This is a genomic window from Paenibacillus sp. JJ1722 (genome assembly GCF_048282685.1).
Taxonomy (GTDB): domain Bacteria; phylum Bacillota; class Bacilli; order Paenibacillales; family Paenibacillaceae; genus Paenibacillus; species Paenibacillus polymyxa_B.
This window is the reverse complement of the sequence record NZ_CP182500.1, coordinates 2,570,001-2,627,671: the sequence shown is the minus strand read 5'-3', so window position 1 is coordinate 2,627,671 and position 57,671 is coordinate 2,570,001. Positions and strand designations below refer to the sequence as shown.

Genomic DNA, 57,671 nt, shown 5'->3' with positions numbered 1-57,671 from the left:
CCAAATAGTTAAAGCTGATTTCGGGATCTGTCGTAAATATGGCTGGAGATGCCTCCGGTGCCTGTGTCTGACGGTCGGCTAAATATTTCAGTACACCGTAGCCAATCCCTTTTTGCGGGATGCCGCGCAGTCCTTCCTTCACACCCTTGATCCGTTGCGAAAGTGCCAGTTCTTCCGGCATATCGAGCAAAACAGGATATTGGCTTGTAAACCACCCTATCGTTCGGGTAATGTCCACCTCTGGTAAAATGGCTTCACGTCCATGTCCCTCCAGATTAATCAGGAAACGCTCATGTCCGCTCCATGCTTGCAATGCCATTCCTACCGCCGTCAACAACAGGTCATTAATTTCTGTACGGTAGGCACGATTGGCCTGCTTGAGCAGCTGCTCTGTCTCAGCATGTGTCCACAAAGCAGTAACCGACTCACTATCGCCAATCAATGGCTTTTCGTGCTCGTTATGCCCGTAATCCTGCGGCAAAGGAGCCAGTTCCGCTTGTGCAAGTTTCCCCCAATACGCTCGCTCACGTTCCATAGCTGGACTGTTGGCATAAGCGTGCAGCTGCTCGGCCCACGTTTGGAACGAATCTGTTTTATGAGGCAGCTGAATCACCTGTTCACCCTTGGAGGCTTGATCATAGGCAGTCGCCAAATCCTCGAATAAAATGCGCCAGGATACCCCGTCCACCGCCAAATGATGAATCACGACTAGCAGATGATCTCCATCCGGGCAACGGAACAGCCCCAGTCTCATCAGCGGACCTTCGCTTAGGGAAATACCAGATTGAATTTCATTGCATTTCGCTTCAATTATCTTTGCCAAATCTTGCTTGTTTACATCGCTGTCATTATAGTCAAAGCACTCCAGATGGTACGGTTCGCCTTCCTCTATACTGCGGTTCCATGCTGTACATCCGTTCTCCGACAAACTAAAAACCATACGTAATGCATCATGGTGCGATGTAATCTGATGGAGCGCCCGCCGTAGTGCCTGTTCGTCATAGCCTTCCTGACGATAGAGCATGACAGATTGGTTAAAATAGTGTGGTTCTCCCGTTGGCTGTTCAAAAAACCAGCGCTGAATCGGTGTAAGCACTACATTTCCTGTAACCTCGCCCTGCTCGGCTATTCGGTTAACAGGCTGAATATATGTGCTTAGTCCCGCAATTGTCGGGTATTTGAACAAGTCCTTCATTTCCAGCTTGTATCCAGCCTGAAACAAGCGAGACGATACTTGGATGGCCTTGATGGAGTCACCACCCAAATGGAAAAAGTTATCCTGTATTCCGACTTTCGGGATACCAAGAATGGCTCCCCAAGCCGTAGCCAGTGCCTGTTGAACATCCGTCTCGGGTGCCATATAATCCATACCTGTATCGAGATTGTGCTCAGGTGCGGGCAGTGCCCTGCGGTCTACTTTGCCATTCAGCGTCAAAGGCAGTCTGGAGAGCTGCACAAAGTAGGACGGCACCATATAGCCAGGCAGATTCTGCGACAAAATGTTACGTAAGTCGCTGGCGCTCAATTCACTGTCTGTTGCAAAATAGGCACACAGCTGTTTTTGTCCGTTATCATCCTGCCGCACGGTAACAACCGATTCCTTCACACCTGGAATCGTGGACAAACGGGTTTCAATTTCACCCAGTTCAATGCGGTAGCCGCGAATTTTGACCTGTTCATCCATTCTTCCCTTGTACTCCAGCACACCATCAGCACGCCAACGCACTAAGTCCCCTGTACGATAGCAATATTCTCCAGACCGGAATGGACTTTCAATAAATTTTTCCGCCGTAAGCTCGGGCCGATTCAGATATCCTCGCCCAACACCGTCGCCACCGACGATCAGCTCTCCCCAGGCTCCGATAGGCTGCAGCTTCAACGAACGATTGACCACATAAGCGGTCGAGTGATCAATTGGACGTCCAATGGGAATAGCCTGGGTTTGCGGTTCTGTAATGTCATAGATGGTGGAAAAGGTGGTGTTCTCCGTCGGCCCATAAATATTGGCCAGGCGAAGCTGCGGGTACTCCTTCAACACACGATTGACGTGTGGTACAGACAACACATCACCACCCACGAGCAACTCCTTCAAGGACGCAAACACTCCGATTTCTTGCTGCGAATACTGATTGAATAAAGCCGTGGTCATGAACATCGTGTTAACACGATACTTGTCAATCGCCTGCTTGAGCTTGGAGGCATCCAGAATAGTATCATGACTTACCACATACAGTTGTCCCCCGTTCAGCAGCGTTCCCCAAATTTCAAATGTGGAGGCATCGAACACAACTGCACCCAATTGCAGCATACGTGTATTTTCATCAAGCATGGCATAGCTTTTGTTTTTCACTAGGCGCACGACATTATGGTGCTCAATCATCACGCCCTTCGGTTTGCCTGTCGTACCAGAGGTGTAGATCACATACGCAAGATCGGAGGAAGATCCCCCTGTTGTAATCGCAATTGTTCCATCGGTATGAGCGTCACCTTCAGATTTGCTATTCCATCGTTGTTCATCACTCAAATCGATGACCGGAATGCCGGGTTCAAAAGGGGTCTGCTCACGTCGCTGTAACAGTAACAGCCCAGCACTGGAATCCTCCAGTAAATAACGGATACGCTCCTCAGGATAATCGGGATCAATGGGAACGTAAGCCCCTCCGACCTTCAAAATCGCCAGCATACCGACGACCATTTCAATGGAGCGTTCAGCCATAATCCCTACTCGCTGTGTCTCTGGCTCGGAGCCGCGCCGTATCCCATGGGAAGCGAGTATGTGTGCCAGACGGTCGGCACGTTCATTCAGCTCGCGGTAGGTAAGCTGCATGTCCGCAAAGGTGACGGCCAGCCGATCTGGTGATTGCGCTACCTGTTCCTCGAACAGCACATGCAGTGCTTGATCTCGTGGATACGGATAGTCTGCTACCGTATCATTGAATCTCTGCACAAGCAGCTCTTTTTCTTGGGCCGAAACCATTTCAATAGCCGAAAGAACGATATCCGGCTGTTCTATAACCGCATTGATAAGCTGCTGCAAATGTTCAGTCAGTCGTTCAATGGTTTCCCGTTTGTACAGCCGAGTTCCGTATTGAAGAGCACAGGAAATTTGTTCTCCATCCTCCACTGCGAACAGACTCAAATCAAATTTGGCCGTCGTTTGTTCACTTGGATAGGATGCCAATTGAAGCCCCGTCAGCTGCTGCTCTTTTTGCTCTAAGTTTTGCAGTGCAAACATGGTATCAAATAACGGATTACGGCTTAAATCTCGATCCACGCCCAGCTTCTCCACCAGCTCTTCAAACGGATAATCCTGATGTTCAAAAGCCTTTAACGCGTTTTCCTTGACCTCCAACACATAATCGCGGAACGTTTTCCCGCCTTCTGGATAATTACGGATTGCCAGTGTATTCACGAACATCCCGATCAGACTGCCAAGATCTGCATGGGGTCGCCCTGCAATTGGCGAACCGACTATAATATCCTCCTGCCCGCTATAGTGGCTAAGCAAAGCCGAATAGGCAGCCAACAGCACCATATATAATGTCGATTCCGTCTGCACCGCAATGCTTATTAAGCCTTCGCTTTGTCGTTGGTCAAGCGTAAATTCCAGCATATCTCCTTCAAAGCTTCTCACCGCCGGACGTGGATAATCAGTCGGTAGATCTAGCACAGGTAGCTCTCCTGCGAAGGTATTGAGCCAGTAGTTTTCCTGTTCCCGGTAGCGTTCACTTTGCTGCTGTTTCTGTTGCCAAGCGGCGTAGTCTTTATACTGAATGCGCAGCGATGGCAGCGTGTCGCCTGCATATAAATGAATGAAGTCCTGAATTAGTACATTTATAGAGGTGCCGTCCGAAATGATATGATGCATATCCATGAGCAAAATATGATGCTCTGGGTCTGTTTCAATCAAACCAACTCGGAATAACGGAGCCTGCCCCAGATCGAATGGTTGGACAAAGTTACGTACCAGCTCATCCGTTTCCTTTGGGGCAGCTCCGTGAGCATAGGTCAATTCCATGCAAAAAGGAACCTCGTCATGTACTCGCTGGACAGGTTCACCGTTCATGGTCTCAAAACTTGTGCGCAATGTTTCATGGCGGTCAATAAGCTGACGGAACGCGTTATCCAGTGCCTTGTGATCAAGTGAACCGGTCAGAGTCAGGGCACCAGGTATGTTATAGCTAATTCCCGCTCCATCAAGCTGATTGAGGATATACATCCGTTTTTGAGCCGAAGAGACCGCATAAAATGGCTTATTTTCCGTAACAGAGATGGATTCATAGTTGGTTTGCTCCAGTGCTTCAATAACCTGCGCCAGCTGTTCGATTGTTGGGTGCTGGAACAGATCCTTTAGCTGCACATTTTTATGCAATTCCTTATAGATGAGTGATATGACATGTGTCGCCCGCAGGGAATGTCCTCCTGCCTCAAAAAAGTTATCCTTAATCCCAATGCGCTCAAGCTCCAGCACATCTTTCCAGATGCTAGCCAGTTGTGCTTGTAATTGATTTTGAGGAGGTACATATTCTGCGCCTGAGCTTACACCTCCCTCTGGCTGTGGCAACGCTCGGCGATCCACCTTGCCGTTGGGCGTCAGTGGCAATTGCTCTAGCTGTACAAAATACGACGGTACCATGTAGCCCGGCAGCTCCTGACTCAAAGCGCTACGCAGCTCACTTGTCGCTACTTCCGCATGGGTGACCACATATGCGCAGAGCAGCTTTTGCCCCTGTTCATCTTCATGTGCAATTACAACAGCTTCTCGGACTGCCTCCAGCTTCAACAGCTGTGCTTCCACCTCGCCCAGCTCGATCCGGTAGCCCCGGATTTTTACCTGCGCGTCGATCCGTCCCTTATATTCCAGCGTCCCGTCCGCATTCCAACGCACCAGGTCCCCTGTACGATAGCAGCGTTCGCCGCCACGGAATGGGCTGTCAATAAACTTTTCAGTCGTCAGGTCTGGGCGGTTGCGATATCCGCGAGCCACCCCGTCACCGCCGACGATCAGCTCCCCCCACGCTCCAATAGGCTGAAGCTGCATCGAACGGTCCACGACATATGCCGTCGAGTTATGGATCGGGCTACCAATGGGCACAGATGCCGATTGAACGCCGGTAATGGCATGTGTGGTGGAAAAGGTCGTATTTTCCGTCGGACCGTAGCCGTTAATGATATGTAGATTCGGATGGGCCTCCAATACCCGGTTAATATGCGGTACGGACAGCACATCACCACCAACCAATAGCTCCCGCATCCCCTCAAATAGTTCCAAGTCCTGCTGGGATAGCTGATTAAAGAGTGGTGCGGTCAGCCACATCGTGGTAATGCCGTGATTGCGAACAACTTCCTTGAGCTTGGGAGCGTCCAAAATAACATCCTGACTCACCAGCACCAGCTGTCCACCGTTCAATAACGCACCCCAAATTTCGAAGGTGGACGCGTCAAAGACAACAGACCCGGTCTGCAAAATGCGCGTGTCGGCATTCAAGCGTGCATAATTTGTGTTTGTCACCAAACGCACGACATTACGGTGCTCCACCATAACCCCTTTGGGCTGGCCTGTAGTCCCTGAGGTGTACATAATATAGGCCAAACGACCAGCTGCGCTCGCCTTCGGTTGTTCTCCAGCTGCATAAGCCTGCTGTATTTGTTCTGCTTGTTCTGATTGCGTAGCTTTTGGTTGCATGGTTTCTGGTTGTATGGTTGTCGTAGAAGCAAGTTCGGGACTGGCGAAAATGGAGTAGAACGGATCTAGGCAGTCCACGTATCCCGGATCAGTATTCGTCCCGTGATCATTCGGCAAAATTGGATCGTAACGATCAGCATCATCCGTTCCATAAATTGCAGCATCGCTAAGGTCAAGCACCATTCCCTTAAAATCAGTGGGCCGATGTTCCATTCGCTGCACGAGCAGTATGTCCGCACCGGAATCCTGCAGCAAATAGCGTATACGCTCATCCGGGTAATCAGAATCAATGGGTACATACGCTCCACCTGCTTTGAGAATTCCGAGCATACCGACAATCATCTCGATCGAGCGTTCAGCTACAATGCCGACCGTCTGCTCGGTGCGGATTCCCTGCTTACGTAAAGAATGAGCCAGTCGGTTGGCCTTTTCATTCAATTCTGCATAGGTTAGGCTATCTTGCCCACACACTACCGCCACCTGCTGTGGTGCCTGCTTCGCCTGTTTCACGAACAATTCATGAATAGACGCATGACATGGATAATCCACATTTGTATCGTTGAAGGTATGGACCAGCTGCTCTACTTCTTGCTCTGACAGTACTTGTGCTGTGGAAATCGCCAACTCTGGCTGCTGCAAAACAATAGTGTACAGCCGCAGAAGCTGCTCAACAAAGTGCTCAATCGTCGTCTCGCTATAACGGTCGCTACTATACTTTACGTTCAGGGAGACTGCTTCATGTTCCCATTGAAACTGGAAATCCAGTTCAGATTGTACGTGATTTAAAAAATCAGAAATATGAATATTTTGCAAGGATACTGTGGTGTGAATAAGAGGCTTTTCATCCTCATTACGTTGAATGTCAAGTAATTCAGAATAGTTCCAAAAAGGAATGTTTTGATGTTCAATAGCTTCGCCGACAGAGGTTTTGATTTGAGACAGCAAAGCTTTGAAGGTTGTACTGGAATCCAGCGTATTTTTCAATAAAAGCAGATGGTTGATCGGCTTTGTAGCACCGTTGCCAGACTTGGCTACCGGGATGCCCAGCAGCACACGTTCCTCACCTGTGTATTTATGCAATAAGCTCTCTACTCCAGCAAGCAGGACCATAAACACGGCCCATGGAGCGCCACCTGTTATAGATGATATTCTTTGGGAAATTTCAGTTGGAAATGTGAGTGTGTACGTATGGGAATTTAAACTCGTTACAGTTGTACTTCTGGACACATGGTTGGTGTATGGCAGGCAGATGATATGATCCTCAGATTCCAGTTTATGACTCCAGTAATTTTTTTCCTTCTCAAATAAGGCTTTCAATGACATCCCTCCTGCTTCTCAGGGCCTGTTCCCCCGGTTGGATGGTGCGTTGTTACGTACATGAGCGTTGTGTCAGAAAAAGAATACTTTGCAGGCAAGGGCAGTCGGACAAGCCGCCGCCCTCTGCACAGCAAAGTAAATCATTGCATCTTAGAAAACTGATTTAGAAAACAAAGTCGATGGAATCCGGCGAGAAGCCTTCTGGCTGCTCGTCCGTGTTCACCTGAATATCGCTTAACAGCAAATCTGGGTCGGTTCCAATCTGGGACAGGATCGCTATCAAATCTCTGGTTAATCTCTCAATAGCGTCGGCTCCAAACAGCTTCGTGCAATATTCAAAGGAACCCTTGATTTCCCCATCTTCATCACTCATGGACAAAGTCAAATCGAATTTGGAGATACGATGCTCCTGAACATACGGGCTGAAGGACAGCGTCTCAAGCTTCGCTTCCTGTGACTCCGTATTTTGCAGTACAAACATAGTGTCGAATAACGGGTTACGGCTTGCATCCCGTGCTACATCCAGCTTTTCCACCAACTCTTCCAGTGGATAATCCTGATGCTCGAAGGCTTGCAACGTACGATCTCTGGCTTCCAGCAAGTAGCTGTGGAACGTTTGGTTGCCCCTCGGCTGATGCCGGATGGCTAGCGTGTTGACGAACATTCCGATCAGCGGCTCCAGTTCAGGTAACAAGCGTCCTGCTACTGGCGTACCGATGATCAAATCGTCCTGACCGCTGTATTTGGACAGCAGAACGGTGTAGGCACTCAATAGCACCATGTACATCGTACTTCCGGTCTGTGCCGCAATTCGGCGCAGTTGCTCAGATACATTCGCGTCCACTGTAAATTCATACATCGCACCCTCGAAGCTGCGAACAGCAGGTCTAGGATAAGCAATTGGCAAATCCAGTATCGGCAATTCTCCGGCTAAATGCTCCAGCCAGAAGTGTTCCCGGCGTTGGTATGACTCACGCTGCGTCTCCTGCTGCTGCCATACGGCATAGTCCTTGTACTGAATTTGCAGCTGCTCCAATTCCTGCCCTTCGTACAGTTGTACCAGCTCCTGCACGATATTGCTCGACGATACACCGTCTGAAATAATATGGTGCATGTCGTACATCAGGAGGTGGCGCTCTGGTCCAGTTTGAATGAGACGGACACGCAGCAGTGGTGCCTGGCGAAGATCAAAGCTGCGTACAAAGGACTCGATATAGGCTTCGGCTTCGGACTCCCTGGCCTGCAGGTGTTCTACTGCAAACTCCACTTGATCGTAAACCCGCTGAACGACCTCGCCTTCCAGCATTTCAAAGGAAGTCCGCAGCGTTTCATGGCGGGCTATTAACTGACGGAACGCATCCTCCAGCCGATCGGCCTGAAGCGGTCCCTCCACGGTTAATACACCCGGCATATTGTAGCTGAGATCCCCACCTTCCAGATGGCTCAAAATGTACAGTCGTTTTTGAGCCGAGGAAACCGGGTAGTACGCCTGTTGCGCCGCCGCAGGGATCACCGTATAGGTGTCTGTACCGTGCGTTGCGATGAGCTGGGCTTGCTGCTCAATCGTGAAGTGTTGGAACACCTCACGCAGTGTAATCCGACTGTCCAGTTCCTGATGGATTTTGGCCACCAGCGTCGTTGCCCGCAGGGAGTGTCCACCCACGTCAAAGAATGAGTCGGTGACTCCTACGCTGGACAGCTTCAAGACATCCTGCCAGATTTGGGCTAGCTTGGTTTCCAGTGGTGTCCGCGGTGCAACGTACTCCAGGCCTCCTTCGAGGCGTGCTTCCGGTGCCGGCAACGCCTTGCGGTCGATTTTCCCGTTCGGTGTCAGCGGGAAACGATCCAGTTGTACCACATACGTCGGGATCATGTAATCCGGCAGCTTCGGCTGCAGCGCATTGCGCAGCTCCGTCAAACTCAGGGACTCTGAAGCTATGATATAGGCACACAGGTCCTTGTGTCCGTCTTCGTTGTCCCATGCTGTGACCACGGCTTTCTGAATGCCGTCCACGGTCAGCAGCTGCGCTTCCACCTCGCCCAGCTCGATCCGGTAGCCCCGGATTTTCACCTGGTGGTCGATCCGGCCCAAATACTCAATACTGCCGTCTGGCAACCACCGTGCCAAGTCACCCGTCCGGTACATCCGGTTTGCGTGAGTGCTGTCCGCTTGATCGGCTGCTGCCGCACCAGCGAACGGATTCAGGACGAACTTCTCTGCCGTCAGCTCCGACAGGTTCAGGTATCCTCGTCCCACACCTGCACCTCCGATATAGAGTTCACCTGCGATACCGATCGGCACCAGCTGTTGCTGGCTGTTCAGGATGTACACCGACTGGTTCGCTATTGGCGTTCCGATGGATACTGTGTGCTCCCCTTTTTCCAGCAGTGCGTTCAGGGCTTCCACATCTTCAATCGTATAAGCGGTCGCATCTACCGTGGTTTCGGTCGGACCGTACACGTTTGTAATGACCGGACGATACCCAGACCACTTGTGCAGGAACACATTTACCAGCTGCACGGATAATGCTTCGCCACCGATCAGGTAATGTTTCACTTCCGGCGCTTCCGTCACACTGACGCTTTCGTTCAAAATATGCAGATGTGCAGGTGTGCCGTCCGACAGATCAATCCGGTGCGTGCGGTAGTAGGCGATCAAATGCTCTCCGCTCAGACTGACGTCACGGGACACCACATGCAGGGTGTGGCCTAACAGCAAGCTGGCAAAGATTTGCTTCACTGAAGCGTCAAATACAAATGCCGACAGCCATGCGACATGAAGCGGCTGTTCATAACGGCTGTATACTCGTTCCAATAAAGCATCTACCAGATTGCTAACACTGCCCTGCTCGATCATGACCCCTTTCGGCTGACCGGTGGTACCTGACGTGTAAATCATATAGGCCAGGTTGTGCGGGCCGGCGACAGGGATCAGATTGCCCGCATCCTGTGCTCCCAACTGAGCTTGAACGTCCTCGTCATCCAAGACTACAGCTCGAACTGTGGATGGCAAGCTGAGCGACAGGTTGGCGACTCTGCTTGTAATCACGACCTTGGCCCCACTGTCTTGGAGCATGTAGTCGATGCGCTCCTGTGGATACACCGTATCCATTGGTACATATGCGCCTCCGGCCTTAAGTACCCCCAGAATGCTCACCAGAATATCCGCAGAACGTTCCAGCAATACGCCAACCGGTTGATCTGCTTCGACCCCTTCCGCTCGTAACACACGAGCCAATTGGTTCGCACGCTCATTCAGCTCAGTGTAGGTCAGCGCGGTGGCCCCAGACACAACTGCTATCCGCTCAGGGTTGCGCTTCGCTTGCTCTTCAAAGCGCTCGCTGAGCGAACGGCCTTGTAATGCTCCAAGCAGGCTGTGCGCATTCGGATCATTGAACACCTTCAGAATCTGCTCGGTTTCTTCTGCCGTAATCAACTCCAGCTCACCCAGCTTCGCATCCGGGTTCGCCGCGACGGCTTCGGCCAAGCGAACAAAGTGACGCGTCATCCGTTCTACCGTTTCGCGCTCGTACAACGCAGTTGCATACTGCAATCCGAACTGGATACCTGCCTCTTCCTCTCTGGCTTCCAGCGTCAAATCAAACTTCGCTGGCGTTTGTTCCAAGCCGTATGGACGGAAGCTCAGATCTGCCAGCTGCAACTCGCCTTCCTCGGTGGTTTGCAGGGTAAACATCGTATCAAACAGCGGATGGCGGCTCATATCCCGCTTAACATTTAGCTTTTCCACCAGTTCCTCAAATGGGTAGTCCTGATGTTCATAGGCTTGCAGAGCACAAACTTTCACTTCTTCCACGTAGCTGCGGAAGGTATGTTCCGCTGTCGGATAGTTTCGCAATGCCAACGTACCGACGAACATCCCGAGGATCGGTTCCAAATCTGCATGCGGTCGTCCGGCAATCGGTGTGCCGACCACAATATCTTCTTGCCCGCTGTATTGGTGTAAGAGCGCGGTGTACGCAGCCAGCAGCACCATATACAGCGTAGAGCCTGTGTGCGCCGCCAGTTCCTTCAGACGTTCGCTAGCTTCGCGCTCCAGCCCGAACACTACCGTATCACCTGCCGTACTTCGTACCGACGGACGGGCAAAGTCCGTAGGTAGATCCAGCACAGGCAGTTCACCCCGGAAGGTGTCGAGCCAGTACGCTTCCTGACGTTGCATCCACTCTTGATGGGCTTCGCTTTGCTGCCATACCGCATAATCCTTGTACTGGATACGCATTGGCGAAAGCTCTTCACCGTCGTATAAGCGGACAAATTCATCGGTCAGTACTCCCATGGACACACCATCCGAGACGATATGGTGCATATCGAGCATGAGCAAATGCTGCGGTTCCTGCTCGGTTTCTTGTACACCCAAATCTACCAAGCCTACCCGCAGCAGCGGAGCGACTTGCAGATCGAACGGACGTACAAACTGTTGCACACGTTCCTGTGCTTCCTTGCTGACCATCGTGTCCGCAGTCGCACCCTCTACCTGTACCTTCGTATATTCCACCTCGAACGGCACGGTGTCCTCAATCCATTGCACCGGCTCACTGTCCACCAGTTCAAAGTGGGTACGCAACGTTGCATGACGGGCGATCAGTTGACGGAACACGTCCTCCACTCGCTTCACGTCCAGCGGGCCACTCACTTGCAGCACTGACGGCATGTTGTAGTTCACATCATTCGGGTCGAACTGATGCAGCACATACAGTCGTTTTTGCGCCGAGGAAAGCGGGTAGGAGCTGCGTTCTTCCGTCACCGGAATGGACGCATACGCCACTTGATCCAGACCTTCCATGACCGCTGCCAGTTGTTCAATCGTTGGCGCTTCAAAAATACTGCGCAGTGGAAGCGGCTTGTTCAGCTCCTTGTGAATTTTCGAGGCCAGCGTCGTCGCCCGCAGCGAGTGTCCGCCAATCTCGAAGAAGTTTTCCTTCACACCGACCTGTGCCAGACCCAGCACATCCTGCCAAATTTGCGCCAGCTTCACTTCCACCCATGTCCGCGGTGCTACATAATCCGCTCCGCTTTGCAGGCTGCCTTCCGGTGCTGGCAGTGCCTTGCGGTCGATTTTACCGTTCGGTGTCAACGGCATCTGCTCCAGCTGCACCAAATACGAAGGCACCATGTAATTTGGAAGCTCCTCGCCCAGTAAGCTGCGCAGCTCACCAGTGCTCACTTCCCGTTCAGCAACATAGTACGCCACCAGTTGGTTTTGCCCCTGTTCGTCCGCTTGTGCCAGTACGATGACCTCTTGTACGTCCTCCACTTTCAAAATTTGTGCCTCGACCTCACCCAGCTCGATCCGGTAGCCCCGGATTTTCACCTGATGGTCGATCCGGCCCAAATATTCGATGTTGCCGTCCGGCATCCATCTCGCCAAGTCACCTGTACGGTACATCCTTTCATAGCCCGCTTCGCCAGCCGCAAACGGATTCGATACAAATTTCTCAGCCGTCAGCTCTGGACGATCCAGATAACCCCGAGCCAGACCCGGACCGGACACGCACAGTTCACCCGCTACGCCCACCGGAGCCAAATGTCCATGCACATCCACCATGTATACCCGATGATTCGGCACAGGGCGTCCGATGGAAATCAGTTGTCCTGCTCTCTCATCCTCGGATACCGGCCAGATGGACGTCGCCACCGAGTTTTCAGTTGGACCGTAGCCATTGTAGTACGCGACCTGATCCTTCCACTTGTACACCAATTCTGTTGAAGATGCAGAACCCGCAGTGAACAGAATACGCAGGTTTGGCATCCGCTCCGGCTCCAGATACACCGCATAGGTCGGCGGCAAAGCGGCCACGGTGATTTGATGATCCGCCATATATTGCTCAAACCGTTCGTAATTCAAAATCGTCTCTGACGTTGGCACATACAACGTGGCTCCGCAGAACAGCGCCTGGAAGATTTCCCAGCAAGCCGCATCAAACGAATAGCTGGCGAACAGCAACGTATGATCCGACGTGCGGATCTTGAGCGCCTGATCAAAATACGTTTTCAGATTGCATAGACCGCGATGCTCCAACATAACACCCTTCGGCTGCCCCGTTGTACCCGACGTATAAATGACATACGCCAGATCGTTCGGACCAGACAACGACTCCAAATTGGAATCATCCTCGTGATACACCGTTTGCTCCCCATCTAGCACCAGCACGTGACCGTCGATAGCTGCTTTGTCCACCAGATGGCTTTGCGTCAACAGCAGCTTCGCACCCGAGTCGTCTAGCATGTAGCGGATACGCTCCTCTGGATACGTCGGATCGATGGGTACATATGCACCCCCGGCTTTTAAAATCCCGAAGATGCCCACGATCATGTCCACCGAACGCTCGGTCATCAGACCCACCAAACGATCCTTCGTCACGCCTTGGTTACGCAAGGTACGAGCCAGACGATTCGCACGTGAATTCAGCTCGCGATAGGTCAGTTGCTCTCCTTCGAAGAACAACGCTGGCTGTTCCGGTGTCTGCGCCGTTTGTGTCTCGAACAAGCCATGGATCGTTTGCCCGCTTGGATACTCAGCAGCTGTATTTCCCCATACGCTGAGAATTTGCTCACGCTCCTGCTCACTTACCATATCCAGCTCCTGCACTCGAATGTCCGGCTTCGTCACCACCTGCTCCAACAGCTGTATCAGATGGCCCTGAGTCCGTTCAACGGCTTCACGATCATATAACTTCGCATTGTATTCAAATCGGATTTTCATCGCTTCCTGCGGCATAACGACCAGATTGAAATCATAGTTGGTTTGTTCAATCATGCCGGCATTGCGAATTTCAAAATCCGACTCTGCACCTTCGCCAAGTTGCTCGACCTGCTCCTCCACCGGATAGTTTTCAAACACGATAATGTGGTTGATCAGATCTTGCTTTTGCTCGCTCAAGGCTTGAATTTCATACAGCGGATACGTTTCATAATCTTGAGAAGTCAGCGCCTGCTTCTGATTCGTTCTGATCATATCGGCAAAGGTGTCCTCAGCCCCGCTGCGGATCCGTATTGGAATGGTGTTAATGAACAAGCCCACCATATTTTCGATCCCCGGAATATCCGCTGGACGACCAGACACTACACCGCCAAAAACAGCGTCGTCACTACCGTTGTACTTTTGGAGCAGCAAGCCCCAGGCTGTTTGCAGCAATGTATTCGCGGTCACGTGGTGCTGCTTGGCCACCATTTCCATACGTCCGGTCAAGTCCTTGCCCAGATCGCACAGGATATGCTCAAATTGTGCACCGTCCGCTTTCACGCCTACTTTTCCGGTCGGAATCGAAGTTTGCTGATCATAGCCGAGCAAATAATACTTCCAATAGGAAGCTGCAGCCCCTACATCCTGTGCTTCAAGCCACTCAATATACTGACTGTATGGAGTAACGGGGGCAAGCTTCGGCTCTCTATGCTCCACGGCTGCAAAATAAGCCTCAAACACCTCATCCGTGACTAACGCCACACACCAGCCATCCATCAAGATGTGATGAGAGCTCCACACAAAATAATAATCCTCGTCACCTGTTCGTAAAATCGCCACGCGCATCAACGCATCCCGGGACAAATCGAATCCGGCTGCCTTGTCCTTGCGAATAAATTCCTGCACATACGCGTCACGTTCCTGCTCATTCAGATGACGCAAATCTTCACATTTGAAACCAACATCCTTGCGGCGGAAAATAACCTGCACAGGCTCATCCTGCCAACCGCTGATGAAATTGGCCCTAAATATCTCATGCCGCTGCGCCAAATGATTCAAGCTATCTTGGAAAATATCCGCTTGGAAGCGTCCGTGCAAATCAAAGGTCGTTTGTTCAAAATAAGCTCCCGACTCTGCATCCATCAGACTATGGAACAACATGCCTTTTTGCATCGGCGTCAGCGCATATACATTTTCCAGTTCCCCCATGTCACGAGTCTGCTCTACCAACTGATCCAGCTCGGCCATGGTTACATTGTTAAGCATGACATCGCTTGGCGTCAGCTCTTGCTGTTTGCGGCTTGTGCAATGCGTAATGATTTCCTGCAAACTGATTCTAAACGCTTCAGCTAGCTGCTCCATCGTTTCATGGCGATACTCCTGCTTGCTGTAGCTGATCGTCAATTGCAGCTCGCCTTCCGAAATCAGTCCGTTCATATCCAGCGTGTGCGTTCTAGCTGCATGGGCGCTAAGCTCTGCACCGCTAGAGTAAGGAGATACGCCAATGGATTGATTTTGCATATCTTGGTCAAATTGTCCCAAATAGTTAAAGCTGATTTCAGGTTCGGTTACAAAACGCTCTTGCTCACGTGCTGCGGACAGGTATCTCAACATCCCGTAGCCAATGCCCTTTTGCGGAATGCGGCGTAGTCCTTCTTTCACATGTTTGATGCGTTGTGAAAGGTCTTGCCCCATGCTCATATCCAGCACAACCGGGAATTGAGTCGTAAACCAGCCCACGGTGCGCGTAATATCCAGTTCTGGCAAAATGGACTCCCGTCCATGACCTTCCAGGCTCACGAGCACTCGTTCCAGGCCCGCCCAGCGATAAATAGTCAGTCCCAATGCGGTAAGCAGCAAATCATTCATATCCGTGTTGTAGGCACGATGTGCCTGTTTTAACAGCTGCTCCGTTTCCTGAGCTGTCCACGTGACCGTAATGTTCTCGCTGTCCCTATTCAAGGAATGAGAATGGGATTCGTCTTTTGGAAGCGGCTCATACATTCCCTGTTCAATTTCTTGCCAGAATGCGAGTTCTGCTACCATGGCCGGGCCGTTCGCATATTGAGACTGCCCATCAGCCCAGGTGCGGAACGAATCCGTTTTGTGCGGAAGACGAGCCGCTTGTCCGTTCAATGCCTGCTCGTAGGCGGTCGTAATATCCTCAAACAAAATGCGCCAAGATACGGTATCCACCACTAAGTGATGAATCGCCATCAGCAAATGATCTCCATCGGGACAATGGAACAGCCCCAGCTTCACCAGCGGTCCTTCGCTTACATGAATACCCGCTTGAATTTCATTTACTTTGGCCTCGATCGCCGCAGATACCTCAGACTCATTTCTGAAGTCGGCCCGATCCAGCGTATACAGCTCGCCCTCCCCAACCGCACGGTTCCAAGCTTCATATCCGTACTCCGTAGGACGGAAAATGATACGCAGTGCGTCGTGATGGCTCACGACGTGATCCATCGCTGTGCGCAGGGCCGTTTCATTAAAACCGTCCTTGCTATGCAGCATAATGGACTGGTTATGATGATGAGCATCCGTCAGGTTCTGCTCAAAGAACCATTGTTGAACGGGTGTCAGCTTCACAGCGCCCACCACTTCGCTCTGATCCGCCAATCGGGTCACCGTTTGGACTTTCAGTGCCAATGCAGACACGGTTGGATGACTGAACAGGTCTTTCATCTCCAGTCGATAACCTGCTTGCAGCAATCGGGATGATACTTGCAAGGCCTTGATCGAATCGCCACCCAGTTCGAAGAAGTTATCCTGCGTGCCTACCGCTTCCACACCGAGCACCCCGGCCCATACCGCAGCCAATACTTGTTCCACCGTGGTACGCGGTGCCACATAGGCTGCACCGGTATGAATGCTTCCTTCCGGTTCCGGCAAGGCCTTGCGGTCGATTTTGCCGTTGTGGGTCAGTGGCAAGGTCTCCAGACGCATCAAGCGTGCAGGTACCATATGTGCTGGCAGTCCGGCTTCCAGCTCGGCCTGTACCTCCTCAATCCGCAGCTCTGCTTCTCCTGTGATGTATCCGCACAAATACTTGTGTCCACGCTCATCCGTCCGGTCGATGACTACCGCTTGACGCACACCCGGCACCCGCTGGATCGCCGTTTCAATCTCACCCAGCTCGATCCGGTAGCCCCGGATTTTCACTTGATAGTCCATCCGGCCGATAAAGTCCACATTGCCGTCCTGCATCCACCGCGCCAAGTCGCCTGTGCGGTACAATCGTTCACCCGGTACGTACGGGTTCGCTACAAATTTCTCGGCCGTCAGGTCTGCACGGTTCAGGTAGCCCCGTGCTACCCCAGCTCCGCCAATACACAGCTCACCCAGTACACCGATCGGCACCGGATTCAGCTGGCTGTCCACGATGTAGAAGCGCGCGTTCAGCCACGCTTGGCCAATCGGTACACTGCCGCTGCTTGGCAGCTTCGACAGCTCTTCATCATAGAAGCTAGAGTCAATCGCTGCTTCCGTGACGCCGTAGCTGTTCATAATGCGAATATCTGCGCCAAATCGTTCTTGCAGCACCCGGTAATCCGTCACGCTGCAGCTATCCGAGCTGGTAATCAGCAATTCCAGGCTGCTCATGTCCAGTCCCTGTTCATATACATGCTGCATAAACGGTACGATCAGGGCCGGGGTCGATTCGAATACCGTAATCTGGTAATCGCGAATCCAGCCATACAGACGGCTTGGATCAATCCGGTCGTCCTTCGGACAGATGACCATCGTGCCGCCGTTATAAAGCGTCCGCGCAATATCGCCGACGAACACGTCGAAGGAGAAGCTTGCCAGTTGTAGCAATCGTACCGGGAACCGGTTCAGACGGTAATCCCGACGATACGCCGCAGCCGTATTCACCAAGCTGCGATGCTCAATCATGACGCCCTTCGGACGTCCCGTTGTACCGGAGGTGTAGATCACATAGGCCAGATCCTGCGGTTCGTTGATGTGCTCGATATCGGTGGTGTCTCCGGTATACAGCGACTCATCGTCCAGCGCCAGCACGGTATGCAGACGCAAGTGCGTTGCGGGTTCGACTGTAGCTTCGCTTTCATCCAACCAGACTTGTGCACGCTCCTGCAATCCCGTCTGGGTCAGTAGCACCGTAGCACCACTGTCCTCCAGCATGAAACGAATGCGTTCGGACGGATAGTCTGCATCTAGCGGCACATATGCGCCTCCAGCTTTCCACACTGCCAATACGCCGACCAGCATGTCGACCGAACGTTCACTCAAAATGCCGACAATCGACTCGCGGCCAATACCTTCATTTCGCAGTCTGCGCGCCAATTGGTTCGCACGCTCGTTCAGTGTGCGGTACGTAAGCTGCTGCTCCTCGTACACCACCGCCACGTGATCCGGTACAAGCTGCGCTTGTTCTTCCACAAAGGTATGGAACAGTGCTCCTGCTTCTACCGCAGCAACATCCGATACCCCTACATCTCCAAAACCGTAGATGATTTGTGCCTTTTCCTCGACGGTTACCATCTCCAAAGCTGCCAGTGACTGCTGCGGATGAAGGGTAATTGCACGAACAAGCTCGGTAAAATGCTGTGCCAATCGCGCGATGGTTTCAGGCTTGTACAGCGCCGTGCTGTATTCCAGACTGCACAGAATACCCTCCGGTTGCTCCACTGCATCCAAAGTCAGATCAAACTTGGCCGTATGATTGTCCGTCGGATACGTCTTAAAGGTCAGACCCTCCAGTTCGAACTCCTGCTGCTCAAATGTTTTCAACTCAAACATCGTGTCAAACAGCGCATTCCGGCTCGTATCCCGCGTTAAATTCAGCTTTTCAACCAGTTCTTCAAAAGGATACTCCTGATGTTCATAAGCACTGAGCGCATGCTCTTTCACCTCTTGCAAGTAATTCAGGAACGTTTTGTCGCCAGACGGATAATTGCGGATCGCCAGCGTGTTGAGGAATACGCCTACCAAGCCCTCCAGTTCCGCATGCGGTCTTCCGGCAATCGGCGTGCCGACGATGATGTCCTCCTGCCCCGAATATTTATGCAAGAGCGTGCTATACGCGGCCAGCAACACCATGTACAAGGTGGAGCCGGTTTGCGCGGCCAGCTGTTTCAACTGCTCGCTGTCCTCCAGGCTGATCGCAAATTCCAATCGAGCTCCTTCCAGACGCTGTACGGCTGGTCTTGCAAAATCCGTTGGCATATCCAACGCCGGAATGTCACCAGCCATCGTGTTCAGCCAGTAGCTTTCCTGCTCACGAAGACGTTCACTTTGCATATCGGCATGCTGCCAAACGGCATAGTCCTTGTACTGGATGCGCAGGGACGGCAGTTCCTTGCCTTCATACAATTGAGAGAACTCCTGCACGATAATGCCTTCAGTCACGCCATCCGAAATAATATGGTGCATGTCATAGAGCATGACGTGACGCTCCGGTCCGGTTTCCACCAACTGAACCCGCAGCAACGGTGCTTGTGCGAGATCAAATGCACGTACAAAGTCCTGTGCGTACTGCTGGGTCTCTTCTTCGCTTGCCTGCACATGCTCCACGTTGAATGCGACGCCCGATTCAATCCGTTGAATAACCTCGCCATCCACCATGTCGAATCGGGTTCGCAGGGCTTCATGACGGGCAATCAGCTGGCGGAAGGCTTGCTCCAGTCGCGTTTTATCCAAGGAACCTTCAATAATCAAAGCGCCCGGCATATTGTAGCTAACCTCTCCGCCTTCCAGGTGACTCAGCACGTACATCCGTTTTTGCGCCGAGGAAACGGGATAATATGCACGCTCCTCCGCCACAGGGATGGATACATACGTTTGCTGTGTCTGATCTTCTCCCATCACCTGCACTAGTTGCTCAATCGTCGGATATTGGAAAATATCTCGCAGGGCCAGCTTGTAATTCAGCTCCTGATGGATTTTCGCCATCAGTGTTGTGGCGCGCAGAGAATGTCCTCCCACTTCAAAGAAATGGTCCTTAATACCGATCTGCGGATGATTCAGAACACTTTGCCAAATACGTACCAGTTGCTCTTCCAGCAGTGTCCGCGGCGCCACGTACGCCGTGCCTCCTTCGAGGCGCGCTTCCGGCGCAGGCAACGCTTTGCGGTCAATTTTTCCGTTCGGTGTCAGCGGGAAATGATCCAGTTGTACGACATACGTCGGGATCATATAACCCGGCAGCTTGGGCTGCAGCATGTTGCGCAGCTCGGGCAAATTCAGCGCCTCAGAGGCTACGACATACGCACACAAATCCTTGTCTCCGTCTTCGTTTTCCCAGGCGGTGACGATGGCTTTCTGAATGCCATCCACGGTCAGCAGCTGTGCTTCCACCTCGCCCAGTTCAATCCGGAAGCCCCGGATTTTGACCTGATCATCCATCCGGCCGATAAAGTCCACATTGCCGTCCGGCATCCACCGCGCCAAATCGCCTGTGCGGTACAATCGTTCACCTGGTACATACGGATTCGCTACGAATTTCTCGGCCGTCAGGTCGGCACGGTTCAGGTACCCACGTGCTACCCCGGCTCCGCCAATGCACAGCTCGCCCAGTACACCGATCGGCACCGGATTCAGCTGGCTGTCCACGATGTAGAAGCGTGCGTTCAGCCACGCCTGACCAATCGGCACATTGCCGCTGCTTGGCAGCTTCGACAGCTCTTCATCGTAGAAGCTGGAGTCAATCGCCGCTTCCGTGACGCCGTAGCTGTTCATAATGCGGATATCTGCGCCAAATCGTTCTTGCAGTACCTGGTAATCTGTCACACTGCAGCTATCCGAGCTGGTAATCAGCAGTTCCAGACTGCTCATGTCTAGCCCCTGTTCATACACATGCTGCATAAACGGTACGATCAGGGCCGGGGTCGATTCGAATACTGTAATCTGGTAATCGCGAATCCAGCCATACAAGCGGCTAAAATCAATCCGGTCGTCTTTCGGACAAATAACCATCGTGCCGCCGTTATAGAGCGTCCGCGCGATATCCCCGACGAATACGTCGAAGGAAAAGCTTGCCAGCTGCAGCAGTCGTACCGGGAACTCGCTCAGACAGTAATCCCGACGATACGCCGCAGCCGTATTCACTAAGCTGCGATGCTCGATCATGACGCCCTTCGGACGTCCCGTTGTCCCGGAGGTGTAAATTACATACGCCAGATCCTGCGGTTCGTTGATAGGCTCGATATCAGTGGTATCCCCGATGTACAGCGACTCATCGTCCAGCGCCAGCATCGTCTGCAGACGCAAGTTCGCTGCGGATTCGGATGCTGCTTCGCTAGGTGGCGAATCTGCTGTTCCATTCAGGGTTCCATGGAGAGTACCTGATTCCATCGTTTCAGCTCCAGCCGCTATTTCAAACTCGGCCTCAAACTGCCCTCCCGTCAAGGCCTGACGGCTTTCCTCCAGCCATACCTGTGCGCGCTCCTGCAAGCCCGTCTGGGTCAACAGTACCGTCGCACCGCTGTCCTCCAGCATGAAACGAATACGTTCGGACGGATAGTCTGCATCCAGCGGTACATAGGCGCCTCCAGCTTTCCACACGGCCAATACGCCGACCAGCATATCTACCGAACGCTCACTCAAAATGCCGACAATCGACTCGCGGCCAATGCCTTCATTCCGCAGTCTGCGCGCCAATTGGTTCGCACGCTCGTTCAGTGTGCGGTACGTAAGCTGCTGCTCCTCGTACACCACCGCCACGTGATCCGGCACAAGCTGTGCCTGTTCTTCCACAAAGGTATGGAATAAGGCTTCTGCTTCAACAGCAGCAACATCCGATACCCCCACATTTCCAAATCCATGGATGATTTGTGCTTTTTCCTCGGCAGGTACCATCTCCAAAGCTGTCAGTGGCTGTTGTGGATGCAGTGTAATTGCACGAACAAGCTCGGTAAAATGCTGCGCCAATCGCGCGATGGTCTCAGGCTTGTACAGCGCCGTGCTGTATTCCAGACTGCACAGAATACCCTCCGGTTGCTCCACTGCATCCAAGGTCAGATCAAATTTGGCCGTATTATTGGCTATCGGATACGAATGTAAGGTCAGACCTTCCAGCTGCAATTCCTGTTGCTCCAATGTTTTCAACTCAAACATCGTGTCAAACAGCGCATTCCGGCTCGTATCCCGCGTCAAATTCAGCTTTTCAACCAGCTCTTCAAAAGGATAGTCCTGATGCTCATAAGCACTGAGTGCATGCTCCTTCACCTCTTGCAGATAATCCAGGAACGATTGGTCGCCAGACGGATAATTGCGGATTGCCAGCGTGTTGATGAAGACACCTACCAGGCTCTCCAGTTCCGTATGCGGTCTTCCGGCAATCGGCGTTCCCACTACGATATCTTCTTGGCCTGTGTATTTATGCAAGAGCGTAGTGTACGCCGCCAGCAGCACCATATACAAGGTTGAACCTGTTTGCGAAGCCAGTTCTTTCAGGCGTTCGCTAACTTCACGCTCCAGTGCAAATTCGATCGTATCCCCTGCCGTACTCTGCACCGCCGGGCGGGCAAAGTCGGTTGACAGATCCAGCACAGGCACTCCGCCCCGGAAGGTACCCAGCCAGTACGCTTCCTGACGCTGCATCCACTCCTGATGGGCTTCGCTTTGCTGCCAGACCGCATAGTCTTTGTACTGAATCCGCAATGGCGATAGCTCTTCACCGCCATACAAGCGGACAAATTCATCGGTCAGTACCTCCATCGACACACCATCCGAAACGATATGGTGCATGTCGAGCATGAGCAGATACTGTGGTGCTTGCTCTGCTCCTTGTACGCCCAAGTCCACCAAGCCTACCCGCAGCAGCGGTGCAGCTTGCAGATCAAACGGACGGACAAACTGCCGAACCCGTTCTTGTGCTTCCTGGCTGATCGTCGTGTACGTAGCTGTGTCTTGATCTGTATCCGAAGTCGCACGCTCTGCCTGTACCTTCGTATATTCCACCTCGAACGGCACGGTGTCCTCAACCCATTGCATCGGCTCATTGTCCACTAGCTCAAAACGGGTACGCAAGGTTGCATGGCGATCGATCAATTGACGGAACACATCTTCTACTCGTTTCACATCCAGCGGGCCGCTCACTTGCAGCACCGACGGCATGTTGTAGTTCACATCATTCGGGTCGAACTGATGCAGCACATACAGTCGTTTTTGCGCCGAAGATAGCGGGTAGAAGCTGCGTTCTTCCGTTACCGGAATGGACGCGTATGTTACTTGATCCAGCTGTTCCAGTACGACTGCCAACTGTTCAATGGTTGGTGCTTCAAAAATACTGCGCAGTGGAAGTGGCTTGTTCAGCTCCTTGTGAATCTTCGAGGCCAGTGTCGTCGCCCGCAGCGAGTGTCCGCCAATCTCGAAGAAGTTTTCCTTCACACCGACCTGCGTGAGGCCCAGCACATCCTGCCAAATGTGTGCCAGCTTCACTTCCACCCACGTCCGCGGTGCGACATAATCGGCTCCGCTTTGCAGGCTGCCTTCCGGTGCTGGCAGGGCCTTGCGGTCAATTTTGCCATTTGGACTCAGCGGCATTTGCTCCAGCTGTACAAAGTACGATGGCACCATGTAGCTTGGCAGCTCCCGGCCCAGCTCACTTCTCAGCTCGCTGGCACCCATTTCTTGTCCGGCGACATAGTACGCCACCATTTGTTTTTGTCCCGTTTCATCCGCACGCGCCAGCACTACGGCTTCGCGTACCGATTCCACTTGCAGCAGCTGCGATTCGACCTCGCCCAGCTCAATTCGGTACCCGCGGATTTTGACTTGATGGTCGATCCGGCCCAGATATTCAATGTTGCCGTCCGGCATCCATCTCGCCAAATCGCCTGTGCGGTACATCCGCTCATAGCCTGCTTCCCTGCCAGCAAACGGATCTTTCACAAATTTCTCGGCCGTCAGTTCTGGACGGTTCAGATAGCCTCGGGCTACGCCGACACCACCGATGCACAGCTCACCCGCAACCCCGATCGGCTGCAATTGCTCCGTGCCTTCCTTCACGATGTACAGACGAATGTTTTGAATCGGTTTCCCGATTGGAATGACCGTATATTCCTCTGACGGCTCGCAATCGAAGTACGATACGTCCACCGTCGCTTCGGTTGGACCATACAAGTTGACCAGCTTCGCTCCCGCTAGGCTCGACACGAGCCGTTGGAACCGTGCGACATGCTGTGGTGGCAATGCTTCACCACTGGCAAAGACGTGACGCAACGTACCCAGCTTCGCTTGCATCACTTCCCGTGGCTGCTGCTCCACGTACTCCAGGAACGCATGCAGCATGGCGGGTACAAAGTGCATCGTGCTCACGCCATCGCGGGCAATCGTGTCGACGATGTCTTCCGGGTTCTTTTCCCCACCCACCGACAGCAGGCTTACCTTTGAGCCGACCAGCGACCACCAGAACAGCTCCCACACCGACACGTCAAAGGTGAAGGCGGTCTTTTGCAGGATCGTATCTTCCGCACTCAAGCCGTAACGATCATGCATCCACAAAATCCGGTTCAGCACAGAATGGTGCTCCACCATCACGCCCTTCGGTTTCCCAGTGGAGCCAGAGGTATAGATGACATAGGCTACATGGTGCGGTCCGGCCAGTGGCTCCAAATTCGAGCCATCTTCGTGGTAAATGTCCTCGCGATCCAGCAACAGCACCTGGCCGTCGAAACTCAGTGATGCTTGCTCCGCCAGATGCGATTGCGTCAGTACCAACTTCGCTTCCGAGTCCTCCAGCATAAAGCGGATACGATCCGCTGGATAGTCTGGATCGATGGGCACGTAGGCTCCGCCTGCCTTGAGGATCGCGTAGATGCCTACGATCATGTCCAGCGAACGGTGAACCAGTATGCCTACAGGCTGATCCGGTTCAACACCTTCCGCACGCAGCGTCCGAGCCAAACGGTTCGCGCGTTCATTCAACTCCGCGTAGGTCAACGATTCCGCTCCGCACAACACTGCCACCTGATCCGGTGTTCGTGCCGCCTGCTGCTCAAACGTTGCACTTAGCGTCTGATCCTGCGGATAGGCTGCCGCCGTATCTCCCCACACCTGAACGATCTGCGCCTGCTCTTCCGGTGTCACCAATTCCAGCTCATTTAATCGGATATGCGGATTGTCGATAATTTGCTCGATGACATGCAGTACATGTCCTTGCATCCGCTCTATCGTAGACCGGTCGTATACATTGGCGTTATATCTGAACATGATGCGGAAAAGCTCATCGGGCATCACAATCAAGTCCAGATCATAATTCGTTTGCTCAACAACCTCTACATTCGTAATTTCAAAAGCGGACGGACGAACTTCACCCAGCTGCTCAACTTGCTCCTCTACCGGATAATTCTCAAATACCATAATGTGGTTAATCAGATTTTGCTTCTGCTCGGTCAACGCCTGAATTTCATACAGAGGGAAGCTGTCATAGGCTCCCGAGGCCAGTGCCTGTTCCTGCGTTTTCCGCATCACTTCCACAAAAGTGGCATTCCGTTCACTTTGAATCCGAACCGGGATCGTATTAATGAACAAACCGATCATATGCTCTACGCCGGCAATATCTGTTGGACGTCCCGATACGACACTACCGAAAATAACATCCTCATTGTTGTTATATTTCTGCAAAATAAGGCCCCACACGCTCTGCATCAGCGTATTAATCGTGACCTGCTGCTGCTTCGCAATCCGGTGTATGGCTTCGCTCCACGTTGGATCCAGATCTACCGTTATTTTTTCAGAGATATATTCGCTGGTGTCGCTTGTTGTAGTGGATACAGTATGATCTCCGCTGTCCGCCACTTGGTCTTTCGGTGAAGTATCCGATCCAGGTAATAACGTCTGCTGTTCAAAGCCCGCCAAATAGCTGCTCCAATACTCTTTTGCCGCACGTTCATCCTGACGCTCTAGCCATTCGATATATTGGCCATACGGTGTGATAGGAGCAAGCTCTGGCTGCTTCTGCTCCAGCAGCGCAAAGTACGTACCAAACACTTCACCCGTAACCAGCGATAAGCACCAGCCATCCATGACAATGTGATGGAAGCTCCATACCAAGTGATACGTTCCTTCATCTGTTTGCAATACCTGTACGCGCATCAGTGCATCGGTACCGAGATTAAAGCCTCTAGCTTGGTCCTCCAGCTTAAACGCCTGGATATACGCCTGTTGCTCCGCTTCCTGCATGCCGCGTACATCCTGGAAGGAAAGGTCGCTATCTTTGTGACGGAACACGATCTGCAATGGCTCCTGACTGTGTCCTGTCTCAAACATATGGAAATTCGTCCGCAGCGCTTCATGACGCTGTGTCAGTACATCCAGACTCTTGCGGAACACAGCTACATCAAAGCTCCCTTGTTGATCAAACGACGCTTGCTGGAAGTAGGCGCCTGACTCCGGCTCCATCAAGCTATGGAAATGCATCCCCTTCTGCATTGGCGAAAGAGCATATACATTTTCCAGCTCGCCCACAGAAGCTGTTTGCTCCGTCAATTGCTCCAGTTGCCGAATCGTCAAGCCTTTGAACAATACATCGCTTGGTGTTAGCTCACTCCGCTCTTTGGAGGCACAATGAGTGATCACTTCCTGCAAGCTTTCCTGCAGCAGCTGCGCAAAGTTTTCTACATTTTGCTGATGATATACTTTGCGGTCATATCGAATTTCCAGTGTCAGGGCGCCCGCTGTAACCATTCCGTTCACATTCAAAGGATGCTCCAGTACGGTATGATCACTCATCGGCTCTCCACCTGGATGTGAAGACAGCGTGATATCCCCATTTTCCAAGTCCTGATCAAATTGTCCCAAATAGTTAAAGCTAATTTCAGGCTGCAAGGCAAGGGAATGATGGGCATCATCCTGAGACATATATTTCAAAATGCCGTAGCCAATGCCCTTTTGTGGCACATGACGCAGGTCTTCCTTCACCCGTTTGATTCGCTGCCCTACTTCTGCCTTTCCGTCCACACCCAGCAGCACCGGATATTGGCTTGTAAACCAGCCCACGGTACGGGTGATGTCGATATCTGGAACAATGGCTTCCCGGCCATGTCCCTCCAGATTGACCAGCACGCGCTCTTGACCGCTCCAGTTATATAACGCTGTGCCGAGTGCGGTTAACAGCAGATCATTGACCTCGGTGTGGTACGCACGGTGTGCTTCCTGTAGCAGCAGTCGTGTTTCCTGCTCGCTCCAAGCCACAGTCACAGTCTCACTGTCTCTGATCAGAAAATGCTGCCCTTCCGCTCTTTCTTGATCCTTAGGCAACGATGCAATTTCTATTTGGGCAAGACGCTGCCAATATTCGCGTTCATCTTCGATGGCCGGACTATTCGCATATTGTGATAAGCGCTCTGCCCAAGCGGAGAAAGAGTCCGTTTTATAAGGCAGGCGAATCGCTTCTCCCCGCGCGGCCTGCTCATATCCCGTGGCAAAATCCTCAAACACAATCCGCCATGAAATGCCGTCTACGACCAAATGGTGAATGGCAATCAGTAGATGATCCCCATCCATGCAGCGGAAAAGTCCCAGCTTCACCAGCGGTCCTTCGTTCAGACGAATGGAGCCTTGGATGGCATTGGCTTTCGTTTCAATCGCCACCGCCACATCTGCAGCGTCTTCGATACCCGTCAAATCAACAACGTCCAGACTGTATAGCTGACCTTCGTTCAAACCGCGATTCCACGCTTCATAGCCCTGTTCGGTCTGACGGAAGACCATACGCAACGCATCATGATGCTCCGTTACCTTGGTCACCGTTTGATGCAATGCGGCTTCATCAAAGCCTTGTGCTCTATACAGCATCACCGACTGGTTAAAATAATGCGGCTCTGCCGAGGATTGTCCAAAGAACCATTGCTGAATCGGGGTTAGCTTGGCGCTTCCCAAAACTACCCGCTGATCGGCTGTACGGCTGACCTTGTGTACATGACCACTCAGCAGCGAGACGGAAGGATATTGGAACAAATCCTTCATGTCCAGCTTGTAGCCCGCTTGCAGCAAACGGGAGGCTACCTGGATTGCCTTGATCGAATCGCCGCCCAGATCAAAGAAATTATCCAAAATCCCGATTCTCTTCGCCCCCAACACGGCCTGCCAAATGGAAACCAAAGTCTGCTCCAGCGCTGTGCGCGGCTCTACATAGTCCGCTCCGCTTTGCAGGCTGCCTTCTGGTGCTGGCAGGGCCTTGCGGTCGATTTTACCGTTCGGTGTCAGCGGCATTTGCTCCAGCTGGATGAAATACGATGGCACCATGTAGTTTGGCAACTCCTCACCCAGTAAACTGCGTAGCTCACCAGCGCTTACATCTCGTTCAGCGACATAGTACGCCACCAGTTGGTTTTGCCCCTGCTCGTCCGCTTGTGCCAGTACGATGACCTCTTGTACGTCCTCCACTTTCAAAATTTGTGCCTCGACCTCACCCAGCTCGATCCGATAGCCCCGGATTTTCACCTGATGGTCGATCCGGCCCAAATATTCGATGTTGCCGTCCGGCATCCATCTCGCCAAGTCACCTGTACGGTACATCCTTTCATAGCCCGCTTCGCCAGCCGCAAACGGATTCGACACAAATTTCTCAGCCGTCAGCTCTGGACGATCCAGATAACCCCGAGCCAGACCCCGACCGGACACGCACAGCTCACCCGCTACGCCCACCGGAGCCAAATGTCCATGCACATCCACCATGTATACCCGATGATTCGGCACAGGGCGTCCGATAGAAATCAGCTGTCCGGCTCTCTCATCCTCGGATACCGGCCAGATGGACGTCGCCACCGAGTTTTCGGTGGGACCGTAGCCATTGTAGTACGCGACCTGATCCTTCCACTTGTACACCAATTCTGTTGAAGATGCAGAACCCGCAGTGAACAGAATACGCAGGTTTGGCATCCGCTCCGGCTCCAGATACACCGCATAGGTCGGCGGCAAAGCGGCCACGGTGATTTGATGATCCGCCATATATTGCTCAAACCGCTCGTAATTCAAAATCGTTTCTGACGTTGGCACATACAACGTGGCTCCGCAGAACAGCGCCTGGAAGATTTCCCAGCAGGCCGCATCAAACGAATAGCTGGCGAACAGCAACGCATGATCCGACGTGCTCATCCGAAGCGTCTGATCAAAATACGTCTTCAGATTGCACAGCCCATGATGCTCGAGCATTACGCCCTTCGGCTGCCCCGTTGTACCCGACGTATAAATGACATACGCCAGATCGTTCGGACCAGACAACGACTCCAGATTGGAATGATCCTCATGGTACACATCCTGCGTTCCATCCAGCACCAGCATGCGGCCGTCAAACGTGACTTTGTCTACCAGATGGCTTTGCGTCAACAACAGCCTCGCACCCGAGTCGTCCAGCATGTAGCGGATACGCTCCTCTGGATACGTCGGATCGATGGGGACATATGCACCCCCGGCCTTCAAAATCCCGAAGATACCTACGATCATGTCCACCGAGCGCTCGGTCATCAGACCCACCAAACGATCCTTCGTCACGCCTTGGTTACGCAAGGTACGAGCTAATCGATTGGCGCGTGCATTCAGCTCGCGATAGGTCAGCACTTCTCCTTCGAAGAACAGTGCTGTCTGCTCCGGCGTCCGCGCGGTTTGCGCCTCGAACAAGCCATGAATCGTTTGCTCGTTTGGATAGGCTACCGTTGTATTGCCCCAAACCTCGACGATTTGCTCACGCTCCTGCGCGGTTACCATATCCAGCTCATGTACGCGAATGTCCGGCTTCGCTGTCACCTGTTCCAGCAGCTGTACCAGATGACCTCGAATTTGCTCTACACTTTCCCGTTCAAAGGCCAGTGCATTATAACCAAAACTCATGTGAATGGTGTTCCCTGGCAGTACCACCAGGTTAAAGTCATAGTTGGTCTGCTCGACAGACTCGGCTCCGGTGATACTGAAGCTGGACTCATCGTCGTTGCCTAATTGCTCCAATTGTTCCTCTACCGGATAGTTCTCAAAAATAAGAATATGATTGATCAAATCCTGCTTAAGCTCTGACAATCCCTGAATTTCATACAGCGGGTACGTATCATAGGCATGGGAAGCAATGGATTGCTCCTGGGTTTGCTTCATCACGTCTGAGAATAAGCTGTCCACTTGACTGCGGATGCGTACAGGAATGGTATTGATAAACAGACCTATGATGTGCTCCACATTTGGAATGTCTGCCGGACGTCCAGATACCACGCTGCCAAACACCACATCATCTGTGCCATTATATTTTTGCAGCAAAAGGCCCCACACCGTCTGCATCAACGTATTGATCGTTACCTGATAACGCTTGGCTATGCGCTGAATGCCTGCCGTTAGCTCCGCGCCCAAGTCAAAATCTAGACGCTCCGCCTGATATCCTGTTTTGCCCTGAATTTTAGCCTGTGGCAGGCGGGACTGTTCCTCATATCCTTCCAGAACCTTGCTCCAGTAACCTGATGCGGCCTGACGATCCTGCTGCTCCAGCCATTCGATATATTGACTGTATGGCGTTACAGGGGCCAGTTCCGGCTGTTTATGGGCCAGTATCGAAAAATAACTTGCAAACACTTCATTGGTCACCAGCGACAAGCACCAGCCGTCCATCACGATATGATGGAAGCTCCATACAAAACGGTACGAAGCCTCACCTATACGCAAAACAGCGACACGCATCAAGGCATCTTGTGCCAGATCAAAGCCTCTCTGCTTGTCTTTACGCGTATATTCGAGGATGTACTCGTTTTGCTGCTCTTGCTCCATATCCCGCAGGTCTTCCACATAGAGTTCGCTGCGCTTATTGCGGTACACGACCTGCAGCGGTTCATCCTTCCAGCCGCTGTAGAAATTCGTGCGCAGTGCCGTATGCCGCTGCATCAATACATCCAAACTTGCCGCAAACGCATCGATATTAAAATGTCCTTGCAGATCAAAGGAGGCCTGTTCAAAATAAGCTCCCGATTGCGAGTCCATCAGATTGTAAAAGAGCATGCCCTTTTGCATCGGCGTCAGCGCGTATACATTTTCCAGCTCACCTATATGTGCGGCCTGCGCTGCCATGTGCTCCAGCTCTCCAGTCGTCAGACCCTGGAAGGACACATCACTCGGCGTCAGCTGCGGCTGTTCCTGAGCGACACAATGTGTAATCACCTCTTGCAAAGCGGATTGCAGAAGTCCCGCCACACGTTCCAGCGTTTCTTTGCGATACTGCTTACGACTGTAAGCGATCGTCAAGCGCAGCGTGCCTTCCGAGATCATCGCATTCAAATCCAGCGTATATTGCAGCGGTGAATGGGCATCCTCTGTCTCCCCTGCGCTATAGGATGACAATGAGATTCCACTGTTTTGCACATCCTGATCGACCTGTCCCAAATAGTTAAAGCTGATTTCCGGTTCTGCTGCAATCGCCTGCGCTTCATCCGACGCGAACGCAGGGGACAGGTAGCGCCATGTGCCATAGGTCAACCCTTTATGTGGAATGCGGCGCAGACCTTCCTTCGTTTCTTTAATCCGCTGGGCCAGTGTCAGGTTGACATCTGTGTCCAGCAGCACCGGATACAAGCTCGTAAACCAGCCTACTGTACGTGTTATATCCACCTCTGGCAGGATTGCTTCCCGGCCATGTCCCTCCAGATTCACCAGCACCTGTCCGGCGCCTGTCCAATTGTGCATCGCCAATCCTAACGCGGTCAGCAGCAAATCATTGACCTCGGTGTTATAGGCGCGATGGGCCTGCTTCAGCAGCTGCTGAGTTTCAGCTTCGGTCCACTCTACCGTCAGCACTTCGCTGTCTGCATTCAAGGAGCCCTCATAGGCAAAATCCTTAGGCAGCGGCGCCGCTTCCGCTTTGGCCTGTTCCAGCTGCTTCCAGTAAATTTCATCCGACGCCTCCGCAGGACGGTTGGCGTAAGACGACAGCTCCCGTGCCCATGTTTGGAAGGAATCCGTTTTATAGGGCAATCGTACAGGGTCGCCTTTGATCGCCTGTTCGTAGCCAGTCGAGAAATCTTCAAACAGAATCCGCCACGACACCCCGTCTATCACCAAATGGTGAATGGCTATGAGCAAATGATCTCCCTTTGCTGTGCGGAACAATCCGAGTTTGACCAAAGGTCCTGCGGACAGGTCGATGCTGCTTTGGATTTCATCTGCCTTCGCTTCCAGCGCTTCCGCATAGGCTACTTGTTCACGGTAGTCTGCGGTTTCCAGCGTATACAACGCGCCTTCATCTACACCGCGTGTCCAAGCCGTATAACCCGAGGAAGTCTGACGGAAAACTGTACGAAGCGCATCATGATGCTTCACGATGTGATCCATGACTTGGCGAACCGACGTCTCATCAAAGCCCTCGGCACGATAGAGCATGACCGCCTGATTAAAGTGCTGCGGACGCTCGCGCTCCTGCGCAAAGAACCAATGCTGGATCGGAATCAAAGCGGTTTCCCCGCTCACTTCTCCTTGATCTGCCATACGACTGACCTCGTGCATATGCGGTGCCAGTGTTGCAACCGTTGGATACTGGAATAAATCCTTCATGTCCAGCTTATAGCCGGCCTGGAATGCACGCGATGCGATTTGGATCGCCTTGATCGAATCGCCGCCCAGATCAAAGAAATTGTCCAAAATACCGACAGTCTGTAGTCCCAGTACTGACTGCCAGACCGCTGCCAGAGCACGTTCTTGCGCGGTACGCGGCTCAGCATAATCCGCTCCGGTTTGCAGGCTGCCTTCCGGTGCGGGCAGGGCCTTGCGGTCGATTTTGCCATTTGGACTCAGCGGCATCTGCTCCAGCTGTACAAAGTACGATGGCACCATGTAGCTTGGCAGCTCCCGGCCCAGCTCACTTCTCAGCTCGCTGGCTCCGAGCTCTTGTCCGGCGACATAGTACGCCACCATTTGTTTCTGGCCCGTTTCATCCGCGCGAGCCATGACGACGGCTTCGCGTACCGATTCCACTTGCAGCAGCTGCGACTCGACCTCGCCCAGTTCAATCCGGTAGCCCCGGATTTTGACTTGATGGTCGATCCGGCCCAGATATTCAATGTTGCCGTCCGGCATCCATCTCGCCAAATCGCCTGTGCGGTACATCCGCTCATAGCCGGCTTCCCCGCCAGCAAACGGATCGGCTACGAATTTCTCTGCCGTCAGCTCTGGACGGTTTAGGTAACCGCGGGCTACGCCGACACCACCGATGCACAGCTCACCCGCAACCCCAATCGGCTGCAATTGCTCCGTGCCTTCCTTCACGATGTACAGACGAATGTTTTGAATCGGTTTCCCGATTGGAATGACCGTATATTCCTCTGACGGCTCGCAATCGAAGTACGATACGTCCACCGTCGCTTCGGTTGGACCATACAAGTTGATCAGCTTCGCTCCCGCCAGGCTCGACACAAGCCGTTGGAACCGTGCCACATGCTGTGGCGGCAATGCTTCACCACTGGCAAAGACATGGCGCAGCGTTGCTAGTTTCGCTTGCATCACTTCCTGTGGCTGCTGCTCTACATATTCCAGGAACGCATGCAGCATGGCGGGTACAAAGTGCATCGTGCTCACGCCATCGCGGGCAATCGTGTCGACGATGTCTTCCGGGTTCTTTTCCCCGCCGACTGACAGCAGGCTCACCTTTGAGCCGACCAGCGACCACCAGAACAGCTCCCACACCGACACGTCGAACGTGAAGGCCGTCTTTTGCAGAATCGTATCTTCCGTACTCAAGCCGTAACGATCATGCATCCACAAAATCCGGTTCAGCACGGAATGATGCTCAACCATGACGCCCTTCGGTTTCCCGGTGGAGCCAGAGGTATAGATGACATAGGCTACATGGTGCGGCCCGGCCAGTGGCTCCAGATTCGAGCCATCTTCGTGGTAAATGTTTTGGTCATCTTGCTCATGACGATCCAGCACCAGCACCTGGCCGTCGAAACTCAGTGATGCTTGCTCCGCCAGATGCGATTGCGTCAGAACTAGCTTCGCGCCCGAGTCCTCCAGCATAAAGCGGATACGATCCGCCGGATAGTCTGGATCGATGGGCACGTAGGCTCCGCCTGCTTTGAGGATCGCGTAGATACCCACGATCATGTCCAGCGAGCGCTGAACCAAAATGCCCACGGGCTGATCCGGTTCAATACCTTCGGCACGCAAGGTGCGTGCGAGACGGTTGGCTCGCTCATTCAGCTCCGCGTAGGTCAACGACTCCGCTCCGCACAGTACCGCCACTTGCTCCGGTGTGTTCGCTACCTGCTGCTCGAACAGTGCACTTAGCGTTTGATCCTGCGGATAGGCTGCCGCCGTATCCCCCCAGACCTGAACGATCTGTGCCTGTTCTTGCGGGGTTACCAATTCCAGCTCATTCACACGGATATTCGGATTGTCCACAATTTGCCCGATGACATGGTCGATATGCCCCTGGATACGCTCCATAGCAGATCGGTTATACACCAGAGCATTGTATTCAAGCAGGATGGAGATATCCTCGTCAGGCACGACAATCAGGTTGAAATCGTAGTTGGTTTGCTCGGCAAGTTCCACATTGGCAATAGAGAAGCCATTTTGTGCTCTTGTCTCACCGGAACCGCCCATCTGCTTCATCTGCTGCCCGATCGGGTAGTTTTCAAAGACCATAATGTGATGAATTAGGTCTTGTTTTTGTGCAGTCAGTGCCTGGATATCGTACAACGGGAACGTGTCATAGACACCGGAGGCCAAAGCCTGCTCCTGTGTGCGCTGCAATACTTCTGCAAATGTAGCATCCGGTGCACTGCAAATGCGTACCGGAATCGTGTTGATAAACAACCCGATCATATTCTCCACACCCGGAATGTCTGCCGGACGACCGGATACCACACCACCAAATACAACATCCTGATGATTATTGTATTGCTGTAAAATAACGCCCCACACGCTTTGCAGCAAGGTGTTAATCGTGACATGTTGTTGCTTGGCCATTTGGTTCAATGCCGCGGTCCGTTCTTTACCCAACATAAATGGCAGCTTTTCTGAAACATAGCCGGAACGGGAACCCGCACCGCTTCCGTCTGGTTCTTCATCCCGTGCGACTACAGAAGCTTGTGCGTTCTCACCAGGCAACAAGGTTTGCTGCTCATAACCCGCCAAATACTCACTCCAATAACGGGTCGCTTCCTGTGCATCCTGATCTTCCAACCATTCGATATAGTCACTATACGGCTTGACAGGTGCGAGCTCTGGCTGCTTGTGCTCCAGCAGGGCAACATAGGCACCAAACACTTCATCCGTCACCAGCGACAGGCACCAACCGTCCATCACAATATGATGGAAGCTCCATACAAAACGGTAGGAGCTATCACCCGTGCGGAAGACGGTTACGCGCATGAGCGCATCCTTGCCTAAATCAAAGTTTTGAGCTTTATCCTGGGCCACAAATTCAGCTATAGCGTGCTCACGGCCTCGGACATCCTCATAACGGAAGCTCGGATTTTTATGACGATAGACGATCTGCAACGGTTGACCATACCAGCCGCTGTAGAAATTCGTCCGTAATATAGCATGCCGGCTAACCAGCAGCTTCAAGCTTTCCTCGAATAGGGACGGCTCCAAGTGGCCCTCCAGATCAAAGGTCGCCTGCTCAAAATACACGCCTGTTTCTGCATTCATCAGACTATGGAACAGCATCCCCTTTTGCATGGGGGTTAACGGATACATATTTTCCAATTCCCCAACCGTCTTGGTCTGCTCCTTAATCGTATCTAATTGCTCCAGGGTCAGACCTTTTAGCAATACATCACTTGGAGTCAATTCGGTCCGCTCCTGCGTAACACAATGCTCGATCATTTCAAGCAGATTGGATTTTAACAGATTAGCCAGCATGTGGACGGTTTCCTTACGTAAGGCTTTGTCGTTATACCGAATGCCCAGTTCCAGGATGCCGTTCGTTACGATTCCGCTCACATCCAGAGCATATTTCATCTTCGTCCGGTCACTAACGACCGATCCAATCGAGTAAGGAGACATACGCATATCGCTATTTTGCAAGTCCTGATCAAACTGGCCGAGATAGTTAAAGCTCACTTGTGGCTCGGCAAAAACTTGATGTTGACCAAGGTGCTGTGCATCTGCTTGCTGACCAACGGCTTGGCCGGATTCACTCAAATATCTCCAGATTCCGTAGCCCATTCCTTTATTCGGAATATGACGCAGACTCTCTTTGACCTGTTTGATGCGTCCCGACAAGGCGTGATCACGACCGATGTCCAGCAATACAGGATATTGACTCGTAAACCAGCCTACCGTACGAGAAATGTCCATATCCGGCAAAATGTCCTCACGTCCGTGTCCCTCCAGGTTGATCAGGCTGCGTTCATGGCCGGTCCATGTGTACAGCATCATGCCCAAAGCAGTCAGAAGCAGATCATTCACTTCCGTGTTATATGCGCGGTGTGCTTGCTTCAACAGCCGTTCAGTCTCTTCTTCCGTAAGCTGGACGACCACTGTATCCGTGTCAGCTAGGATAAATGGCTCAGCCTGCGCTTGATCCTCAGGCAAACGCACTTGGTCAGCCCAAGCGGCTGCGTTCAGTTGCTCCCAGTAGGCGTGTTCACTTTCCATGGCTGTGCTATTCGCATACGCGGAGAGTCGCCCAGACCAGGAACGGAAGGAATCCGTTTTGTTCGGCAGCTGAAGCACTTCCTGATGAACAGCCTGTTCATAAGCAGTAGCCAAATCCTCAAACAAAATACGCCAGGATACCCCGTCCACCGCCAAATGGTGAATCACTATCAGCAGATGATCCCCATCGGCACAGTGGAACAAACCAGCCTTTAACAGCGGTCCTTCTTGAAGCTGGATACTGCTTTGAATTTCGGTGGATTTCGCTTCAATTGCCGCGCTGAGCATGGCTTCATCCGTCAAATTTCTAGAGTCCAGCACGTCCAGGTGATACAGCTCGCCTTCCTGTATTCTGCGGTTCCACGCTTTATAGCCTTGCTCGGTCTTGCTGAACACCATCCGCAGAGCATCGTGGTGCTCCGTCAGCTTGCCAAGCGCCTGACGCAAAGCAGCTTCGTCAAACCCCTGCTCCCGGTGCAGCATAACGGCCTGATTAAAGTGATGCGCATCCACTTGCTCCTGCGCAAAGAACCTGTGCTGGATCGGAAGCAACGCCGTCTCTCCGCTCACTTCTCCCTGATCTGCCATACGACTGACCTCGTGCATATGCGGTGCCAGGGTTGCGACGATGGGATAGCGGAACAAATCCTTCATGTCCAGCTTGTAGCCTGCCTGGAACGCACGCGACACGATTTGAATCGCCTTGATCGAATCGCCACCCAGGTCAAAGAAATTGTCCAACATTCCGACGGTTGGCACGCCTAGGACGGATTGCCAGACCGCTACGAGTGCCCGTTCCGGTGCAGTGCGCGGCTCTACATAATCCGCTCCGCTTTGCAGGCTGCCTTCCGGTGCTGGCAGGGACTTGCGGTCGGTTTTACCGTTTGGTGTCAGCGGCATCTGCTCCAACTGAATGAAATACGACGGCATCATATAGCTTGGCAGCTCCCGCCCCAGCTCATGTCTCAGCTCACCGGCGCCAAGCTCTTGACTCGCGACGTAGTACGCCACGAGCTGCGTTTGACCCGTTTCGTCCGTGCGTGCCATGATGACCGCTTCTTGTACCGACTCCACCTGCAGCAGCTGCGATTCGATCTCGCCCAGTTCGATCCGGTAACCTCTGATTTTCACCTGATGGTCCATCCGCCCCAAATATTCAATGTTGCCGTCCGGCGTCCATCTCGCCAAATCGCCTGTATGGTACATCCGCTCATGGCCTGCCTTGCCACCAGCAAACGGATTATTTACAAATTTCTCCGCCGTCAGTTCTTCACGTTTCCAATACCCACGGGCCAATCCTTCCCCAGCAATACATAACTCGCCCGGCACACCGACGGGCTGCAATTCTCCACTCGCATTCATGATATAGATTTGGGTATTCGCGATGGGACGTCCGATATTAATGTCTTGAGCATGGGTCAGTTCCTGTACGGCCGACCACACCGTCGTTTCTGTAGGTCCGTACATGTTATAAATGCGGGGACCGTTTATTTCTTGCAGTGCTGTGAGCAGCTTGGACGGAAGGGCTTCACCCCCGACCATAATGACCTTCACGTTTCGCAGCGCGCGGGAACCTGCTTCATGACCCAGCAGCATTTGCAGCCGGGATGGGGTCATTTGCAACATCTCAATAGAATGTTGAGTAATCAACTCACCAAGCGCCTGCGGGTTCACCTGATGCTGGCGGTCGCCAAGCACAACAGACATTCCACCCAGCAGGGGCAAGATGGTTTCCAAGACGAAAATATCGAATGAAATGGTCGTGAGTGACAAAATGGTTTGGCTCGTTTCAAAGTCAATGGCTTCGCGCATCCCGGTAATAAAGTTGAGTACCGAGCGATGCTGGAGCATAACTCCTTTCGGATTTCCAGTCGAACCCGAGGTATAGATGACGTAAGCCAAATGCTCTGGGCGGGCAATCGTCTCCAGGTTGCTACTTTCTCCCTGATACAATGATGCATCCTCAAGAAACATGGTATTGGCATGGCAATGGTGCTCTTCTGCCAGCTCACGACTGGTCAGAAGCACTGCGGCCTCGCTGTCTTCCAGCATGTATTCAATACGAGAGGACGGAAATTCGGGATCGATTGGCACATAAGCACCACCTGCTTTGAGAACGGCCAGGAGACCTACAATCATTTCCACTGAGCGCTGCACCATCAGACCCACCAGCTTGTCAGGTCCTACTCCCTGGGCTTGAAGCATTCGGGCCAATGAGTTTGCCCGTTCATTCAGTTCCCGATAAGTCAGACTCTGATTTCCAAACACCAATGCCACTTGGTCTGGCGTACACTCCACCTGATCCTCGAACAGCTGATGGATCGTCTGTTTGGACGGAAATGCACAAGCAGTGTCATTAAATGCCGCTGTAATCTGTTGTTTTTCCGCTGCTGTGACCAATTCCAACTCTTCAACCCGAACATTTGGGTTGAGCGAAATTTGCTCCAGGAGGCGAGTAAAATGTCCATACAGACGCTCAATGCCTTTCCGATCAAAACAGAGCGTGTTATACATAAAGCGAATCTTTATGCCTTCTCCCGGCATAACGGCTACGTTCAGATCGTAGTTGGTTTGCTCTGTAGCCACCACATTCGAAATCGTGAACGGTTCCTGTCCTTGGCCTCCCAGCTGCTCTACCTGCTGCTCCACCGGATAATTTTCAAATATCATAATATGATTGATTAAATCCTGCTTCTGCTCGGTCAGTGCCTGAATTTCATACAGCGGGAACGCATCATAGGCATTGGACGCCAGCGCTTGCCGCTGTGTTCGTTTCATCAGCTCGTTAAAGGCTTCGCCCTCTTCAGACTGCACACGCACTGGAATCGTATTAATAAATAGCCCGATCATGTGCTCCACACCTGGAATATCGCCTGGACGACCAGACACTACGCTACCGAACACGACATCCGAACTGTTGTTATATTTTTGCAACAGAACGCCCCATACGGTCTGAATCAACGTGTTGACTGTCACCTGATTTTGCTTCGCCACCCGTTCGATCTGAGCAACCAGCTCCGGCTGGAAGTCACATTCCAGATCTTCAGCAACATATTCCCCATCTTGCATCGATTTAGGTTGTGTTTTTTGCTGAGGAAGCGTAATTTGCTGCTCGTAGTCCGCCAGATACCCACGCCAGTATTGCAAGGCTGCCTCACGGTCCTGACGCTCCAACCATTCAATAAATCGACTAAACGGCGTGACAGGCTCCAGCGTTGGCTCATGACCCGCACGCAGTGCCAGATAGCTACCGAATACCTCCTGTGTCATAAAGGACAAGCACCAGCCATCCATCAAAATGTGATGGAAGCTCCAAACAAAGTGGTACGTTTCATCCCCGGTTTGCAAAATGGAGACACGAATGAGTGCATCTTCTGCAAGATTGAATCCTTTCGCTTTATCCTCGATGACAAAAGCTTCAACACAAGCTTCTCGTTCCTCTTTTTCTAGTTCGCGCAAGTCTTCATAATATAATTGCCCGCTACGATTACGGAAGACGACCTGCACAGGTTCATCCTTCCATGAACTGATAAAGTTCGTCCGTAACGCCTCATGACGCTGTACGAGCAAATCAAAGCTTTTGCTGAAAGCAACCACATCAAAACGTCCATTCAATTCAAAGGTTGCCTGCTCAAAATAAGCTGCCGAACTCTCATCCATTAGACTGAAGAAGAGCATGCCCTTTTGCATCGGCGTCAAAGCATACACATTTTCTAGTTCACCCATATCTTGTGTATCTTTCACCAATTGCTCCAGCTCGTCCAGCGTTACATGTTTTAACAAGACATCACTTGGGGTCAACACCGTTCTTTCCTGCGCTATGCAATGGCTAATCACCTCACGCAAGCCGGATGCCAGTAGTTCTCCAAGCCGTGCAATCGTTTCGTGCCGGAATTGTGTGGTACCGTAGCGAATAGTGAACATCAGCTCGCCATCCTCGATTAATCCATTGATATCTAGTGCAAAATCCATAGCCGCGTTCGTGCTAACAGGCACACCAATGGAATAGGAGGAAGGCTTCAGATCGTTACCTTTATAATCCTGATCGAATTGGCCCAGATAGTTAAAACTGATCTCAGGCTGAGTCTTTAACTGCACGCCTGCTTTCTCCAGAACATTCATATCTGACAGGTATCGCAAAATACCATAACCGATGCCTTTTTGCGGAATATGACGCAGCCCTTCCTTGACCCGTTTAATCAGCCGAGCGGTATTTCCACCTTGTCCCAGACTTCCATCCAGTACAACCGGAAATTGGCTCGTAAACCAGCCGACTGTGCGCGTAATATCCACGTCGGGTACAACGGCTTCCCGTCCGTGGCCTTCCAAGTTAACCAGCACCCGTTCGGAACCAGACCATTCATACACGGCTTTGCCGAGTGCGGCCAGCAGCAGGTCATTCATTTCCGTGTTATACGCGCGATGAGCTTGTTTGAGCAGCTGCTCGGTTTCCTGCTTCGTCCAGCTGACTGTCACTACCTCGCTGTCTCCAAGCAGAGCATTGTCATTCGCAAAATCCTTCGGCAGAGGCTTCGCGAGGCTGGCTTCCGCCTGTTCGATATGCTGCCAGTATGCAAACTCCCGCTCCATCGTCACACTATTTGCGTAGGCTGACAGCTGTTTGGCCCATACCTGGTAGGAATCTGTTTTATGCGGCAATCGGATGGCTGTGCCTGTTTTACCTGCAACGGCCTGCTCATATCCGGCTGCCAAGTCCTCCAGCAAAATGCGCCATGATACACCGTCCACAACCAGATGATGAATCACGATTAGCAAATGGTCGCCTCCAGCGCAATGGAACAGACCGAGCTTCACAAGTGGACCCTCGCTCAAGTGAATACTCGCTTGAATTTCACTCGCCTTTGCTTCTACAGCGGTGGATTCATCTTCAACTCCGCTAAAATCTACGATGTCCAGCGTGTATAGCTCGCCTTCCATCACACTGCGGTTCCAAGCGGCATAGCCTTGCTCCGTCTCACGGAATACAGTGCGCAATGCGTCATGATGCTGGACAATACGTTCCATCGTACGGCGCAGCGCGTCGACGTCAAAGCGCCCGGCTCGATACAGCATCATCGCCTGGTTGCTGTGGTGCAGATCAACCGGCTGCTGCTCGAAGAACCACCGTTGAATAGGTGTCAGATCTACCTGGCCTACTGCCTCTTCCTGGCTGGCAATCTTGCCATCTGTACGAAGCAAAGGACTGAGTGACGCTACCGTCGGATTGCTGAACAAATCCTTCATGTCCAGTCGATACCCTGCTTGCAGCAATCGGGATGATACTTGCAATGCTTTGATCGAATCGCCGCCCAGTTCAAAGAAGTTATCCTGCGTGCCTACCGTTTCGGCACCCAGCACCCCGGCCCACACTGAAGCTAAAACCTGTTCTACCGTAGTACGTGGAGCCACATAGGCTGCGCCGGTATGGATGCTTCCTTCCGGTTCCGGCAAGGCCTTGCGGTCGATTTTGCCGTTGCTCGTCAGCGGGATCATCTCCAGTCGCATCAAGCGTGCAGGTACCATATGTGCTGGCAGCCCTGCTTCCAGCTCGGCCTGTACCTCCTCGATCCGCAGCTCGGATTCTCCTGTGATATATCCGCACAAGTACTTGTGTCCACGTTCGTCCGTCCGGTCAATGACTACCGCTTGACGCACACCTGGCACCCGCTGAATTGCCGTTTCAATCTCGCCCAGCTCGATCCGGTAGCCCCGAATTTTCACTTGATAGTCCATCCGGCCGATAAAGTCCACATTGCCGTCCGGCATCCACCGCGCGAGGTCACCTGTGCGATACAATCGTTCACCCGGTACATACGGATTCGCTACGAACTTCTCGGCCGTCAGGTCGGCACGGTTCAGGTATCCCCGTGCCACCCCGGCACCGCCAATGCACAGCTCGCCCAGTACGCCGATCGGCACCGGATTCAACTGGCTGTCCACGATGTAAAATCGTGCGTTCAGCCACGCCTGACCAATCGGCACACTGCCGCTGTCCGGCAGCTTCGACAGTTCTTCGTCGTAGAAGCTGGAGTCGATTGCCGCTTCCGTGACGCCATAACTGTTCATAATGCGAATATCCGCACCAAATCGTTCTTGCAGCACCCGGTAATCCGTCACGCTGCAGCTATCCGAGCTGGTGATCAGCAATTCCAGACTGCTCATGTCCAGTCCCTGTTCATGCACATGCTGCATAAACGGTACAATCAAGGCAGGGGTCGATTCGAACACCGTAATCTGATAGTCGCGAATCCAGCCGTATAGACGGCTTGGGTCAATGCGATCATCTTTCGGACAGATGACCATCGTTCCACCGTTATAAAGCGTCCGCGCGATATCCCCGACGAATACGTCGAAGGAGAAGCTTGCCAATTGCAGCAGCCGTACCGGGAACTGGTTCAGACGGTAATCCCGGCGATACGCCGCAGCTGTATTCACCAAGCTGCGATGCTCAATCATGACGCCCTTCGGACGTCCCGTTGTCCCGGACGTGTAGATCACGTACGCCAGATCCTGCGGCTCATTGATGTGCTCCACATCCGTGGGATCCCCAGTGTACAGCGACTCATCGTCCAGCGCCAGCACGGCATGCAGACGCAAGTTCGCTGCGGATTCGGATGCTGCTTCGCTGTCAGATGGCGAATCTGATTTCAAGCTTAATCCCTCATTAAGGCTGTCTCTTTCCATCGTTTCAATGCTAACCGCCGTTTCCAGCTCACCCTCAGCCTTTCCTTCGGCCAAAGCCCATCGGCTTTCATTCAGCCATGCTTGGGCACGCTCCTGCAAACCTGTTTGCGTAAGCAGCACCGTAGCACCGCTGTCCTCCAGCATAAAGCGGATACGGTCAGACGGATAATCCGCATCTAAAGGTACATATGCACCTCCGGCTTTCCATACCGCCAATACGCCGACCAGCATGTCCACCGAGCGCTCGCTCAAAATACCAACAATGGATTCACGCCCAATGCCTTCATTCCGCAATCTACGAGCAAGTTGGTTCCCACGCTCGTTCAGCTCGCGATACGTAAGTTGCCGCTCCTCGTATACAACTGCCACGTGATCCGGCACAAGCTGCGCTTGTTCTTCCACATAGGCGTGGAACAACCCTTCTGATTGCTTTTCATTACTCCATGCAGATACGCCCACTGATCCAAAACCGTCGATGATTTTCGCTTTTTCCGAAGCAGTCACCAACTCAAGCTCATCTACCAGCGCATCTGGTCTGTTAATCGCTTCTTCAATAATATGCAGCAAATGCCCGCGGATTTGCTCTATAGCTGTACGTTCCAATACTCGCGCGTTGTACTCTAAATGGACATGAATTTCATCACCCGGCACAACCGTAATGTTGAAATCATAGTTCGTTTGCTCCGATACGGAAGCATTTGTAATCGTAAAACCATTCTCACCACGGCTACCCATTTGCTCCATACGCTGTTCCACTGGGTAGTTTTCAAACACCATAATATGGTTCACCAGGTCCTGTTTTTGCTCTGTCAGGGCCTGAATTTCATACAACGGATAGGTTTCATAAGCACGGGAAGCCAGTGCCTGCTCCTGTATCTGCTTCATTAACGCAGCAAACGTAATATCTTTCTCACTGTGAATCCGTACAGGAACCGTATTAATGAACAAACCAATCATTTTGTCTATGCCCGGAATATCCGCTGATCTGCCGGATACGACACTGCCAAATACAACATCCCGACTGTTGTTATACCGTTGCAGCACAACGCCCCATGCTGCTTGCAGAAGGGTGTTGACCGTCACTTGCTTTTGCTTAACCAGCTTGTTCATCCGTTCCGTCACTTCGCGGCCCAGTGTAAACGAAAGCTTGTCCGCTTCATATTCTTTAGCGTGACCGTCCAGCTGTTTTGCCTGCGGCAATACCGTCTGCTGCTCGAAACCAGCAAAGTAATCACTCCAGAACCGTTCAGCCTCCGCGTTGTCCTGTCGCTCCAGCCATTCAATATATTCGCTGTATGGCGTTATCGGGACAAGCTCCGGCTTGCGGTCTTCGAGGATGGCAAAGTACGTATTAAATGCTTCCCCCACAACCAGGAACAAGCACCAGCCGTCCATCAAAATATGGTGGAAGCTCCATACAAAACGGTACGACTCCTCGCCTGTACGCAAAACAGACACCCGCATCAGCTCGCCTGATCTGAAATTAAAGCCTTCAGCTTTGTCACGCTCAGCAAAATCAGCAATGTATGCGTCCTGTTCTCCTTGCCCCAGTGAACGTACATCTTCAAAATGGAACCCAGCCGCTTTATGGCGGTACACTACCTGTAAAGGCTGCTCATTCCATCCGCTATAAAAATTCGTTCTGAATATTTGATGGCGATCCACCAGTTGATTTAAGCTTTCGGCAAAAGCCTCCACTTGAAAGCTGCCTTGCAGATCAAATGTCGCCTGCTCAAAGTACGCCCCGGATTTCGGCTCCATTAAGCCGTGGAACAGGATGCCTTTTTGCATGGGTGTTAACGAATAAATGTTTTCCAGTTCTCCCGCAGTAGCCGTCTGCTCTACAATATGATCCAGCTCTCCAGCCGTCAGTCCTTGGAAGGACAAGTCGCTTGGCGTCAGCTCTGGCAACTCTTTTTCCACACAGTGAGCCAATACCTCACGCAAGCTCTCCTGAAGCAGATCAGCCAGCTTTTTGATTGACTTTTTCATGAACGTTTTGTTGCTGTAGCTGATCGTCAGCTCCAGTGCACCGTCCGTGATCATGCCGTTGATATCCAGAGCATACCGCTTGGTTAACGTGTCACTAATGGAAGCTCCGATGGAATAAGGAGACATGCGAAAGGCATTATTCTTTAAATCCTGATCGAATTGTCCGAGATAGTTAAAGCTGATTTCCGGCTCGCTGATAAAAGGGGCTTCCCCTTCCCTGTCAGCAAGATATCTCAAAATCCCGTATCCAATCCCTTTATGCGGCAAACGGCGCAGTCCTTCTTTGACGTTCTTGACACGCCGTCCCACATTCCGATCCTCGCCCATATCGAGTACAACCGGGAATTGGCTGGTAAACCAACCGATCGTCCGCGTAATATCCACATCCGGCAAAATGGCTTCCCGTCCGTGACCCTCCAGATTTACAAGCACCTGACGGATGCCTGCCCACTCCTGAATTGCAGTGCCCAAAGCTGTCAGCAACAGGTCGTTTGCTTCCGTATTGTAGGCACGATGAGCTTGTTTCAAGAATTGTTCCGTTTCTTCTACCGTCCACGCTACTGTCAGTGTCCGATCATCGCGAAGCTGTGGCTTAGCCTGAGATTTACGAGTGTAATCTTTAGGCAAGGATGTCTGACTCTTCCCTGCTTGCTCAATCTGCTCCCAATACGCACGCTCATTCTCCAACGCTCCACTGTTCGCATAAGCGGATAGCTGATCTGCCCACAGACGGAAGGAATCCGTTTTGTTGGGTAAACGGACAGACTCGCCCTGTAAAGCCTGCTCATAACCGGATGCCAAATCCTCTAGTAAAATACGCCAAGACACGCCGTCGACCACAAAATGGTGGATCGCTACCAACAAATGGTCTCCATCGGTGCAACGGAACAGACCCAGCTTCACCAAAGGGCCTTTATCTAGACGGATACTGCTTTGAATTTCGCTGGCTTTGTTCTCCAGCAAATGAGCAAAGTCAGACTCATTTGTAAAATCAACCACTTCGAGGCTGTACAATTCTCCTTCTTGCACGCCACGGTTCCATGCTTCATACCCACCGTCCGCATTTTGGCGGAATACGATGCGCAAAGCATCATGGTGCTCGACAATGCGTTGCAGTGCCTGACGAAGCGCCGTTTCGTCCAATCGATCCTCACGATGCAGCATCAGAGCCTGGTTATAGTGTTCAGGATTGGATGGCTGCTGTTCAATGAACCAGTGTTGAATCGGTGTCAATGCCACGTTTCCACTGACTTCTCCTTGATCGGAAACACGGCTCACCCGCTGCACTCGTCCATTCAGCTCAGCAATCGTCGGATACTGGAATAACTCCCTCATTTCCAGCTTGTAACCATTTTGCAGCAGTCTTGAAGACACCTGGATGGCCTTAATCGAGTCGCCCCCCAGATGGAAAAAGTTATCCAGCACACCAACATGCTCAATACCAAGTACAGATTGCCACACGGACACTAGCGTACGTTCTACCTCATTACGTGCCGCTACGTAATCTTCACCGGAATCCACGCTTCCTTCTGGTTGCGGCAATGCCCGACGATCCACTTTGCCATTTGGTGTCAACGGCAATTGCTCCAGCTGCACAAAATATGACGGTACCATGTAACCCGGCAATTCTTGGCTCAAGGCGCTTCGCAGCTCACTAGCCGCGATATCCGCAAGGGTGACTACATACGCACAGAGCTGCTTTTGCCCCTGATCATCCTCACGTGCAATGACGACGGCTTCTTGCACTGCCTCCAGCTTCAGCAGCTGTGCTTCCACCTCGCCCAGTTCAATCCGGTAGCCCCGGATTTTCACCTGTGCGTCAATCCGTCCTTTGTATTCCAACGTCCCGTCCTCATTCCAGCGCACCAAATCGCCTGTGCGGTAGCAGCGCTCTCCGCTGCGGAACGGGCTGTCTACAAACTTTTCAGCCGTTAAATCCGGACGGTTCCGGTAGCCACGTGCCACCCCGTCGCCGCCGACGATCAACTCCCCCCATGCCCCGACAGGCTGAAGCTGCATGGAACGGTCTACGACATACGCTGTGGAGTTGTGAATCGGACGCCCAATCGACACCGCTTCCAATTGCACGCTGGCAATCGCATGAGTTGTAGAAAAAGTTGTATTTTCTGTCGGCCCATAGCCGTTAATGATCCGCAGGGACGGATGAGCCTCCAGCACCCGGTTAATGTGCGGTACGGACAGCACATCACCACCGACCAGCAGTTCTTGTACCCCCTCGAACAGCTCCAAGTCCTGCTGAGATAGCTGGTTAAAGAGCGGCGCAGTCAGCCACATTGTCGTGATACCATGGTTGCGCACGGCTGCCTTGAGCTTTGGAGCGTCCAAAATGACATCCTGACTTACCAGCACGAGCTGTCCACCATTCAATAGCGCACCCCAAATTTCGAAGGTGGACGCGTCAAAGACAACGGCGCCAGTTTGCAAAATGCGTGTATCAGCATCTAATTGCGCATAGTTTGTACTTTTCACCAAACGCACGACATTGCGATGTTCTACCATAACCCCTTTGGGCTGTCCGGTCGTGCCCGAAGTGTACATCAAATAAGCTAGTCGGTTCCCAAATTTACGTTCTTGTTCTCCAGCAGTGCTGTCTACGACAGACGAGGATGATTCATTTAAAATCTCATTTTTCAGATTAGTATAATCGGTATAATCCGCATGATAAGCCTCGTTTTGCTCCCAATGTACGGTATTCAAGCCTTGGTCATTCTCTGCCCCGTACACCTTAGCATCGCTCAGATCCAGTACGATTCCGGTGTATTCCTCCAGTTGCTGTTCTGCATGCTGCACCAGCAGCAACTTCGCCCCCGAATCTTCCAGCAGGTAACGGACACGTTCAGCCGGATAATCAGGGTCAATCGGCACATATGCGCCGCCCGCTTTGAGAATCGCCAACATGCCGACAATCATATCCGTGGAACGCTCAGCAACGATACCTACAGTTTGCTCGGCGGTAACACCGTGTCCGCGCAACGTGTGAGCCAGTCGATTTGCTTTTACATTCAGTTCGCCATAAGTTAAACGGGCATTTCCGAACACGACTGCTGTCTGATTCGGTGTACGTTCAGCCTGTTCCTCAAACAACTCATGAATGCCTGCTTCGTGTGGATATTCCACCGCAGTAGCATTGAATACGTCGACGATTTGTGCCCGTTCTTCCTCACTGATCAGCGACAATTCCTGTATCCGCTTGTGTGGGCCCTGCACCATATGCTCCGCCACACTCAAAAATTGTCGAATAATTCGAGCAATTTCCTGTTCACTAAACAGCTCGGTACGATAATCTAGGTACAGCACGAGTCTATCGTCATCCAGCATTTCAACCATGTGAATATCGAAGTCGTTCACCGTATCTCCGCAGAAATCGTTATCTACCTGCTGAATGGCTTCATCAAACCGGGAGAAACTCAATGTACGATACTGGATGGAAGCACCAAACAGACGCTGAATGTCCAGACTGCTTTGCTGTTCACGCAAATCCTGAATAATTTTGTTGTATGGGTAACGCTGATGCCGCAAAATGGACGCCTGCTCCTTCCCTACACCTTGCAAGAAGGTCAGCAGTTCGGATTCTGGTTCGACCAACAGACGCGTAGCCACGGTGCTGACGAACATACCGATGGTATCCTTTTCCTTCTTAGACGTACGGTTGGCATAGAGTGTCCCCACGGTTAGGTCCTGCTCTCCCGTCACTTTATGCAAATAAATATACAGAGCCGCCAGGAAGAACGTGAAAATACTAATTTTATGTTCCTCGCAAAAAGCCGTAACACCACGATACAACTCATGTTCCAGTATAAAGCTCTCCCGGCGTGCAGCTGTGCTCAGTGTCAGCGGGTTATATGATTTCAAACCTGTAGTCTCTGGCAAATCGGCAAACTTTTCTGTCCAGTACGTTTTGTCCTTTTGATAACGGTCTGATTGCTCATAGCTTTGCTCTACCTGGATAAAATCCAGATATGGATTGCCTTTGGTCGGTGCATCTTGACCTGTACCATGCACAATATCCATATAATGTCCGGTGATTTCATTAATGGCCTGATTCATGGACACACCGTCTGAAATAATATGATGCATTTTAAAATTAAACCATGTTTCTTCTGCTGCGAGCTGCAAGATAACAAATCGGTACAGCTGCGAATCCAACAATGAGAATGGCTGTGGATTATGGCGCTTTAACCATTCCTTTGCTTCTTCCGAGGTAACTTGGAGCGTTTCTATACTTTCCGCCGTAAACGGCTCTACATATTGATATGGAATCCCATCCTGAGCAGTGATCTTGATACGGAAAGAATCATTTTGGGCAATCACCCGGTTCATTGCTTGCTGCAAGGCATCTATACGAACAGTTCCCCTGATTTTTACTGTTGCAATAATTGTTGATGTATTCCGATTAGGATACAGAAGCTCCGTATACCAAATCCGTTGCTGTGGCTGGCTTAGCGAAAACAATTGAACATCTTGCTGTGTCATCCGTTTCTCTCCTCGCAAAATAGATATTGGTAAAAAGGAAATTCGCATATTTATGCGGTTTGTTCCTCGGGATGCTTTCGAAATTGAAGCTCATACAGCTCTGCATAATGACCTCCCTCGGCAAGGAGCTGATCATGGGTACCCTGCTCTTTCAGTTCGCCATCGGCAAGGACACAGATCGTATCCGCCCGTTCAATCGTAGACAATCGATGGGCAATAACTAATGTCGTACGATCCTTCATCAGCTCATTTAAGCCCTGCTGGACTTCATATTCCGATTCTGCATCCAAAGCCGAGGTCGCTTCATCCAACAGCAAAATCGGTGCATTTTTGAGCAAAGCACGGGCAATTGCGATCCGCTGTCTTTGACCGCCGGACAAATTGGCTCCGCGTTCACCGACAATCGTGTCGTACCCCTCTGGCAGCTCGCCTATGAAGCCGCTGGCATAGGCTGTTTTGGCCGCAGCCTCTACTTCTTCATCCGTGGCAGCCGGTGAGCCAAAACGGATATTATCCGCTACTGTACCGTGGAACAGCGTAGCCTCCTGTGGTACATAGGCCATTAAATCCCTGACCTCATCCAACGGAAATTCTTCTGCCAAGCGACCACGAACCCGCAGCACACCTTCGTCCGGTGGGTAAAATCCCAGCAACAGCTTCATGACTGTGCTTTTGCCACCACCACTCGGGCCGACAAGCGCGGTTACCTGCCCTTCTGGCACGACCAAGTTTAACCTTTGCAGCGTTGGATGGTCAGGCTGATAGCCAAAGGTGATGTCGTGCAGCTCCAGCGCAGCCGGAGTCTGTTCAATGGCGTGGTCTGAACGCAAGCTCTCAACATCGCCATAGAATCCCCCAGATTCACGGGCTGATAAAGCTGCCGTCTCGGGATCGATAAGCCTAGTCAGCGGTCCCTTCTTTTTAGCCGCGGGGAACTGCTCCTCTTCCTTCGACTCATCCAGAATTTCGCGGATACGCGCCAAGCCTGCCAAGGAGTTTTGTAACAGTGTTACAGCCGCCCCTAGCTCCAAAAACACCGTTGAAATACCGGTTTGCAGCTGCACAATCTGTCCCAATACCCCCAGTTCCATTTGCTTCTGCGATACCAGAATCAATCCGGCGACAAGCACACCGCCCAGCGTGATGAACTCTATGACAAAATTGCACATATCCTGCAAGCCCATATGACGTCCCTGCCGAATGCTGATGCGGTTTATGTCCTCGCTTGCATCGTTACAAAGTCCACCTACCTTTGTCCTCAACCCAAACAACTTCACCGTCTGCAAACCGGAAAGCAAATCACTCAATCGTTCCGTGAACCTGCTCATCCGTCCCTGTAACTCTTCACTCGTCTTTCGCATTTTCTTCGCGAAATGAGCGTTTATCCAGGCTGAAGCCAGCCCAAGTAAAACCGCCATAATCCCAAATCGCCAATCCAGAACCATCAAAATGACCAACGAGCCCAAGAAAAGCGAAATTTCTAGTATAATCGAGCGGATATGAACGGTGTAAGCCTGCTCCAGCGCCTGTACATCGTTCGTCATACGGGATACAAGATCACCCGAATGGTGTTTTTCGGCTTTTTCGTACGATAGCTTGACAATGTGGCCAAATAGTTTCATTCGTACATCGGCAATCGCCAGCTTTACACACCGTTTATACATATAGCTGCACAGGGGGGAAATAAGACTTAATGCCAAAAATGTACCACTGACCAAATAGACCGCTCGGTATAGCTCCTGTACATCGCCATTAACCGCAAAATTCAGCAAATAATGCACCACGAAAGAAAGTAAAATCGTGATGCTGGCATTGGTCAGACTATTGCCAACCAGCCCGGTAAAATACCATTTTCGATGCGGCTTCATCAGGGACATCAACTGCTTAAATTCATAAAACCCCTGCTTGAAGGTCACGACGCTCACTCCTTTCCTCAGGCAACGAATTACCGTTTTCCGCCGTATGCTGTTCTTCTTCAAAATTTTTCAAATACAGCTTTCGGTACACACCATCACGACCTAGTAATTCCTCATGAGAACCCGATTCCACAATGCTCCCCTGATCGAGTACAATAATACGGTTCGCCTGACGTACGGTTGACAGTCGATGAGCAATGACCAGTACCGTCCGGTTTTGCATTACCGCATTCATCGCATTCTGCACCTGAGCCTCCGACTGACTATCGAGTGCTGAAGTCGGCTCGTCCAATAAAAGCAGCGGAGCATTTTTCAGTAATGCTCTTGCTATAGAAATACGCTGTTTTTGACCGCCAGACAATCCGCCTCCCCGCTCGCTCAACAGGGTTTCATAGCCCTCGGGAAGTTGAACAATAAAATCATGCGCATGTGCCGCTTTCGCCGCCTCGACAATTTCTTCCCGAGTCGCCTCCAGACGTCCATATCCGATATTTTCTGCAATGGTGGCCGGAAAAAGCCACGACTCCTGAGATACCATCGAAATATGACTGCGCAGGCTTGTTAAATTCCAATCTGTCAAACTCTTTCCAAATAGTTGAATGGTTCCGGCATGCTCTCCAGGCTCATTAAATCCGCAAAGCAGCTTGAAAATCGTGCTTTTACCGCCACCGCTGGCACCGACAATCGCCACCATATCCCCTTGCCCTGCCTGGAAGCTGATATCCTTCAGCACTGTGTTCCCTTCATCGTAGCCAAAGGTCAAATGCTCAAAACTGACTACAGCAACACTATCAACGTCATCATCGCTTTCTGCTCCGCCTTCACTCATTCGGTTGGCTTCCCCATCTGCATCGTCTTTCAAATGAGGTGCCCTATTCTCTCGCCTCTGATCTACCAAGGTCATTTCGCCGTTCTGACGTTCATTCTGCCAATCCAGCACCTCAAACAAATGCTTTGCGGCTCCACCCGCTTCCTTCATTTGCGAAATGATTGTCGGCAGCATGGCAATCGGCTGTAATATGAACGAAATCAGGTATAAAAAAAGTACAATGCCTCCAGCATTCAGCTCTCCTTGTTGTATCAGGTATCCTCCGTATACAATGACCAAAATAATTGGTGTTGCCAGCATCATCACACCTACTGGAGTAATGGCTGCATAGCGCTTTTCTAGCCTTAAGCCGCGCTTGACGACCTCCTCCATAATCACCATATACTTCTTCAACAGCACAGCTTGCATATTGAATGCCTTGACTATAGGGATTCCTCCGATTGCATCTTGCCCCACAGCGTTCAAATGAGCAATTTTCTCCTGAAGATCTGCGGAATATTTTTCAATCGGCTTGCTCATTAGTGATGTTATGATCATTCCTATTGGCATGAGCGCAAGACTTGCCAATATCAGTTTCCAGCTTGTCAGTAAAAGCAATATGAGTGATGCCGTAAACACAAGCGGTAAATAAAACAGATTGGAAAACTGCTGGATAAAAAAGTTCTGTAATACTGCCGTATTATTGGTTAGACGGGATACCAAATCTCCGGTAAATTTCCTTTCCACGCTGGAAACCGGTAAATCGCAAAACTTATGTACGAGATCGCCTCTCAAGTCGCGCAGAGCACTAACACTAAAACGCGCTGAAGCGTACCTCATCACAAACTTACAGGGCATTCCAATTAGCGTCATACCAACAACCAGATAGATCATGTTCTGGGTAGAGGAGAATGTCCCCTGTGCCATTTGCTCAATAGCCTTACCCAAAATAATGTCAATAGCTGCCAAACACAAGGAGGCGATCACCGTTATGAAAACCCATAGATTATACGGCCTTACATAACGTGCGAGTCTCCGAAAAGCAGAATTTGATCGAAACAAGGGCATCCCTCTTTTCGTTGCCCACACTTTTTCAGTGGGAACTTTTTATATTGGCTGTGGACGTCGTTGAGATAAACTCTGGGTTTGGATGCATGAGTATCCGTACAGAATAAAATGCGATTTTGAACTATGCTGGAATTTGCATCTTGTTTGTGGGTTGGTTGTCGATTGTTGCTGAGATGGTAATAACGAAGTGTATCGTGATGTGTGGGACATTCAACTCTGTCTGAATCGTGGTTGTAGGGTGCTTGTGTTGTAAGCTGTATGAGCTGCCGCCGCGTGGGCCATCGGCGAGGATGTAGAAAGAATGTTCTCGACTGCGCTCATAACTTCTTGTTCTTGTTCATGGATGAAAAAGTGATTACCTTCGAACATCTGAACATCCATAGGTGATGTCGTATGCTGTTGCCAGGCATGGAGTGAATCTGTGCTAACCTCAAAATCCATCATTCCGCCTAAAACGGTCATCGGACATACCAGTGGATTTCCCGGCTGATAAACATAAGTTTCACATACCTTAAAATCTGCACGCAGACGAGGCATAATAATTTGCATCAATTCTGCATTTTGCAGCACCTCTTCAGGTGTTCCCTGCATCAAACGAAGCTCTTCGGTGAAAGAATCGTCTGCTAAATCATGGAGTCGTTTTTTGGAGTATGGAAGATGTGGTGCGGATTTACCAGATATGATGATATGCACAGGTAGCTTTCCAGTTTTGCTGTACAACTGTCGTGCTGTTTCAAATGCAATCAGTGCACCCATACTGTGCCCAAAAAAAGCGAACGGCTTATGCATGTATGGGGCCATAGCGGGAATCAACGATTGAACGATGTCCTGAAGAGTATCCATTGGAGCTTCTGTTGAGCGGCTTTCACGTCCTGGAAGTTGTATAGGCAACACGTTAATATCAGGCGCGAACCTAGACTTCCAAGAGTTAAATATGTAAGCGCCACCACCAGCGTAGGGGAAGCAAAATAGTTGGAGCTTCGCAGTCGGTTGGACCTCTGTTTTTGCGAACCAAGATTGTGATCGAGTTGTCAAATGAATTCCTCCATCCTCTATGCAGTTCATAATTTTACAGTAAATCCTTATATCTCTTTTTTTCTTCCAGCACTTTCTAACTGTTTTTAAATATACAAACTTTAAAACCGCTTGGCATGGGACAAAAGGGCTAAATTGATGGAGCTCATAAAAATAAAACAAAATCCATATTATGTTATTTGTTTCCAAACTTCAAAAGCAACAATTTCACTTTTTGTATTAGTTATCTGTCAATCATGATCTGTTAATTTAGTTTAAAACGAAATTTTTGGTTTTCACGAATTTTGTAAAACTAAACTCATTATGATTTACATTGAAGCTCCAACCCCTTATCCTACAACAATTTTATCTTTACATGCCATTAACATAAATGTAACAAATTCAACCTGATATCATCCGACAAATTCCGCCTTTTTCCGCAACCCTCTTTAACCTCCTAAATAATGGATTGAATTTGTATCAAGCTCACATAAGCCAAAATTAATAACTCTTTAATTTTGTAATAAATATTGTTATTTCATAGTCCTAAAGGACCATATTTTTCATATTTTTTTCTGACTCTTCGTCTAAAAAATTCAGTTCCGATTGAGTTTTTCTCTCCCAAAGCTATGAATTTTCTTTTCAAACTCTAATAGAAACGTTTCTATCTCGCTTCAAAAGTACCTGTTCTCTAGAAATTTATAGCCTTACTTTTAATCTTCCCCCTCAAAAAACAGTAACGGCAAACAGCAAGGCTCCCTGTTGTTGGAGACTTGCTGCTTTATAAATTTCATTATGTTTGACTTCACTATCGGTCGATATGCAGAGTGTTGTAAGCTTTATAATAGTTATGTCCCAATCTTATTAATTTAGTGGAATGGAGTATATGTAATGGTTTCTTGTATATTTTCCAAAATGCGAAAGCCTTATGGTATGCAAAAAGAGCACAGCCTTAATGGGCTGTGCTCTTTAATCTTGCTTGGCGACGTCCTACTCTCCCAGGACCCTGCGGTCCAAGTACCATCGGCGCTGGAGGGCTTAACGGTCGTGTTCGGGATGGGTACGTGTGGAACCCCTCCGCTATCGCCACCAAACATGAATTTGCTGTGCAAATTCTACCGTACGGTTATTCGGTTCATCACTTATTGTGTGAATGAATAGCCATGCGCTTATCATATGTCACTTGTACATACTTTCAAGGTTACACCCTGAAAACTGGATCCGAAACTCATTTGCGTTTTATTCTTAGGATAAGCCCTCGACCGATTAGTATTGGTCAGCTCCATGCATTACTGCACTTCCACCCCCAACCTATCTACCTCGTCGTCTTCAAGGGGTCTTACTAATTGGGAAATCTCATCTTGAGGGGGGCTTCACGCTTAGATGCTTTCAGCGCTTATCCCTTCCGTACATAGCTACCCAGCGGTGCTCCTGGCGGAACAACTGGTACACCAGCGGTACGTCCATCCCGGTCCTCTCGTACTAAGGACAGCTCCTCTCAAATTTCCTACGCCCACGACAGATAGGGACCGAACTGTCTCACGACGTTCTGAACCCAGCTCGCGTACCGCTTTAATGGGCGAACAGCCCAACCCTTGGGACCTACTTCAGCCCCAGGATGCGATGAGCCGACATCGAGGTGCCAAACCTCCCCGTCGATGTGGACTCTTGGGGGAGATAAGCCTGTTATCCCCAGGGTAGCTTTTATCCGTTGAGCGATGGCCCTTCCATGCGGTACCACCGGATCACTAAGCCCGACTTTCGTCCCTGCTCGACTTGTAGGTCTCGCAGTCAAGCTCCCTTCTGCCTTTGCACTCTTCGAATGATTTCCAACCATTCTGAGGGAACCTTGGGGCGCCTCCGTTACTCTTTAGGAGGCGACCGCCCCAGTCAAACTGCCCACCTGACACTGTCCTCGCACCGGATTACGGTACCAAGTTAGAACCTAGATACGATCAGGGTGGTATCCCAAGGATGCCTCCCTTCAAGCTGGCGCTCAAAGTTCAACGGCTCCCACCTATCCTGTACAGATCGTACCCAAATTCAATATCAAGCTGCAGTAAAGCTCCATGGGGTCTTTCCGTCTTGTCGCGGGTAACCTGCATCTTCACAGGTATTAAAATTTCACCGGATCTCTCGTTGAGACAGCGCCCAAGTCGTTACGCCATTCGTGCGGGTCAGAATTTACCTGACAAGGAATTTCGCTACCTTAGGACCGTTATAGTTACGGCCGCCGTTTACTGGGGCTTCGGTTCATAGCTTCGCCCGAAGGCTTACCACTCCCCTTAACCTTCCAGCACCGGGCAGGCGTCAGCCCGTATACTTCGCCTTGCGGCTTCGCACAGACCTGTGTTTTTGCTAAACAGTCGCTTGGGCCTTTTCACTGCGGCCCCCTCGGGCTATTCACCCTACCGAGGCACCCCTTCTCCCGAAGTTACGGGGTCATTTTGCCGAGTTCCTTAACGAGAGTTCTTCCGCGCGCCTTAGAATTCTCTTCTCGCCTACCTGTGTCGGTTTGCGGTACGGGCACCTTCTCCTGGCTAGAGGCTTTTCTTGGCAGTCTGAGATCATGACCTTCGCTACTATAATTTTCGCTCCCCATCACAGCCCAGCCTTACGATGTGCGGATTTGCCTACACACCAGCCTCACTGCTTAGACGGACATCCATCAGTCCGCGTCACTACCCTACTGCGTCACCCCATCGCTCATAACGGATTACGGTGGTACAGGAATTTCGACCTGTTGTCCTTCGACTACGCCTATCGGCCTCGCCTTAGGTCCCGACTTACCCTGAGCGGACGAACCTTCCTCAGGAACCCTTAGGCTTTCGGCGGATCTGATTCTCACAGATCTTTTCGTTACTCATACCGGCATTCTCACTTGAATGCAGTCCAGCGCTCCTTACGGTACACCTTCAACCCGCATTCAACGCTCCCCTACCCCTGATGCAAGCATCAAGCCATAGCTTCGGTGGTGTGTTTAGCCCCGTTACATTTTCGGCGCAGAGTCACTCGACCAGTGAGCTATTACGCACTCTTTCAATGGTGGCTGCTTCTAAGCCAACATCCTGGTTGTCTGTGCAACTCCACATCCTTTCCCACTTAACACACACTTGGGGACCTTAGCTGATGGTCTGGGCTGTTTCCCTTTCGACAATGGATCTTAGCACTCACTGTCTGACTCCCGGAACTAAATCTATGGCATTCGGAGTTTGACTGAGCTTGGTAACCCTTGCGGGCCCCGCACCCAATCAGTGCTCTACCTCCACGATTCTTTTTTCCGAGGCTAGCCCTAAAGCTATTTCGGGGAGAACCAGCTATCTCCGGGTTCGATTGGAATTTCTCCGCTACCCCCACCTCATCCCCGCATTTTTCAACATGCGTGGGTTCGGGCCTCCAGTGCGTGTTACCGCACCTTCACCCTGGACAGGGGTAGATCACCCG

The 57,671-nt window shown here is 51.4% G+C and carries 5 protein-coding genes and 2 rRNA genes (2 of these 7 cut by a window edge); all 7 read right to left on the bottom strand.

Annotation, left to right across the window (positions count from 1 at the left end; translation table 11 throughout):
• Positions 1 to 7,003 carry the 5' portion of an amino acid adenylation domain-containing protein gene (locus tag ACM1ND_RS11725; protein ID WP_418027767.1) on the bottom strand. Its footprint begins 4,211 nt before the window's first position, so the window shows 7,003 of its 11,214 coding nt (coding positions 1–7,003); its start codon is at positions 7,001 to 7,003; its stop codon lies beyond the left edge, outside the window.
• Between the two features lie 163 nt (positions 7,004 to 7,166).
• A complete protein-coding gene (locus tag ACM1ND_RS11720) occupies positions 7,167 to 49,421 on the bottom strand; it encodes a non-ribosomal peptide synthase/polyketide synthase (protein ID WP_418027765.1) in 42,255 nt (14,084 codons plus the stop codon).
• 50 nt (positions 49,422 to 49,471) lie between these two features.
• Positions 49,472 to 51,337, bottom strand: a complete 1,866-nt coding sequence (locus ACM1ND_RS11715) for an ABC transporter ATP-binding protein (RefSeq protein ID WP_028541394.1) — start codon at positions 51,335 to 51,337, stop codon at positions 49,472 to 49,474.
• Positions 51,312 to 53,207: an ABC transporter ATP-binding protein gene (locus ACM1ND_RS11710; RefSeq protein ID WP_418027763.1), complete on the bottom strand. Its 1,896-nt coding sequence runs from the start codon at positions 53,205 to 53,207 to the stop codon at positions 51,312 to 51,314. Before ACM1ND_RS11710 ends, ACM1ND_RS11715 begins: the two co-directional genes overlap by 26 nt.
• A 216-nt stretch (positions 53,208 to 53,423) precedes the next feature.
• The gene (locus ACM1ND_RS11705) at positions 53,424 to 54,248 is read right to left on the bottom strand and encodes a thioesterase II family protein (protein WP_023988445.1); all 825 of its coding nucleotides are present in this window, start codon (positions 54,246 to 54,248) and stop codon (positions 53,424 to 53,426) included.
• A gap of 956 nt (positions 54,249 to 55,204) precedes the next feature.
• Positions 55,205 to 55,321 (bottom strand): 5S ribosomal RNA (rrf, locus tag ACM1ND_RS11700).
• A 152-nt stretch (positions 55,322 to 55,473) separates the two neighbouring features.
• Positions 55,474 to 57,671 (bottom strand): 23S ribosomal RNA (locus tag ACM1ND_RS11695); it runs 727 nt beyond the window's last position.

What these genes read in the sequence shown, in the direction of transcription:
- ACM1ND_RS11720 (WP_418027765.1), bottom strand. Translation starts at nt 49,421, where the DNA reads ATGACACAGCAAGATGTTCAATTGTTTTCGCTAAGCCAGCCACAGCAA.